We start from the raw sequence: 44,154 nt of genomic DNA on the forward strand, positions 1-44,154 counted from the left end.
CCCGCCACAGCTCGGCGGGCGGACCCAGCAGCACGGCGGCGGTACGGACCGTCGTGTAGTACCGGTGCGGCGCCCGGCTGGTGACCAGGCCGATCGCGCCGTGGACCTGGAGGGCGGCCGTGGCGGCGGTGAGCGCCGCGTCCACGGCGAGCCCCAGCGCGTGGACGGCGGCCAGCGGATCGGCCTGCCCGGTGTCCGCCAGCCAGGCGGCCCGTTCCACCATCAGCAGGGCCGCCTGGTTGGTGATCGCGATCTGGGCGAGAGGGAAGCTCACCCCCTGGTTGTCCAGGATGGGGCGGCCGAACTGCCGCCTGCCGCCGGCGTGCCGTACGGCGAGCGCGTGCGCGCCCGCGGCGAGGCCGGCCAGGTACGCCGCCTGCCGTACCCGGAGCCGGAGCAGGAGTCCGTCCGGGTCGGAGAGCGGGGAGCCCTCCCCCAGGCTCGCGATCATCGCGCTGCCCGGGACGGTGAGCCCGTCCAGGGTGAGGCCGTACCCGCCGCCCGGCGCCGCGGCAGTACGGTCGGCGACCAGGCCGGGGGCGAGGAGGGCGAGCAGGGTCTCCGTGCCGGAACGGACGGGAACGCACGCGTACGCGCCCGCGACGGGCCCGGGCAGCGGCGCCCGTCCGCTCAGCAACCACCCCGCCGGTACGGCACGCGCCGCCGCGTACGGCTGGAGCGCGCCCACCACCACGGGGTCCCGTCCGGCCGCCACGTGCCCGGCGGGTCCGTCCGGATCGGCCTGGACGCCGAGCGCGTCGGCGACCAGCCCCAGGCCCAGGTACCGGTCCGGCAGCGCCCGCCGGCCGAGCTCGGCCTCGAACACCACCCCGGCGGTCAGGCCGAGGTCGAAGCCGCCCGCGGCCACCGGCAGCTCCATCAGTGCGGCGGAGAGGGCGTGCAACAGCGCCGACACGGCCTCGTCCGTGTCGATGCCGGGAGTGGCGAGCGCGTCGCGTACGCTCCGCCGCAACCGCTCGCGCAGGGGGTCAGGTGTCAGGTCCACGCCAGGTCCTCCCCGCTGTGGCCGAGCGCGGCGGTCGCACCCGACACGATCTGGAGCATGATCTCGGAGGTTCCCGCGGAAAGCCGCAGGCCGGGAGCCTCCCGATAGGCCGATTCGAGCAGCGCCGCCTCCGGGTCGCCGAGATCGCGGCCGCCGTACCCCGGTCCGTGCACCTGGCTCGACCACACGGCGACGGCCTGGGCCGTCTCGCTGGTGTGGTGTTTGGCCATGGCGGCCGCGGCCTCGTCCACCACGCCCGCGTCCAGCCGGCTGAGCATGTGGTAGGTGAGCAGGGTTCCGGCGGCGACCCGGGCGCCGTGACGCCCGATCTCGGCCAGCAGGGCGTCGTCCGCGGAGGACGCGGTCAGGCCGGCCAGCGTGGCCGCGTACCAGCGTTGCGCCTTGAGCGAGTAGTCCAGTCCGGTGCGCTCGATCGCGAGGCAGCGGTTGAGCAGTTCCCATCCCTGCCCCTCGCTGCCGACGAGGGCGTCGGATCCCACCTTCACCCCGTCGAACTCGACCCGGTCGAACTGCTCGTCTCCCAGGGTGGGCAGGGTGGCACGGCTGACGCCGGGGGCGTCCAGGTCGACGAGGAACAGGCTGATCCCCTCGTACTTGCTGGCTCCCCGCCCGGTCCGCATCGCGCACAGCGCCAGATCGCTCTGGCCGCTCTTGAGCCCGAAGACCTTGACCCCGGTGAGCCGGTAGCCGTCGCCGTCGGGGTCGGCGGAGCCCACGAGGGAGGCCAGATCCGAACCGGCCTCCGGCTCGGTGTAGAGCACCGTCGCGAACCGCTCCCCCGCGGCCAGCGCCGGCAGGTGCCGCAGCCGCTGCTCCTCGGTGCCGGCGGTGAGGAGGAACTGGCCGACGATCTGGACGCTCAGCACGTGCAGCGTGTCCGGCATCCCGGCGCGTACCAGCACGGAGATCACGGTGGCGCTCTCGGTGTGGCCGGCGTCGCGCCCGCCGTACACGGCCGGCCAGCCGGGGGCCAGCAGGCGGTGCCGCCCCAGCTCCCGGTAGAGCGCTCGGGCGTCCGGCTCCCCGCGTCCCTGGCGGAGGGCCTCGTACGCCGCCTGGACCGCGGGGTCCCTCAGCGCCGCGTGGGTCGCTTCGAGGAGCTCGGCTTCCCGGCCGGTAGAACCGAAGTCCATCAGGTCGTTCCCTCCTGTAAGCCGCGCGAGAGGATCCGCTCGGCCTCCTCCTCGGACATCCCCTCAAGCAGATCCAGGAGATCCTCGTCATCCAGCCGCGCGGCGAGCTGGGTGTCCACGAGCGCGGCCAGCCCGGCGACCGTGGGGTCGCGGAAGAAGTCGGCCACCCCCGCCTCCACGCCGAACCGCCTGCGGATGGCGGAGATCAGCTGGGCCGCCTGGAGGCTGCTGCCGCCGATGGCGAAGAAGTTGGCGTCCACACCGATGTCGGCGATCCCGAGCACCGGCTTGAGCAACTCCTCCGCGAGCACGTGCTCGGTCTTCGACAGCGCCCGCGTCCGCGTCCCGGTGGATCGAATCTCGGGGTACGGCAGCGCCGCCCGATCCACCTTCCCCGCCGAGGTGAGCGGCAGCTCGTCGAGCAGGACGACGAAGTCCGGCACCAGCGCCGCGGGCAACCGGGCCGCCAGGAACTCCCGCAGGTCGCCGTCCGTCGCGTCGTGCGCGGCGCGACGCCCGACGTACGCCACGAGATGCCGTTGGCCCACGGGGTCGGTCCAGACGTCCACCACCGCCTGCGCCACCGCCGGATGCCCCTCCAGCGCCACCTCGATCTCGGCCGGCTCGATGCGGACACCGCGGATCTTGAGCTGCCGGTCGATCCGGCCCATGAACACCAGCGTTCCGTCCCGGCGACGCCGTACCAGGTCGCCCGTGCGGTAGAGGCGGCCGGTCGGGGCGCTGCCGAAGGGGTCGGGGACGAACCGTTCCGCCGTGAGCCCCGGCCGGTTCAGGTAGCCGTCCGCGAGCCCCAGACCGCCGATCACGAGCTCCCCCGGCACCTCGTACGGCACCGGGCGAAGCCTCTCGTCGAGGACGTGCGCGACGTGGTTGGCGATCGGCAGGCCGATCGGGGGCGACGCCTCGGCCGCCAGGTCGCATTCGTGGACGACCATGGTCACGGTGCACTCGGTCGGACCGTACCCGTTGAAGAACCGCCGCCCGGTGCGCCAGCGGTTGACGAGCTCTCCCGTGAACGCCTCGCCGCCGACGAAGGCGATGCGCAGGCCGGGCAGGCGTTCCGGCTCCAGCAGGGCCATCACCGGGGGCGGGAGATCGGTGACGGTGATCCCCGACCGCTCCAGCAGCGCCTGCAGGCGGTCGATGTCGAGGCGTTCGTTGTCCAGGACGACGCACAGGCGGCCGCCGGTGAGGAGCGCGCCGAAGGTCTCGAAGATCGAGACGTCGAAGGTGACGGAGGCGTAGCCGAGGATCCTGTCCGCGGGTGAGAGGTCGAACAGCTCGGCGACGGCCAGGGTGAAGTTGACGACCGCGGTGTGGCTGACCAGCACTCCCTTGGGGGTGCCGGTGCTGCCGGAGGTGTACATGACGTACGCGAGGTCCCCGCCGGTGACCGCCGGCGCGTGCGCGGGCATTTCGTCGGCCTGCCGTATCAGGTCCTCCAGCGCGAGCCGACCCGGGGCCGCGGCCAGGTCGTCCAGCGCCTCCCGCCCGGCCACGAGCAGCGTCGGCCGGGCGTCCTCGACGAGGTGGGAGAGGCGGTGGGGCGGATGCGACGGATCCATCGGCAGGAACGCGGCGCCGGCCTTCAGCGCCGCGAGCACCGCGGTGACCTGGTCGAGCCCGCGAGCGACGCAGACCGCCACCAGATCCCCGCCGGTGACACCGTGGTCACGCAGCACGTGGGCGAAGCGGTTGGCCCGCGCGTCCAGCTCCGCGTACGTGAGCCGCCCGTCTCCGGCCGTGACCGCGACCGCGTCCGGGGTGCGGGCCGCCTGGGCGGCGAACCAGCCGTGCAGGGTGGTGGGCGGCACCGGCCGGTACCGCCCCTGCCACCGCGCCGCCAGGTCGGCGGCCTCCTCGCCCGGGAGCAGCGCGACCCGCTCGGCAGGGCCGTCACTCGCGAGCAGGCCGGCCAGCAGGTGGGCGTAGTGGCGGAGCAGGTCGTCCATCGAACCGGGGTCGAACGACGCGGCCCGGTAGCCGGCGGACAGCTCGCCGTCGCCGGGAATCCTCAGCACCAGGTCGTGGGCCGGTGGCGAGTCGCCGCCGGGCAGCCACTCGGCCGTGAGACCGGGCAGCTCGCCGAGACGCGGCGCCGGCGAGGTGTCGCACACCACGCGGATCGGCTCGCCGAGCATCGCGGCTAGTTCCGGCGAGGGCAGCGCGGCATCGTCGAGCGCGTCGCGCACGGCGGTGTCCACATGCCCCACGAGCTGCCGGAACGTGAGACCGCCGCCGCCCCTGAGCGGTACCGGGTGCACGTCGTCGAAGCAACCGGCGATCGCCCGCAGGTCCGGGGTCCTGCGGCCGGTGGACGGGACGCCGATCACGAGCTCGGACTGGCCGCAGTAGCGGCGCAACAGCTCGTAACAGGCTGCCAGGTACACGCTGGACGGGCGGGTGCCCCATTCCTCCGCGGCTCGCTCGACCGCATCCACGGTCTCCGGGGAGAGTTCGGCGTACTGGCTGGCGTGGGCCGGGTCGCCCGTCTGCTGAGTGGCCTGCGGGGCCGTCGGCGTCAAGCCGGAGAGCCGCTCCCGCCATCGGCTCCGCAGCCCGTCGCGGTCCCGGTCGAAGCGCGCCGCCGACCAGTTGGCCACATCGCCGAAGGTCAGGCTCGGCTCAGGCAGGTCGGCTGCCCGGTACAGGTCGAAGAGTTCGCCCAGCAGGAGTTCGAGCGAACCGCGGTCGATGACGACCGAGCTGGCCGCGAAGGCCAGCACATGCTGATCGGGCGCGACGCGGAGCAGCCGGCACGACCACGGCTGGGCGTCGGCCGGATCGAACCGCGTCCCGGCGAGCCCGGCGAGCAGCGCGGGCAGTTCGTCGCCGGGCACCTCCTCGACCGGCAGCGTGGCCGTCGGCGGCGGGCTCACCCACAGGACTGGCCCGCCCCGCACGGACATGCGCAGCGCCTGCTGCCGGGCGATCAGCCCCCGCCAGGCCGCCGCCAGGGCCGCCGTGTCCAGAGGGCCGGTGAGGCGCACCGCGAATCCGGTGGTCGCGGGCGGTTCGCGCAGCAAGGCCGCCTGGAGCGGTGTCACCCGTGCCCGGCCGGTCCCGCCCAGATGAATCGGCCGGTCCCGCCAGTCGGTCCGGAGCAGGTCGAAGAATCTGCCACGCTGTTCCTGGGGCAGCCGGTCGAGCCGGAGTCCTAGCAGGCTCAAGGGTGCACCTTCCTCCTGTGGGAAGTTGAGAGACCGCCGTCCGCCCGAGGTGCCGCGGCGGCGCTGCCGCCACGCCGGGACGGCGCCGTCACAGCTCCGCCACGGCGTCGTCGATGGCGATCAGGGCCGCCCGGTAGCCCGCCTCAAGCCGCTCGGTGTGGTGGCGCAGATCCCGCGCGCAGTCACGAGGCGCGCCCCGGCCGTGGGCGGCGGTGACGCGGACCGGTGTCCAGAGGTGGGCCGTGCGCTCCACCCTCCGGCCGGCTTCGGCGAGTGACGGCACGCGCCAGGCGTTCCCGCAGCGACGGAGCAGCTCGCCGTGCAGCGCGGCCTGGGCCTGCATCCCCCATCCGAAGGTGTACGCTTCCTCGACCAGCCGGGCGTTCCCGGCTTCCGCGGCCTCCACCAGGGCGCCGGCGAAGCGCTTCAGCCCCGCCAGACCGGAATGGCACGCCGCGGAGTCGTCGAATCCGGCGGCATCGGCCCGGAGCGCCTCGGCCAGCCGCTCCGGCCCGAGCGCCGGGTACGGCCCGCCCAGGCTCACGTCCAGCCATCGGCCCTGGATCTCGGCGCCGGAGAAGAACGCTTCCTGTTCCCGGGGATTCGCCGAGGTCCAGGCCCGCAACAGGTCCGCGACGGGCAGCTCCCCGTCGTACGCCGGAGGCATCGCGTCGCTGACCAGGACCGTGCCCCCGTCCTGGTCGATGTCGTAGACCACGATCAGATGGGCCGAATGCACGTCGTTGAGAGCGGGCCGGAACGGCAGATGGTAGTTGTCGACCGCCACCACGGGCAGCCGTCCCTCCGCCAGCGCCTCCCGCAGCTCCGCCAGCGGATCGGCGACCGCGGTGGTCCGCCACCGGGACCGGGCCGGGTGGTACGGCAGCAGGCTGGCGACGGGGTCGCCCGGCACCCGGCAGGGCCAGTAGAACTCCTCGGGCCGTACGTCTCCCGGCAGGTACCGGAACTCCCAGGCGAGCCCGAGCACCTCGAGGGGGTCCTGGCCATCGGCGAGCAGGAGGGCGGCGACGGTCGACTGCAGGCAGCTGACCGGGTCCCGATACCACTGGTCGATCGATCGTCGGGTGCGCATCCGTCCTATCCCTCTGCGCTTTCCAGGTCGGCCACCCCGGCCATGTCCAGGCCCGCTTCCCGCAGGGTCGCGGCGAACACGTGGACCGCCGGGTTGCGGGGCAGCCGGGCGGCGCGCAGGACCGCGCGGCGGGTCACCGGCACTCGCTGGCACCACAGCATCGCCGGCACGTCGGCCTGCACATGGAGCGGGTAGTGCATCACCTCCGTCACCACCGCCGCGGACTCTCCGAACACCGCGGGCGCCGCCCAGAAGTCGGACAGCCGGAGCGGCTCGAAGTCCACCGAGCCGTCCGTGAAGTGGAAGGCGATCTCGTCCTCGACCCGGCGCTCGGCCGCCGCCAGCACGTACAGCCAGTCATAGCGCGCGGGGGCCACCTCGATGAACTGGCCGTCGGCGCGGACGTTGTCGGGCGCGGCGGCGCCGCACACGGGAAGGTCGAACGGCACTCCGTCCACCAGAACGGGCCGCCCGGAGGGCAGTTCGCCGGCGGGGAACGAGTTGCCCCAGATGTTGAAGGCCCCGGCGCCGAGGTGGTCCGGCGCGGTGGCGCCCACGTTGTTCCGGTGTCCGGCGAGATCCAGCAGGTGGTGCCCCTCGGCGGTCCGGTGCGGCCAGGCGGGGGCTGGGCGCACGAGGGAGCGACTCTCGCTTCTGACCACGGGCAACACCTCTCGTCGGCCGAGTTCCGCGGGCGATTACTTTAGTCATCGCCGACTTTACTTTAGTGTAATCATTGGCCGAGCGAAAGGACCTTCAGGCCCCCCGGGACCGAACACTCTTCGGGGTGACCCCCGTCACCCTTTCGGCTATCGTCCGGCCCATGAGCGAGCGAATCTGGACGATCGACGATCATCTGACCGACAAGCCGGAAGAATTCGTTGCCCTGTATCACCAGTTCATCGACCTCGCGAAGGCCTGCGGGCCCTTCACGTACGCCATCTCCAAGGGCATGATCACTCTCAAGGGCATCCGTCGCGGTTTCGCCGGAGCCAGGCCCGACGCCCGTGGGCTGCGCGGATACATGGATCTCCAGCGCGTCGTCGAGGACCCGCGGATCACGAACGCCTCGCCGTACACCAAGCGGCTCTTCGTGCACGCCTTCCGCATCACCCGCCCCGACCAGCTCGACGACGAGTTCGCCGGATGGATGCGGGAGGCGTACGACGTCGGGCAGGGCTACCACCTCAGGCAGCCGCCGCCACCCGCGCCCGGCGAGATCCGCTAGCGCGCCGGGCTGTGCCACCGCGGCCGCCGTCCCTCGGCGAACGCGGCCGGCCCCTCGACGGCGTCCGGGCTGGTACGGCGGCGCTCCTCCCACCCGTAACCCAGGGTGAACGCCTCCTCCAGCGCCAGGTGCGCGGAACGGTGGACGATCTCCTTGGCGGCCCGGACGGCGACCGGGGAGCAGCGCAGCAGATCGCGAACCCAGCCGTCCACACAGTCGTCCAGCTCATCGCGGGACACCACCTCGTTGACGAGCCCGAGCTGGTACGCGCGCGACGCGGACATCGGGCGTCCCGTGAGCAGATGGCCCATCGCGGTCTTCAACGGCACCTGGCGCGGGAGCCGTAACACGCCGCCCGCACCCGCGATCAGGCCCAGCCGGGCCTCCGGCAGCGCGAAGGTGGCCGTGTCGACGGCGATCGCGACATCGCACGCGAGCACCAGCTCGAACCCGCCGCCCACCGCGTGGCCGTTCACGCGCGCGACCAAGGGCTTGGACAGCCGGAACCGCTCGGTCAGCCGGGGCGATCCCGAGATCCCTCCGCTGCCGAGGCTGGAGGGCGCGACCCCCCGCCGGTTCCGGGCGGCGAGCTCCTTGAGGTCCTGACCGGCGCAGAAGACGCGCTCGCCGGCGCCGGTCAGCACGCCCACCCAGAGATCGTCGTCCGCCTCGAACTCATCCCAGATCCCGCACAGCTCGCGGTGCGCCTCAAGATCGAGGGCGTTGCTGACCTCCGGCCGCTGGATTGTGACGTACGCCACATGCCCTCGCCGCTCCATGGTAACTTTTGTTGTCATGTCTTATAACTATAGTTGTACTTCGGGTTCCGAGGGAGGGACATGGCCACGCGCGGAACGCGTATCGTCGGCGTCGGCACGGCGACTCAGCCCAACTCCTACACCCAGACCGAGCTACTCGACCATTTCGGCATCACCGCTCCCCGGGTCCGCGGTGTCTTCCTCAACGGCGGGATCGAACGCCGGTACCTCCACCTGCCCGACGCCGGACCTGACGGCGCGCCGGTGGTCGAGTCGCAGGGCGAGTTGCTCGACAAGCATCGTGCCGACGGTGTCGCGATGGGCGCGCAGGCCGTACGTACCTGTCTCAAGCGCGCCGGCCGGGACCTGTCCGACGTCCGCTTCCTGTGCAGTGTGTCGTCGACCGGCTGGGTGACCCCGGGGTTGAGCGCGCTGCTCTGCCGGGAGCTGGAACTGTCCTGGGACTGCGGCCGGCTGGACGTGGTCGGCATGGGGTGCAACGCGGGTCTCAGCGCCCTGCCGGCGGTGACGGGCTGGGCCGAGCAGCATCCGGGCGAACTCGCGCTCCTGCTCTGCGTGGAGGTCTGCTCCGCGGCGTACGTCTTCGACTCGACGATGCGCTCGGCCGTGGTGAACAGCCTCTTCGGCGACGGCGCGGCGGCCCTGGCGGTGATCCGGGACGAACCGGAGCAGGCGCGGCGGGCCGCGGGGCCGGAGATCCTGGGGTACGCCAGCTACCTGATCCCCGACTCCCTGTCCGCGATGCGTTACGACTGGGACTCCGGCCACGGCAAGTTCAGCTTCTATCTCGACCGCGACATCCCCTACGTGGTGGGAGCCCACGCCGAGCGGGTGGTCGACAAACTGCTGGCGCGCGCGGGCCTGGGCCGCAGGGACGTGGCGCACTGGGTGGTGCACTCGGGCGGCCGGAAGGTGATCGACGCGGTCAAGATCAATCTTGGCCTGACCCGGCATGACCTGCGCCACACGAGTGGAGTGCTGCGCGACTTCGGCAACCTGTCCAGCGGATCCTTCCTCTTCTCCTACGAGCGGCTCCTCGAAGAGGACGTGGCGCAGCCGGGCGACTACGGCGTCCTGATGGCGATGGGGCCCGGCTCGACCATCGAGACCGGGCTCATCCGATGGTGAGGGGAGAAACGAGGGTGGTGCGGATCGGAAGCTCCGAGGGCCTGAGCGGGAAGCTGCTCGACGACCTCGACCAGGCCGCCCGTCTGGCCGACGAAGGCCACGGGGTGATCCTCGACCTGCATCCGGCCGGCGAGGGCACATGGCCGGGGCGGACCGACGTGTACGAGGTCAGCCGGTGGGAACGCACCCTCCGCCGGCTGGAGCGCGCTTCGATGCCGTTGATCGCCGTGGCCGCGGAAACCTGCTCCGGGCCCGCGGCAGAGGTGCTGCTCGTGACGGACTACCGGATCGGCACCCCGGATTTCCGTTTCCAGGCCGTGACCGGCCGCGCCTCGTGGCCGGGGGTGGCGCTCCATCGCCTGGCCTGCCAGCTCGGGGTCGCCCGCGCCCGTCGCCTGGTCCTGTGGCCCACCTCGCTCCCCGCCGGGCAGGCGGTCGACTGGGGGCTGCTGGACGAGGTGGCCCCCGACCGGGATGCGGCTCTCCGGCGCGCGAACGAGCTGCTCGCCGGCATGACGGCGGCGGACGGGGACGACCTCGCGCTTCGCCGGCGGCTGCTCCTGGACGCGCCGGCGCTCAGCGTGGACGACGCGCTGGGAGCGCATCTGGCGGCCTGCGACCGTGTCCTTCGCCGCGCGGGAGTGCCGGTCGGCGTCGGAGATCTGTCGTGACCGCCGTCGGTGTCGAGGGCTTGGCCGTACAGCTCGCGGGCGAGATCGGCGCGGGCGAGGAGGCCCTGGCCGCGCTGCCGCCGCCGGAAGAGCGGGACCCCGACGCCCGTGCCCGGGCCGCGGAGGCACACCGGGTGAACCGGCGGGCCCGTACGCGGTTCCTCCGCCGGCACGCCGAGCGCGTCTACCGGGAACTCACCGACGACCTGCGGATTCACCGGACGCTCGACGACCTGCTGGGCGTGACGGCCGAGCGATACCCCGGCCTGGTGCCCACACCGGCACAGATCACCGAGGAGCGGAGCCGTACCCAGTCCCGCAAGGAAGGACGGGAGATAGACCAGGGGATCTTCCTCGGCGAGATCCTGCGACTGCCCCGGGCGGGTGCGCATCTGCTCGCGGCCCAGCAGGCCCCCACGGAGCACGCGCTGCGGCTGCTCGACGACTTCCGGCGCACCGGGGAGGCGGGCCTGGAGACGGTCCACCTGCTCCGCCGGGACGGCGTCGGGTACCTGACCGTGCACAACACGCGGTATCTCAACGCGGAGGACGACCAGCTCGGTCAGGACATGGAGACCGCGGTCGACCTCGTGCTCCTGGACGACGCCGTGCACGTCGGCGTCGTACGCGGGGGCGCCATGACCCATCCCCGCTACCGGGACCGCCGCGTCTTCAACTCCGGAATGAACCTGACCCACCTGTACAACGGGCAGATCTCGTACGTCGGTTTCGTGCTGGGACGCGAGGTCGGCTACATCAACAAGATCTTCCGTGGCGGGACGATCGCCGGCCGGCCGGTGGAGAAGCCGTGGGTGGCGGCGGTCGACAGCTTCGCGATCGGCGGCGGGATGCAGTTGCTGCTCGTCTTCGATCATGTGGTGGCCTGTGATGACAGCTACTTCAGCCTGCCTGCCGTACAGGAGGGGATCGTCCCGGGAGCGGCCAACCTGCGGCTGCCCAGACTGGTGGGAGGCCGGTTGGCGCGCCAGCTGCTGCTGGGCGGGGACAGGATCCCGGCGGACGATCCCCGTGCGCGCCTGTGGTGCGACTCGGTGATGCCGGCCGACGCGATGGAGGCCGCGGTGGCCGAAGCGGCCGGCCGCCTGGACAGTGCCGCGGTCGTGAGCAACCGCCGGATGCTCCGCCTGGCCGAGGAGCCGGACACGCTGTTCCAGCGGTACCTCGCGGCGTTCGCGGTGGAGCAGGTCCAGCGGATGTACAGCCAGGACGTCCTCGAACGCTTGGAGATGGCATGGGTGAGACGGCACCGGTGAGCCGCTACGCGATCCCCGCCGAGCGCCTGCACGGCTCGGTCTTCGACGACCGGCTGCTCTCCATGGTCTTCCTCAACGAGATCATGGCCAGATTCCCCGAGGCGATCTCGTTCGCGCCAGGCGCCCCCCACGAGAGCCTGTTCGAGGGCGTCGACGTGGGCCGATGCGTGGACAGGTACGCCGCGTACCTGCGCGAGAACGGACTGAGCCCGGACGGCGTCCGCAGCCGCCTCTACCAGTACGGCCCCAGCCGCGGACTGGTGAACGATCTCGTGGCCGAGGCGGTGCGCCGGGACGAGCGGATCGACGTGGGGCCTGACGCCGTGCTGCTCACCGTCGGCGCGCAGGAGGCCATCTTCCTGCTGTTGCGCGTGCTGCACGAGGCGGCGACGGACGCGGTGGCCGTCGTCGAGCCGACCTATCCGGGGCTCCTCGGCGCCGCCCGGCTGCTCGGCCTGCCGGTCGTCGGCCTCGGGGACGACGGAGCCGGACCGGATCCGGCGGACCTGCGCGAGCTGTACCAGCGCACGCTCAAGGCCGGACGGCGGATTCGCACCCTCTACCTCTGCCCGGACTTCGCGAACCCGTCAGGAACCCAGCTCTCCCTCGAACGCCGCAAGGCCCTGCTGGCGGAGGCCGACCGGCTGGATCTACTGATCATCGAGGACACGGCCTACCGGTTCACCGCCGCGCCCGGCTCCGCCCCGCCGTCGATGAAGGCGCTGGACGACGTGGGCCGCGTGGTGCAGGTGGGCAGCTTCGCCAAGATCGCCGTCCCCGGCGCGCGGACCGGTTACCTGATCGCCGACCAGCGTACGGACACGGGCACGACCCTGGCGGAACACCTCGCCACCGCCAAGGCCGCCCTCACGATCAACACCGCTCCGATCGCCCAGGCCGTGGCCGGCGGCCTGCTCCTGGAGCACGGCGGGTCGATCGCCGAGCTGGGACGCGCCAAGGGCGAGCTCTACCGCGGAAACCTCCGGCACCTCCTGGCCGCCCTGCGCCTGCACATCGGTCCTCCGGAGGGCAACGCGGCCGGAGTGCGCTGGAATGAACCGGCGGGCGGCTTCTTCGTCCAGATGACCCTGCCGATTCCCGCGGACGACGCCCTGCTGTACCGCTCGGCTCGCGAATTCGGGGTGCTGTGGACCCCGATGCGCGCGTTCTACCTCGGCGACGACGGCGAATTCCGGCTGCGGCTGTCCTGCAGTTCCCTCAATCCGCCCCAGATCGACGAGGGAGTCGTCCGGCTGGCCAAAGCGCTGAGCCTGTGACGCTAAACGCCGGGGCGTTGGCGAAAGGTCTGCTCCGGGATCATGCTCAACCGGAACTGATAACCGAGCAGTACGGCCTCGCTGCGACTACGCAGGCCGAGCTTGGACAGGATGTTGTACGCGTGCGATCGGACCGTCGCCTCCGATATCACCAGGTGCTCGGCGATCTCCGCGTTCGTGTGGCACATCCCCAGCAGCGCGAGCACCTCCTGCTCCCGCTTCGTGAGCACCTTCGTCGCCTCCAGAATGCGTGCGGGATCGGTGGTGATCTGGGTGGCCACCCAGTCCAGTAACGGGCCGGCGAGACTGGGCGACAGGAAGGACTCACCGGCGGCGACATTCTGCACCGCCTGGCCGAGCTCCTGATCGACGGACCGGTCGCTGACGAAGGCCCGGATTCCACTGCGAATCGCCATCAGGACGAACTGCACCCCCATGGTGTCCCCGATGGCGACGATCGGGGCGAGCGGCTGGTCTCCAGCGCCGGATTTGGCCATCATGTCCGAGCCCGCGAAGATGACCGCGACGTCGACACCGGCGGTGACGGCCGGAAGCACGTCGGAGACTTTGGTGTGGATATCTGCGACGTCTATGTCGGGGTATTTGCGAAGTGCATTCTTAATGCCTTCGACCATGAGAGGATGTTCGACGTGAAGCGACACTCTGATTTTATTGCCGGCGGCATCGCCAGGTGGCGTTGACTTTCGTGCGTCGATGGATGAGTCGGACATCCCGGCCTCCGATTCAGACTTAGTCCAAATAGTGGTTGCAGCGCTGACTTCACGCGGGAATCACCAAGAGAATGGCATCGGATCAGGGGTCTATTTCAAAGGTGGTTCCTGCGCGGGGAAGCCTTGAATCTGGGCCCATTCACGCTTCTACCGGCCGGGTCCCGGCTCCAGGTGAAGGTGCACCGTGGTCTCGTCATCGACGTGGCGCAGGACCGTGATTCATGCGCGAGTGCGGCCGACCGGTTATCTACCGTGGCACCGCGACGGCCACAGCCGATAGTAGTGGGAGAGCCCGACGCGATTCCATGCGCGATTTACCTCCTCGGTCGCGGAGCTATGCGGTCCTCCTGTATTTCAAATTAACAAACACCGGTATATCGATGGTATATCGAGCCTTTCCGTGTAATGGATCGCGCCGTGGCAATAGGCCGGCGTGCGTACGCCCCGACGCACTCGTAGACTCGGACGCTTGACTGAGATGACCCCGATTGCCCGTCCGCCCAGGCTGCGGCCGGGAGACCGCGTGGCCGTGGTCGCGCCCAGCGGACCGGTCTCGCCGGAACGGCTGGCGTACGGGTGTGCCCGCCTTTGCGCCGCCGGCCTGGACGTGGTCACCGGCGAGCACGTTCTCGCGCGGCACGGCCTCTTCGCCGGCACCGACCAGGAGCGGGCCGCCGACCTCACCGCCGCCTGGTGCGACGAGCGGGTCCGCGCGGTGCTCTGCGCTCGCGGCGGGTACGGCGCGTTGCGCGTGCTGGACCACCTCGATCCGGAGCAGTTCGCCGCCGCCGCGCCGAAGCCGCTGGTCGGCTCGAGCGACGCGACGGTCCTGCACCGCTGGCTCGCCGAGCACACGGGGGCCGTCGGCCTCTACGGACCGATGGTGGCCGGTACGGCACTGGGCACCGACCGCCTCGGCGACCGATGGGCCCAGCAGCTGATCCGTACGCTGATGTCCCCGGAGGAGACGCGGCACCTGCACTGCCCGGACGCCACCGAACTGGTGCCAGGACAGGCCGCCGGCCCGGTCGTCGGCGGCAACCTCAACCTGCTGGCAGCCCTGCTGGGCAGTCCCGAGGCCGGGTCGGCGGCAGGCTGCGTCGTCGTGCTGGAGGACGTCAACAAGGAAGCTCACCGGCTCGACCGGCTGTTCACCCAGATGCTGCGCTCCGGGTGGTTCGACGGCGCCGTCGCGGTGGTGGCGGGGCGGTGGCGGAACTGCGGCCCGGATCCGGACACGATCCTGCGCGAGCGTCTCGGCCCGCTGGGCATTCCGATCCTGGCCGGATTCGACGTCGGGCACGGCCCCCGCCAGCTCACCGTCCCCCTAGGCGTCCCGGCCGTGCTGGACACGGGCCGCCGATCACTGCGCTACAGCGTGCCGGCCCTGAGGTGAAGGGCGAACAGGTCGTCGAGCCCGACCCCGGCCAGTGACGGCAGAATCAGGTCGGCGACGGCCAGATCATGTCCGATGGTGAGCGGCCCGGGGACCGCCACGCAGCGCAGGCCGGCCGCCTGGGCGGCGGTTACGCCGGTGGCGGTGTCCTCGATCGCGACGGCCGCGGGCGCCGGCGACCGCAGGCTCGCCAGCGCGGCCAGGTAGAGGTCCGGCGCCGGTTTACCGGCCGCGACATCGTCGCGGCAGAACACCGCGGCGAACGCGGACAGCAGCCCGACCCGCTCCAGATGCCCGGTCACCCATTCCCGGTTGGCGCTTGAGGCCACCGCGGTGCGCACTCCGGCAGCCCGCGCCTGCTCAAGCAGCTCTCGTACTCCCGGCAGGACCGGCAGGTCCAGGGCCAGGGCCCGCACCCGGGAACGGATCCGGTCGATCGCCGCCAGCGGATCGCCACCGGCCGCCCCGAGTACCGCCGCCACCCGCTCGGGCCGCAGACTCGGCGTTCCGAGGGTGGCCACGAACGCTTCCTCGTCGAAAGGAACGCCGAGATCGACACACTCGGCCCGCCACCCGGCCACCACAGCCGACTCGGTGTCGACGATCACCCCGTCGAAATCGAAGATGAGAGCGCGGCTATCGGTTCCGCCGGCCGGGTGCGCCGAGACGCTCGACATTGTGCCTCCGATTTCCGGATTTGTGAATATCCCATATTAGTGGGGCGTTTGATAACGTGCGGAACGCGACATTTCACCGGGACGGGAGTACACGTCGGGGAGGGTGCAATGGACATCGGACTGGTGGGGCTCGGTCGGATGGGGGCCGGGATCGCGCGGCACTGGTTGCGGGACGGTCATCGGGTGGTGGGCCACGACCTGGACGAAACGGCGATGGCCGGTCTGGCGGCTGACGGTCTGGAACCGGCCGAGGACCTCGCGGCACTGATCACCGCCCTGCCGGCGCCGAGAGCGGTGTGGACGATGCTGCCGGCCGGCGCCCCGACGCGGGCGGTCACCGACTACCTCGAGGAGGCTCTCGAACCGGGAGATCTCCTGATGGACGGCGGAAACACCAACTTCCACGAGTCGGTCGCGCGGGCCGCCCGGTTTCGGGAGAAGGGCCTGCGGTTCCTCGACGTCGGCACGTCGTCGGGGCTGCTCGGCCGGGCGGAGGGATACTGCCTGATGGTCGGCGGCGAGCCCGAACTGGCGGCGGAGATGATGCCGGTCCTGCGGAGCATCGCCGCCGAGGGCGGATGCGAGTACGTCGGCCCCTCCGGTGCCGGCCACTACGTGAAAATGATCCACAACGGCATCGAATACGGGCTGCTCGAAGCGTACGCCGAAGGCTTCGAAGTGCTGAGGGCCAGCCAGTACGACCTGGACCTGCCCGCCATCGCCGAGCTGTGGCGGCACAACAGCCTCGTCCAGTCCCGGCTGCTCGACCTGCTCGCCAACAAGCTCGACGCCGACCCGGAACTGTCCAAGTACTCCGACTACGTCGAGGATCTGGGGACGGGCCGCTGGGCGGTGCTGGAGGCGATCGACCGGAACGTCCCGGCCCCGGCGATGACCGCCGCCCTGCTGACCCGTTTACGCTCCCGCCAGGAGACGTCCTTCGGCGGACAGGTCCTGTCGGCGCTGCGGGAGGAATTCGGCGGCCACGTCGTCAACCGGCCGCACGGACCGGTGGCCTGACGGAGGCACGGCATGATTCGGGTGGGCATCGTCGGTCTGGGATACATCGCCCGGATCGCGTACCTGCCGTTGCTGAGCGCCGATCCCCGGGTCGAGATCGTGGGCATCTCGGACCTGAGGCCGGAAGCAGTGGAGCACTACGGCCGGCAGTACCGGATCCAGGGACTCTATCCCAGGCTTGACGATCTGCTGGCGTTACGTCCCGATGTGATGTTCGTCCACACCTCCACCGAATCCCACACCGAGGTCGTGACACGCTGCCTCGACGCCGGCATCGACGTCTACGTGGACAAGCCGCTGGCGGACAACTGGGCCGAGGCGAAGGCACTGGCGGATCATGCCGCGGCGAGGGGTCTGCTGCTCGCGGTCGGGGTGAACCGGCGCTTCGCCCAGCATGTTCGCGCCGCGCGGGCCGCCGTTCCGGATCCGGTGATCGTCACGACCACCCGGCACCGCACCGAGTACAACCACCTGCCGCTGCGGTTGATGGTCTTCAACGACCTGCTGCACTCCCTGGACCTGCTGTGCTGGCTGCTCGGTGACCCGGTCGAGATCGTCAGCTCGACCGTGGTCACGGACGGCCACGGGCGGCTGTCGCACGCGCTGGGAACCCTGGCCGGCCCGACGGCCCACGCCCAGTTCGTGATGGCCCGTCACGTCGGCGTCGACCGTGAGTCCCTGGTGCTGCACGGGTCCGAACGCCTGGCCGAGGTGACGGACCTCGACCAGACGTCGCTTTTCGTCGAGGGCCGGCACAGCACCGTGGCCTTCGGGATGTGGGACTCGCTGCTCGAACGCCGGGGTTTCGTCGGCATGATCGATCACGTGCTGGCATGCCTGGGCCGCCCGGCGGAGTGCGAGATCGCCGCGGAGCGTGTCCTGACGAGTCATCGAATCGCCGAGGAGCTTCTGGCCCGCCACAGCGCATGAACCTCTGCCAAGGAGGATCCACGTGTCCACTGCCGTACCCGAGCCAGCGGGCAGCACGCCGCTCATCATCGACACGGACATCGGCGACGACCCGGACGACACCGTCGCGCTGGTGATCGCCGCGCGCACGGAGCCGGCGCTGGCCCTGGTCGTGACCTCGGACGAGCGCGACGGCCTGCGGGCCCGGTTCGCCCGGCAACTCCTCGATCGGCTCGGGCGTTCCGACGTCGTGGTGGCCGCGGGTGCGCAGATCGCTCCGACCGGGCCGGGTCTGTGCGTACAAGACCTGATCGACCCGGACGTGGCACGGCAGACGATCGAGGTGGCCGAGGCGGTGGCCGCCGTGACCGAGCGGAGCGCCGGGCCCGTGCGGTGGGTCGGTCTCGGGTTCCTGTCGAACCTGGCCGCCCTCTGTGAGCACCGACCCGACCTGGTCGAACGGCTCGTCGTGACGCAGATGGGCGGGGCCCTGGGACGTGATCCGTCCCGGCCCGAGTTCAACTTCGGCGGTGATCCCCGGGCGACTCGTACCGTACTGGCCGAAGTGACCCGCCCGACCCTGGTCGTCGCGGATCTGACCTACCAGGCGCCCATGCGGGTCGAGCCCGGCTCGCCGCTGTGCACCGGGCTCGCCGGCGCGGGCCCCGGCAGCTGGTCGCATCTGGTCAGTGAGCAGTTCCGGGCCTGGTTCGCGATCCCGAAGCCGTCGTTCCAGCATGACCCTCTCGCGCTCAGCGTCGCCCTGGGGCGGGGCTTCGTCACGTTCGAGACGGCGCGGATCGCCGTCGACGAGGTGGGCAGGATGAGTCTGGCCGCGGACGGCGCCGAGGTCCTGCTCTCCCGAGCGGTCCACTACGAACGCTTCATGGCGTGGCTGCACGAGGGACTGGGCCTGCCGGCGGCCGACGACCGGACGACCGAGCCGCTGCCGAGCCGATGAGCTGGGCGGGGCTCACTCGGTTCCGGATCGGCACCGGGCTGTCGGAGCTGCCCGACCTGGAGCCTGCCGCGTTCGACCCCAGCGCGGGGGCCGCCGGCACCCGGGCCCGGCTGCTCAGTGTCGAGACGGACGGTCGTTGGCGGCACCGCTACGTGGCGGCGGAATCGGCCGGACGCGGGTTCACGGGCCTGGCCGCGCTGCTGCCGGTCTACTGGCCGAGCGGTCGTTCGTGGCCGGATCCCGCGTACGCCCCGGCCGGCTGGCCGATCCCCGACCTGTCCCCCGCCGAGGTCGCACCCGACCGGTGTCTGCTCGTGGGAGGCGTGTACGACCGCCGGACGGCCCTGCACCTTCCCGACGATGCCGCCCTGGCCCGGGACTGCCTGCGCGAGGTGGCCAGGATCGCCGTGGAATCGGACCGCTGCCTGATCTTCCCGTACGTCTACGCCCGCGCCCGCCGAATCCTCGACGCCGCCACCGGCGGCCGCATCCGGTGGGGTGTGCTCGAGCACGAGGCCCGTTTCCACGACGTGCTCCGGACCGAGGGCACACCGGCCCGGGTCCGCGGCGTGCTGCGCCGGGACCGGCGGATCATCGAGCAGGCGGTGACCACCGCGTCCGTCGTGCCGTGGCAGGCCGCCGCCCCGCGGGCGGCCGGGCTGATCGCCGAGCACAATCTCCGGCTGGGTCAGCTCGACGACCCCGAGTTCGTGCGCATGCGGTACGCGCAGTGGGCGGACTGTGCGGGGGTGCGGGTGATCGTGTTCGACGCGCGGGCCGGATCCCAGCACGGCGTGCTCACGGCACTGGTGTGGCGGGACAGCCTCGAACTGCACGAGATCGGCCTGCCCCCGTCCGACGACCCGGCGCGGCTGGCGCTCTACCTCGACCTGATCTTCCACCGGCCGTACGCGTACGCCCGGGAGAACGGCCTGAACACCATTCGCGCGGGGACGGCCGCACGAACGCCCAAGGCGTCGAGGGGGGCCACGTTCGAGCCGCTGCTCGGGGGCGTGCTCGACGCCGGGAACACCGAGTGGCTCGCGCGCGGGCCCGATCCGAGGAGGAGCGAATGACCGAGTCCGAGGTGGCCACCCTGATGGCCGAGATCCTGGAGACCGACGAGATCGCGGCCGACGAGAGCTTCTTCGAGGTCGGCGGCAGCTCGTTCCTGCTGCTGACGCTGATCGCCCGGATCCAGGAGCGCACGGGGGTGACGCTGCGCATGATCGACATCATCCGCCGTCCCACCCCGGTCGGGGTGCACGAACTGGTGGACGGCGTCTCGTGAACCTCCCCGGCGTCTGGACGGCATTCGAGACCCACGCCGTACGGCACCCGGACCGCCAGGCGATCCGCTCCGACGACGGAATCGTCACCTACGGCGAGCTCCGGGCCCGCGCGGCCGATCTCGCGGCCCGGCTGGAGGACGCCCTCTCCCCCGGCAGTCTGGTCGCCCTCGACGCGGAGGATCCGGCCCTGGGCGCCCTGGCCTTCCTGGCCGCAGCCCGCTCGCGGTGTGCGCTGCTGCCGCTCAACCAGGACAGTCCGCCCCGGCACCGGGCGGCCATGCTGGCGGACGCCCGGCCTGCGGCGACACTGCGCCCGGCCGCTCCCGGGCAGCTCGACGTCGTGCTCGAACCGGACGCGGCCAGGTACGACGAGGTCGCCTACGTGCTCTACACCTCCGGCTCGACCGGGAGCCCGAAAGGCGTGATGGTCTCGCATCAGGCGCTGGCCGACCGGCTCACCGGCCTGGCCGCCGTGCCGGGCCTGCGGGCGGGCCAGAGCATGCTGGCGATGACCGCGCTGTCGTTCGACATCTCGATCGCGGAGATGCTGCTGCCGTTGACCGTCGGCGGCACCGTCGTCGCGGCCCCGGACGGGACGCGCCTCGACCCCGAGATCTTCGCGGCGGTGGTGCGCCGCCACGCGCCCGACGTCCTGCAGGCGACCCCGAGCTTCTGGCGGCTGGCGGTCGCCGCCGGCTGGCCCGGCGCGCCGGGCAGCGACCTCTGGTGCGGCGGCGAGGAGATGACCGCCGCCCTGGCCGCGCAGCTGCGCCCACGCGGCCGTCGGCTCTGGAACGTGTACGGCCCTACCGAAGCGACCATCTGGGCCTCGGCCCACCTGGTGTCCTCCCCTGACGACGTGACCCTCGGCACCGCTCTGCCGGGCAGCGGAATGTGCCTGTCCGGTCTAGGCCCGGAGGGCGAGATCCTCCTGTACGGCGACGGCCTGGCCCTGGGCTACCTGAACCAGCCCGAACTGACGGCGGAACGTTTCCGGCCCCGGCGGACCGACACCGGCACCCGGCTCTGCTACCACACCGGGGATCGCGGACGGTACCGCGCGGACGGCCGCATCGAGTTCCTGGGGCGCGACGACGGCCAGGTCAAGCTGCGTGGGCACCGCATCGAGCTGGGCGAGATCGAACGGACGCTGGAAACGCACGAGAGCGTGTCCGAGGCGGTGGTCGTGGTCAGCGCCCTGGACAACCCGGGACGGACACACCTCACCGCGTACGTCGTCGTCCGTCCTCGCCCGGATGCCGGGCTGGACGTCCGCAGCCTGCGGCTCTGGCTGGCCGAACGGCTGCCCGCGGTCATGCGTCCCGCGCGCATCGAACTGGTGGCCGCGTTGCCGAGGACGACCGCCGGCAAGATCGACCGCCGGGCCCTGGTCCGGCCATGACGATGAAACGCCCGCTGGCCGTCCTGATCGCGGAGCGGGGATCCCTGACGCCGGTGGAGATCGTCACAGCCGCCCGGGACACACTGCCGGTCCTTTTCGTCCTCGACGAAGGCGCGGAAGGCCCCGACGCCGATCGGCTCCGGCTGGTCGCCGAGGCCCTGGCGCCCACCCTGTACGCCGATTTCGCCGACGTCGATGGCAGCGCGGCCGCGATCGCGGATGCCGGGGCCACGGCGGTGACCACGTTCACCGATCGGCTCTGCCCCCTGGCCGCGCGGATCCGACGCCGTCTGCGGCCCACCGGCGGCCACGAACTGTGGCACCACAAGGACGAGCAGCGCCGGCGCCTGGTCGCGGCGGGAGTTTCCCGGGTCCGGTCGACCGTGCTCGAAGACCCGGAACAGGCACGGACGCTGCTGGCCCACTGGAGCTCGGGCGTGGTGGTCAAACCGGTCAACGGGGTCGCCAGCGCCCACACCTGGTTGCTGCGCTCGCCGGAGGACGTCGACGAGTTCACGTCCGCGCTCGGTCACCGCGACGGCACGCTGCGGCTGTTCGCCGAGGAGTTCATCGCGGGATTCCCCCGGGAGACGCCCCGGTTGGCCGACTACGTGTCCGTCGAAGTGATCAGGCCCGCCACCGGTACGGCACCACGGCTGGCGTTCGTCACCGACCGCGCGCCGCCGGCCGTACCCTGCCGGGAGACCGGACTGATGTGGCCGACGTCGCTGCCGGAGGCCACGGTGGCCCGGTTGGTGGCCACGGCGAACGACGCGCTCGACGTGCTGCCGGCCGGCCCTGGCAGCTACCACGTCGAGATCAAGCCCGGCCCTGACCGAGACGAGATCATCGAGGTCAACGGGCGTCTGGGCGGTTTCGTCGCCCGCGCGGCCGCGTACGGGGCCGATCTCGACGTGGCCCGGCTCGCCCTCGACGTCGCGGCCGGCTCGCCCGAAGCAGAGCGGCTGACGATCGCGTGGCGGCGGTGTGTGGCCGTCCTGCTGTTCCCGGCGCCCCAGGCCGCGCGGCGGATCAGCCGCGCTCCGGACCGCCGGATCCTGAGCCGCCGCCCCGGCGTATTGGCTGTCGATCAGGTACGCGGCGAAGGCGAACCGTGCTCCTGGCAACGCGGCACCGACGACGCGGTGGCGACGCTCTGGCTGACCGGCGACGACCATCGCGAACTCTGGGACCGCTTCCTGGACCTCGCCGACTACCTCCACACGACCTTCGCCTTCGTCGACGACCAGGGGAAACCCGTGGCCGACGAGGGCTGGCTGAAGGCGCTGCGAGGCCCGGATGCCTGACCTCACGCAGCCACGCATGGGCCGCTACGTGCGCCGGTACGTGCTCGGCTCGTCGGTGTCGGCGTTCGGCAATCAGATGGCAGCGGTCGCCCTGCCGGTGGCGCTGCTCTGGCACGGCGCGGGCGCCGCCTCCCTCGGGGTGGTGCTCGGCGCGGCGATCCTGCCCAAGACGGTGTTCCTCCTGGCCGGAGGGGTGATCAGTGACCGCCTCGACCGCCGGGGCGTACTGATCCTCGGTGATCTGCTGATGGCGGCCACCCAGGTCGCGACCGCCCTGCTGCTGTGGCACGGCGGAACCCGGCAGCTGCCCCTGCTGGTGATCCTCCAGATCCTGTACGGCTGCGCCAACGCCCTCGCCGTACCCGCCCTCATCGGCGTACTCCCGCAGTTGGTGCCGCCGGACGGCCTGCAACGGGCGAACGCCGTCCTGCGTACGGCCATGAACACGGCGTCGGTGCTGGGCCCGCCGGCCGCCGCCGGTTTCGCGGCCGCGCTGCGACCGGAGTGGGCGCTGCTCGCGAACGCGGTGACGTTCCTGGTGTCCGCGGCGGCGGTGTCCGGGCTGCCGAAACTGTCCGCGCCGTCCGCACGCGCGTCATTCCTGCGGGAACTGGCCGCCGGGTGGTCGGTGTTCCGTCGCACGACCTGGGTCTGGCTGATGGTCGGGTCGTTCGCCATCTACCAGGCCACCGTGCTGCCGGTGGTCTTCGTCATCGGCCCTCTGGTCACGCAGGACGACGTCGGCGCGAGCGGATGGGCCGCGGTGCTGACGGCACGCAGCGCCGGCGCCATCCTCGGCGGCGTCCTGCTCCTGCGCTGGCGGCCGCGCCGGCCGGTCGCCCTGGCCTGCGCCCTGCTCCTGCTCGACCTGCCGTTCCTGCTGGGACTGAGCGCCGGGCTCGGCGTGGTGGCGTTGGTGCTCGCGTCGGTCGTGGCGACCGTGGGGCTGCTCGCGGCGGACACGCTCTGGGAGTCGGCTCTGCAGGAGAACGTCGATCCCGCGTTCCTCTCGCGGATCAGCTCCTACGACTGGATGGGTTCGGTGTTCTTCGCCCCGCTCGGCTACCTGGCGGTCGGGGCCGTCGCCGCCGCGGCCGGGACCTCGGCGACCGTCGTCGCGATCACCATCCTGCACGGCGTCATTCATCTGCTGCTCCCGTTGGCCCGCCCGATCCGGGCCGTCCGGCGGGAACCCAGCCCGGCATCGGTGTGACGAGAGGACGATCGACCATGGACGAGTACCTGCGTGCTCGATGGCGACAGATCTCGCCCGGGGCGAGCGACGATTTCCTGGCCGGCCGTGGCGGCGTGGACGCGTTGGTCACTCTGGTGGTCCAGCTGCAGCAGTCCGGCTTCCCGGTCAGCGTGCGCGACCTGCTCCGGTCCCCGACCGTACCGTTGCTGGCGGAGGCTCTGCGGGAACAGGTCATCGGCGCGGCCGGGGAATATCCCGCCTTCGCCGACCTGTGGGCCGAGAGCACGTCGGTATGGTCGTCCGAGGTCCACACCCTGGTCCCGCTGGCCGCCGGCACCGGCCTCCCCCTGTTCTTCGTCCACACCGGTCTCGGGCAGGTGCGCTTCATCGAACGGGCCGTGGACCGTTTCCGGCGCGGACGGCCGGTGTACGGGATCGAGGCGATCGGGCTACGCGACCGGACGCGGCCCCCGTTGTCGATGGTCGAGATCGCCGACCAGTACGTCGCGCAGATGCGCCGGGTGCAGCGGCACGGCCCGTACTCGATCGGCGGGTTCTGCATGGGCAGTCATGTGGCGTTCGAGATGGCGCACCGGCTCACCCAGGCGGGTGAGGAGGTGGCCGTACTCGCCCTGATGCCCTCCGCGTTCTCGCTGGACGCCGGGTTGAACTCGATCCGGCCGGGCATCCGGCAGCGCCCAGCCGGAATCGGCCTGTCGGACCTCTACCTCGAACGGCTCGCCTACGTGCAGCTCATGTTCGGCGACCTGGACCTGGACGCGAACCGTTCGGACGTGCTCGACGCCTTCGAGCAGACCTTCTGGCTCGACGGGGTGAAGCCCGAGGACTTCTTCTGGCACGCGGCGGTGACCGCGGCGACCGCCTTCGCCCAGGAGAACTACGACCCGCGGCCGTATCCGGGGCCCGCTCTGGTCTTCCAGACGGCGCGGACCGCGACCGGAGAGGCCGCGGACTGGTCACCGGTGGCCCCGAACGCCCGCACCTACGTCTTCGACGAGCCGGACAGCCTGGCCATCATGCGGACCCCGGAATTCAGCGACGCCGTGGCTACACCCCGGCCATCACGGTGAAGGTGAATCCGGTGCTCGTCGTACGGCGCAGCGGAATGTCGCACTTGATCCGGCGCAGGACCTCGTTCCTGCTGAGGCCGAGCCCTTCCGCGATGAGCCGTTCCGGGCGTACCGGAACCGGATCCTCGAAGAGGACCTCCACCTGGACCGGATACGCCTCGTCGAGCCATGCCGGCGGGGTGTCCAGCCGCCAGGCCCCCGTCCAGTCCAGGGTGAAGCGGTTGCGCCGGGCGAGCAGCGGATCCAGCAGCCGGGACGCCACCAGTTCCGGATCGTTGACGCGGTAGCCGTGGAGTTCGGCCGGATCCAAGGACCTGACCGGCGCTCGCTCGTGCACGGTGAGCTTGCTCGTCCGATCGCAGGACACGCAGCGGACCAGCAGCCACACGTCCAGCAGTTTGCCGTTGGCGTTGACGCGGAACCTGCCCTCGCCGGTGGTGGCCGACTCCGACCGGCAGTCCACGCACCGCAACGACAGCAGCGGCAGCCTGGTCCGGCGAACGACCCAGGGCAGCAGGATATGAGGTTGTGAAGACATGAGCTCTCTAGACCTGACACGAGGCCGATTGCGCGCGGCCTCAAACGCTTCATGACCGGGCGCGCATGGGCAGCCCGGCGGAGCCGACGGGAAGGCCGGCCTGAAGGTGAGCGGAAGAAGGTGTCAGGTCTAAAGAGCAGGCGGGGTCACGCGGTCTGTCCTCTGTCCTCACGACGACGGGGCCGCAGGCAACCTACGGGAACGCGGAAAGAACGCTCAAGTGGTTTTTCGAGCGCTCTCGCGAACTCCGCGTCAGAGCGGGGTGAGGACGCAGAACTCGTTGCCCTCCGGGTCGGCGAGGACCGTCCACGGCACGTCGCCCTGGCCGATGTTGACGTCGGTGGCGCCGAGCGCCCGCAGCCGCGCCGTCTCCGCCGCGTGGTCGTCACCGGGGTACGGCCGCAGGTCCAGATGCACGCGGTTCCGCACGGTCTTCACGCCGGGCGTACGGAGGAACTCCAGATACGGCCCGACGCCCTTGGCCGAGCGCAGCACCGCCTGGTCGTCGGTCACCTCGTGCAGGATCCAGTCCATCGCCTCGCCCCAGAACCGGGCCATGACCCGAGGATCGGCGCAGTCGACCACCACCGCGGCCATCGGGCCGGTGTCCCGGTAGATCGTTCGAGGCTCCAGCACGCAGAACTCGTTGCCTTCCGGGTCGGCGAGGACCGTCCACGGGACGTCGCCCTGGCCCAGGTCGGCGGGCGTCGCGCCGAGAGCCTGGAGGCGTGCGACGAGGTCGGCCTGGTGGGCCGCGGAGGTGGTGGCGAGGTCGACGTGCACGCGGTTCTTCACCGTTTTGGGATTCGGGTCGCGGACGACGTCGATGCAGATCGCGGTGGGGTCGGGATAGACGAAGCCTTCCGGTTCGAGGTTGGTCACGCCGGGCCCCTCGCTGGAGATACCCCAGCCGAGCGCCTCCGCCCAGAACCGGCCGACCGCGGAGTCGTCCCCGGCTTTCATGTGAATCTGCACAAGCCTCGTCGCCATGCCGCCGATCCTATGCCCGGCCAGGGCGACGGCATGGCAGGGGTTCGGCGGGGCCGATGATCAGGCTGCGGGAAAGTCCGTGGCGGGCGCGGTGAGCGCGGTGGCCTCGAGATTGGCCCGCAGGGCCTCGATTTTGGCGGTGGCATAGGAGTGGGCGTCGGAGCCGAGCAGCTGCCGCAGGGGGCCGTCGCCGGCCACGACCTGGCTGATGATCGCGGCGGCGCCCTTGACCGGGTCGCCGAGCTGACCGCCGGAGAGCTTGAGGTGGCTGGCGGTCATCTCGCGGATGGCCGGGTAGTGCGTGGTGGCGCCGGTGGGCAGGGCCAGGGCGTCGGGGGTGAGGAAGGCGGTGCGGAAGTAGCCGGGTTCGACGATGGTGACCTTGACGCCGAAGTCCGCCATCTCGGCCGCCAGCGCCTCGCTCAGTCCTTCCAGCGCGAACTTGCCCGCGCAGTACAGACCCCAGCCCGGTACGGCCGTCAGCCCCAGGACCGACGAGATGTTGACGACGTGGCCGCTCCGCTGCTCGCGCAGGATGGGCAAGGCGGCACGCAGGACGTTCCACACACCGGCGACCTGGACGTCGAGCATGTCGCGGACCTCGCGGTCGCTGGTCTCCTCCACCGCCGCCAGGAATCCGTACCCCGCGTTGTTGACGACGCGGTCCAGCCCGCCGAAACGCTCGGTGGTCTCCAGTACGGCCTGCCTGACCTCCGCTTCCTCACGCAGGTCGACGGTGAGCGGCAGCAGGCGTGCGGTGTCGGCCCGCCCGCCGAGTCCCGCGAGCAGCCGCTCGCGGGAGCGTGTGGTCGCCGCGACGCTGTCACCGCGCTCCAGCAGCTGCCTGACCAGTTCGAGTCCCAGGCCGCGGGAGGTGCCCGTCACCAGCCAGATCGCCGGTCGCTCTGTCGGAAAAGTCATGAAATCCGTCCTTCGCTCGTGTAAGCCGGGCTGCCCCGGTACACATCCAGCGTGGGTCACCGCACCCCCGCGGCAGGCGCGCACAGATCGCCCTGCACGACCGCGGACCAGGCGGGCTAGGACTGGCAGGGCCAGTTAGGAACGCGGGACATGGGCGAGACTGATAGATGTGGCTGAGATCAATCGTGAGCTGGCGGATTTCCTGAAACGGGCCCGCAGCCAGGGCGACCCGTCGCGGGCCGGTCTTCCCGCGGACGGCCGGGTCCGCCGGGTGCCGGGCCTGCGCCGCGAGGAAGTCGCCCGTCTGGCCGGCGTGTCGACCGACTACTACACGCGGCTGGAACAGGGGCGCGCCATCAACCCCTCACCCGCCGTCGTCGAAGCCCTCGCCCGCGCCCTCGAACTCGACGCCGCGGGACGCGCCCACCTCAAGGACCTGTTCGGCATGACCGCGGAGCCGGCCCGGCGACGCCCGCGCAGCGTCCAGCGGGTCCGCCCCGGCCTCTACCAGCTCCTGGACGCCCTGGACGGCGAACCCGCCCTGATCCTCGGACGCCGCACCGACATCCTGGCCGCCAACCGGATGGCCAAAGCGCTGTTCGCCGACTTCGAGCAGCTGCCCCACCGGGACCGCAACTACGCACGCTGGATGTTCCTCAACGAGGGAGCCCGCGCCCTGTTCGCCGACTGGGCCGAGCAGGCGCGGGCCGCGGTCGAGAACCTGCGGCTGGAGGTCGGCCGCGACCCCGACGACCAGGCCACCCGCGCCCTTGTCGACGACCTGCGGGCGCACAGCCCCGAATTCGACCAGTGGTGGGAGCGGCACCGCGTACACCAGCGCACCCACGGCTCCAAACGCCTCCGCCACCCCCTGGTCGGCGAACTGACCGTGCAGTACGAGACCCTTTCGCTTCCAGGGGACCCCGACGTGACCTTGTTCGTCTACACCGCGGAGCCGGGGTCACCCTCGAAACGGGCTCTGGACCTGCTCGCGAGCTGGACCCTCACCGACTCCAGTCCCGAACGCCGACGATGAGTCGGGCCCACGGTCAGCGGGTTTTCTCGGCGATCTCGGCTGTCGGGTCGCGCATTTCGGTGCTGACATGCTCGAACAGCGCGGCGATGAGGAGACCGCCGAGGATCATCAGCACGGCCCCGATCCGGAAGGACAGCACGTAACCCGAGGTCATCGCCTCCTCGATGCCCGCGCCGTGCCGGATCTCCTCGGCGGAGTGCCGGAAGGCCACGGGGACCAGGACGGCGAGGCCCAGCGCGCCGCCGATCTGCTGCATGGTGGTCTGCACGCCGGAGGCCAGGCCTGAGTCCTGGGCGGTGACCCCGTGCAGCGCGGCGTTGGTGGCGGCCGGCATGGTCGCCCCCGCGAACACCCCGAACACGATCATGCCGGGCAGGATCCCGCCGAAGTAGGAGGCGCCGACCCCGACCGTACTCGTCAGCAGGAGCCCTAATCCGGCCCCTACGAAGCCCGCCGCGGCGATCGCCTTCACGCCCAGGCGCGGCGTCAGGGCGGTGCCCAGCCCGATGCCCGCCCCGATCGCGAACCCGAGCGGCAGGTAGCCGAGGCCGCTCTCCAGCGAGGAGTAGTCCAGGACGTGCTGCTCGAACAAGGTCAGCATGAACGTGTAGGAGATGAACGCCGCCATGAAGAACAGCGAGGTCAGATTGATGACCGACCGAGTACGGTTGGCGAAGAACTCCAGCGGAATGAGCGGATTCCTGGCCCGCCGCTCGATCACCACCGTCGCCAGCAGCAACCCCACCCCGCCGAGCACCGGAACCAGCACCCGCGCCGACCCCCAGGAGAACTCGGCGGTCTGCAGCAGCCCGTAGACCAGGGCGACCAGGCCCGCCGTCGAGGCCGCCGCCCCGGCCACGTCCAGCCGGCGGCCCTGCTCCCTCACCATCCGGCTCTCGCTGACCAGCCGCGGCACCAGCAGCAGCACGGCCAGCGCCACCGGCACGTTGATGAAGAAGATCCACCGCCACGAGGTGAGATCGGTCAGCACGCCGGAGATGACGTAGCCCAGGGTCCCGCCGAGCGCCACCAGGCCGCCCCACACGCCCAGCGCCTTGGTGCGCTCCTTCGGGTCGGTGAACAACAGCGCGATCAGGCCGAGCGAGGCGGGCGCGGCGATCGCCTCGGCGGCGCCCTGCCCGAACCGGCCTATGATCATCATCGGCTGGTTCACGGCCGCCCCGCACACCGCCGACGACACCGCGAAAACGATCACGCCGATCAGCAGCAGGCGCCGCCGCCCGAACACGTCCGCCAGCCGGCCGCCCAGCAGCAACAGGCCGCCCGCCGCCAGCACGTAGCCGTTGACCACCCAGGTCAGGCCCGACTCCGAGAAGCCCAGGCCGTCCTGGATCAGGGGTAACGCCACGTTCACGACGGTCATGTCCAGCAGGATCATGAACGCCAGCCCGGACAGCAGGGCGAGCACCCACCACCGCCGGGGGTCCTTCTCCAGAGCGTCTGCGGGCATGCTCGCGCCTGCCGTGGTCACAACGGCCTCCCTTTCAGATCTTCGGCGGCTGTCAGCCGTACAGGCTGGAGCCGGTTTCCAGGAGTGACTTCAGGTCGCTGAGCACTTCCGCCCAGCCTCCCCCGGCGTTCTCGACCTGCCCGGCCGTCTGCGCGCCGGTCTGCGGCGCGCCGTGCACGTCGTGGGTGATGGTCAGCGAGCAGACCCCCTGCTCGCCCTCCCTGATCTCGTACGTGAGCAGGGTGAAGCCCTCGTCGTTCCAGGTCGGCCGCCAAGTCTGCACCAGCTTGTACGGCGGCTCGACCTCGATCACCTCGCCCTCCACCACGCACTCGTCGCCGGCGTGGGTGGCGAAGGAGCCGCCGGGACGCAGGTCGTAGTCGACCTCGGCGCGGTAGCCGTACCGGCGGGTCCATTCCGGGTCGACGATGGCGGTCCAGATCGCCTGCGCGGTGGCTCTGATATAGACGCGGTGGACCTGCACGGTCGTGCCGGTTCCGGGGGTGGTCATGATCTGCTCCAGCTCGTTCTTCAGGTGGACGAGCGCCGACACCTGAGGCTCGGTGTACTTGTCGATCCAGCGGTCGTGGATGAGCCGGATGGGCACCGCGTTCAGGAAGTGCAGCTTCTCCCGGCCGGATTTGCGCGTGGTGACGAGACCGGCGTCCTCCAGCAGCCGGAGGTGCTTCATCACGCCGAACCGGGTCATCTCCACCTCGGACTCCAGGTCGGAGAGCGTGCGGCCGTCCCGCGTGAACAGCCGATCGAGCAGCCGCCTGCGGGTCGGGTCGGCCAGCGCCTTGAAGACGCGGTCGTCGTCGGTCACGGCCCGAACATAGGTGACCAAAAGGTAACGTGTCAACGCGCTTGACATGTGACCATTTGGTCACATAATTTTGCCGGGCTCCCGTCAAACGGGCGGGTTCGCGATGAAGGGACCCCCCATGTCCGACGAAACACCCATCTCTGGATCGACCACGCCCGGCTGGTTTGACATCTCCTCCCCCGACGCCGCCCGGGCGCGGCAGTTCTACCAGGAGATGTTCGGCTGGCCGATCCACGCCATCGACGACACGTACGCACTGGTCGGCGGCCCGCCGGCGGGCGGAATCGGACAGGCAGGCCCGGACAGTCCGTACACCGGGATCGTGGTCTACTTCCCGGTCGACGACGTGGAAACCGCCCTGCTGCGGGCCGAGAAGCTCGGCGGCAGCCGGACGATGGACCCGCAGAGCGTGCCCGGTATGGGACGGATAGCGGTGTTCACCGACCCGGACGGAAACGCCGTCGGCCTGAAGAGCCCGTGAAGCCGTGACGCCTGTGGGCCGAGGGCCTGCCCATCCTCATGGGCGGGCCCTCGGCTGTTGGAGCAGGCGGAAACGGCCTCACCACGCCCCCGAAGTTCGCGTGCGGTAAGTGAACGGCGCGTTTCCTAATTGTTATGCCATACAACAAAAGACCTCATTGCCAGGTCTTGCCTTCGCACTTATGTTGTGGGGAACAACTTTCAAACGACTTCATGTGCTGGTTTCATCACGGTCTGTACTTCCCGGGACCGGGATGGGTGGACGCTCCCGCAGACACCCCCGTCGTCCGTCGCGCGCCGCGGCTGGCCACGAGGCTCTGCCCACACCGGCGCGCGCCGATGCTGTCGGACGATCAACTGTGCAGGCGATCACTGACAGGAGCACGACATGTACCATCCGAAACGCTCACGGCTTCGGATCATCGGGAGTCTCATCGTCGTCATCTCGGCGTCGATCTTCCCCGTCACCTCGGCATCCGCCGACGTGCTGCCCAACAACCCGATCATCAACGACTACTCGTCAGACCCGGACGCCCGCTGGTGCTACACCGGCAACTCGTGGGGCATCTGCCTCACCACCTCACGCGACGACCGCCCGCAGGGCTGGAACTACAACGGCGGCAACCCGTATCCCATGTCGGTGACGCGGATGTACTTCCTGCCGCAGGGATCCAACCCCGGGGTCCAGTCCAACTGGCAGGCCAAGGGCAGCACCGTGAGCGTGGACGGCACCAACGTCGGCGGCGTCGTCCTGCGGGAGAACCCCGGCTACAGCAGCTGGGTCGACAACAACACCAGGCACCTGTGGGCGCCCACCAACTGGTACAACTCGCCCTGGGGCCGGTACAACCTGCTGGTTCCCGACCTCGACGTGACGAACCAGCCGCACTCCTCGTCCAGGATCGGCGTCTCCCGCTCGGCCAGCATCGACCCGGGCAGCACCTACACCTACCTGCACACGATGAACCTCGCCACGAACGGCAACGGGACCGCCGCCCCCAACAGCGGATACTCCAGCGACCCGTCCTTCAGCAACGACTGGTGGCCGTTCATCACGTACGCCAACGGCGACTTCGACACCCGCCCCTGCGGCAAGATCTCCTTCGCGATGCTCGACTTCGAACTGAACGTCCAGTCCGGCTGGCCGAAGCCGCTCGTCATCAACTCGGCCAGCCCGCCGGCCGGCACCGTCAACATGACCGGCGTGCCCACCAGCCTGCGCGGCTGCGACAACAACAACGACTACTACTTCGAGGGCCCGGAGCTCTTCTACCGCTGGGTCAACGGCAACCAGAAGTGGTACCTGATGTTCGCCTCCAAGCCGGCGAGCGGGAACTCGGTCATCGCGTACGCCATGGCGGACAACATCGACGGTCCGTACGCCTACCAGGGCATCATCATGTCCGGCAGCAGCAGCGAGTGGACCAACCAGGCGACGATCGTCGAAGGGTGGGGCCCGAACGGCATGAGCCTGTTCTTCTACCACGACGGCGCGTCGGGCACCCCGCACTCCCGCAAGGTCCACGCCGAGTGCTTCCGCTTCAACGCCAATGGCACGATCCCGACCATCAACCGAACCACGAGCACGTCGGCCACCAGCTGGGTCGGTAACTGCTGGGACGACTGATCAGGACCCGCCGCTCTCAATGACGAGGCGGCCGGCGGGGGCCGGGCTACGGCGCAGTCCGGCCCCCAATTCTCAGCGAAGAGACGAACGCGCGGTGGGGGCCAATCGCAGCTGCCGCGGGGCCGCCGACAGTTCGGGCAGCACGTCGTCTCGCCAGCGCGGCGACCCGTCCAGGCGACGCAGGTGATCGCCGAGCTGAGCCTCATCGGCGAACCGCGTGAACCAGACGAAGACGTTCTCGCCGGTGCGCACCGGCAGCGCGGGGAACGTGTTGGCCGCGTACTCGGTCGTCAGGCAGGCCAGTGGTACGGCTCCCGCGTCTGCCAGGAGGGGGCGTACCCGCTGATCGAAGAAGTCGTCGAACGGCTTCTCGCGGTGACAGATGGTCGCGAGGACGAGGGACGACGGCTCCGGATCACCGATCGGGGGCCTCGGGACGGTCGGCGCGGGAAAGCCGGAGTCCTCCAGTACCGGTCGCAGGAGCAGCACGTCGTCAGAGTCGATCATCGTCGCGTTGGCCCGGGCGCGGTGCTCCCGCCAGACCGGCCCACCGTAGAAGCGGCCCAGCGCCTCGGCCCGGCTCTCCATGTCGTCGAATCCCCTGAGCCAGACAAAACGGTCAGGGTCGTCCACGTCCCGGAACTGCCCCAGGATCGTCATGCCGGTGGCCTCCTGGGTTTCGACGAACTCCCGGTCGAAGAGGTCGATCAGCACGTCCCGCTGACCGGGGTGCAGCGTGTACTGCCTCAGTTCGACGATCGGACAACGTACGGCGTCGGTCGGCACAGTCTCTCCATCTGTCAGAACAATCTCTGTTACAACCAAGGTCGGCCGATCCACATGCGCAGGCCGGCTCAACGCACCCGCAGGGTCTCGCGCAGCACGTCGCTTATCGAGGTCTCCGCCAGTTCCTGGCGCATGGCCTGCTCAACCCGGCCGTAAATGTCCCCCAGCGCGGGCCGGATGCCGAGCCCGACCGGGCACTCCAGGTTGGGCTGGGCGTGGTGCATGCCGAAGGGCGGATCCTGTTCGACGGCGTCGTAGACCTCCAGCAGCGTGATGTCCTCCGGCGCGCGAGCCAGGCTCCATCCCGCGCCCGCACCCCGACGTACGTGCACCAACCCCGCGCGGCGCAGATCGCCCAGGCTCCGCCGGATGATCACCGGGTTGGTGTTCACACTGGCCGCGACCTGCTCCGACGTCAGGATCTCCTGACCCCGCCGCTGCGCCAACGCGAGCCACGCCAGCACGTGCGCCGCAATCGTCAACCGGCTGTTCGCCGCCATCGCACCTCCCGTTGCAATAGGTTCTGTTACAACGGGTCCGGTGTCAACTGATTGGTCAGCGGGAGGTGAGAGGGGTTTCGGACTCGACGCGGGTGAGTTTTTCGGGGTTGCGGACGTAGTAGAGGCCGGTGACGCGGGCGTTCTCCACGCGCAGGGCCAGCACGCCGTCGATCACGCCGTCCAGGCGCAGGATGAGTCCGGGGTTGCCGTTGACCGTCGTGGGCTCACCGGTCAGGATGCCGCCGGCCTTGGTGACGCTGCCGGCCATGTACCCGAGCACCTTGTCGGCGCCGACGACCGGCCGCAGCGCCGCCAGCCTGAAGCCGCCGCCGTCGCTGACGAAGACGACGTCAGGGGCGAGCACGTCGAGCAGCCCTTGCAGGTCCCCGGTCACGAGCGCGCGCTGGAACGAGTTCAGCGCCGCCCGGGCCTCTTCCGGGGAACCCGGTGTGCGCGGCCGGCGGGCGTCGACGTGCCGGCGGGCGCGGAGGGCGATCTGGCGTACGGCGGCGGGACTCTTGCCGATCGCGGCCGCGATGTCGTCGTAGCCGAAGTCGAAGACCTCGCGCAGCACGAAGACGGCGCGTTCGGTCGGCGCGAGGGTTTCGAGGATGTACATGAGCGCCAGCGACAGGTTCTCGGCCAGTTCGACGTCCTCGGCCACGTCCGGCGCGGTGAGCAGGGGCTCGGGCAGCCAGGGCCCGACGTACGCCTCCTTGCGCCGTTTGAGGGTGCGCAGCCGGTTGAGCGCCTGCCGGGTCGTGATCCGTACCAGGTAGGCGCGCTGGTCCCGGACCTGCGCCAGGTCGATCTTGACCCACCGCAGCCAGGTCTCCTGGAGCACGTCCTCGGCGTCGGCCGCCGATCCGAGCATCTCGTAGGCGACGGTGAACAGCAGGTCGCGGTGGGCGACGAAGGCTTCCGTCGCGGAGTCGTTCATGTCGTACGCTTCACTCTCGTTCCGCACAAGAAGGGACTCGGCGGTTAGGCCGCGCGCCGGGTGTTGGGCGGTGTCGTCCGGTGGCCCGGCTGCGGCGTCTCCGGGCGATCGGTGCTCTTTCGGGAGCTGGCCTTGCGTGCCCCGGACGCCAACTGGTTGAGGGGGAACCGGCAGGCGTACTCCTTGATGTGGGCGACGAGCCGCCCGCTGATGTGGAGCGCGTTCACCTTGTCGTCCAGGTTGGAGAACTGGGTGAGGCCTCCGTTCCGGCCGAGGCTGAGGCACTGCCCGGCGAACATCAACCGGACGGGAGCGGGCGTCTTCCCCGCGATCCGCCGCAGGATCGTGGCGGCCGCCCCCGCGCCCAGCTGCACGGCGGCCTGGCAGCTCATCCTGAACGGCCGGTCCGTCATCGCCGCCGCGTCCCCGGCGGCGACGATGCGCTCGTCGTCCACACTGGTCAGCGTCGCGTCGGTGAGCAGACGGCCCGCGGTGTCGGTACGCAGCCCGCTGCGGACGGCCAGCTCCGGCACCCGGAATCCCGCAGTCCAGATCGTCACCACGCTGGGCAGCACCCGACCGTCCTCCAGCTGTACGGCCTCGCGTGTCACCTCCGTCACCCGCGCGCCGCGACCTTCGATGACGGTCACACCCAGCTCGGCGAGCCGGCGAGCGACCGGGCCACGGCTCCGGGGATGCAGGTAGGGGCCGAGCACGTCGCCGCAGACCAGAGTGACCTTGCGGCCTGCCTCCGCCAGCTCGGCGGCGGTCTCGATACCGGTCGGACCGGCCCCGACCACGGTCACCGGAGCCGTCGCGGGCGCCGCGCCCAGCGCCGACCGCAGTCGTTCCGCCCTTTCGAGGTCCGACACCACATGGGCGAACTCCGCCGCCCCGGGCACGCCCGGATCGGCGGCGCCGCTGCCCACCGCGTAGACGAGGTAGTCGTAGGAGACCGTGCCACCGCCCGCCAGCGCCACCCGGCGCTCGCCGGCGTCGATCCGGGTCGCGGCGTCGACCACCAGCCGGACGTTCCCGCCCAGAACCGTATCGAAGCCCTCGACCGCGTCATCGGAACCGGCCACGAGCTGGTGCAGGCGGATCCGCTCGACGAATTCGGGACGCGGATTGACCAGGGTCACCGACACGCCCTCGCGGCGGGCCAGGCGATTGGCCGCCATCACGCCCCCGTACCCGCCACCGACCACGACCACCTCGACGTTCCCGTTCATGATGTCTCCCTCGTGCTTTTGGACTCACTACTGAGACACCAGCCGCGCATCCGGTGTGACGGCTCGCGGATGAGACGTAGCGCACATCGGGCTACCGGCTCAGGGCGGGGAGACGCGCGAACGAGCGCGGTTAATGATCGCTCAGCCAGTCGGCGACCGTGGCGGCCAGCCAGCCGCTGTGGGACAGATGGATGTCGTGCCCGCCTTCCGCCTCCGCATACGTCCCGCGCGGAATGGCGTCGGCCATCTGCTGGACCAGGGCCGGTGGGCAGAACGGATCGTGGGTTCCGGCGACCAGCAGCGCGGGACAGGTGATGCGGGCCGCGCGTGATCGGCTGACGTCGCCGCCCGCGTCGATGACGGCGGTCATCGCCTCGGCCCAGCTGCCGGCCATGATCCGGGCTTCGTCCACACCATAGGTCTCGGCCAGGTACGCCGCCAGCGGCTTGAGCTCGTCGATGGGATCGTCGAGCAGGCGCGCGAGCCCGCGGAGCAGCCGCGGCGACGCCTCGATCTGACCGGCGGCGCCCCAGGTGAGCACCGACAGCGCCCGGGCCGGTCGCAGCGCCGCCATGAGCAGCGCCTCCTCGCCGCCGTCGCTGAAGCCCACCAGATGGGCGGCCTCGACGCGGAGTTCGTCGAGCAGACCGAGCAGCAGCCGGGCGTCGTCCAGGTAGTAGGTCGAGGGATAGCGCCGCGGCTGGGGCTGCGACCGGCCTGATCCCGGCAGGTCGACGGCGATGACACGGAACCCGTACGCGAGCTCGGCGCGCAGCCGATCAAGGTCGATGACGCTGCCGCCCCAACCGGGCATCAGCACGACGGCGTCGCCCTGACCGGCGTCCTCGTAGTAGATCTGCTGCCCGTTGGGCCCGTACCAGCTCATCGGGTCCTTTCAGGTGGTGGCGCCCCAGGTGAGGGAGAGGCCGGTGGCGGCGCGGTCGGTGCGGATCTCCATCATGCTGCCGAGGATGGTGGCGTGGTCGGACACCACGGGCGTGGCGTCGAGCGTGTAGGTGATCCGGGTGCTGACGAGCACCGGGCTGCCCTGCGGTTCGTGGAGGTGGCGGGCGGCGGCGGGGTCGAGCAGGCCGGGCCGTACCACCTCGGAGGCGCGGGCGACCGTCACTCCCGCGTCGGCGAGGGCCGTGTAGAGGGAGACGGCGGTGAAGTCGCGGTCGCGGATCTGGTCGGCCACGGGCCGGCGTACCCAGGACACCTGGTGCACGGCGGGGCGTCCCGCGAACTCGCGGACCCGCTCCAGCCGCAGGGCGGTGTCGCCGGGACGCAGCCGCAGCTCCGCGGCGATCCGGGCGGGGGCCCGGCGCACCGCCCGCCCGGCCACCGCGGTACGCACGTCATGGCCCTGTTTACGCAGGTCGTCGACGAGGCTGCGGAGCGAGTCGAGCTGGTACGACAGGTGGGGCGGGGCGACGAACGTGCCTCTGCCCGGCTGCTGCACGATCAGCCTGTCGTCGCTGAGCTGCCGCAACGCCTGGCGCAGCGTCATGAGGGTCACCCCGTAGGAGGCGCTCAGCTCCCGTTGCGGCGGCAGGGCCGCACCGGGGGCGTACTGTCCCGACCGGATCTTCGCGGCGAGGTCGGCGGCGATGGCGCGGTATCTCGCCTCGTGCCCGGCGTCAGAGGTCATCGTGGGTCATCGTGGGGTCATTGTGGTCGGTCGTACTCCTGGTCGAGGGCGTGCCGCAGGGTCGCGAGGAAGGTCCGCAGATCGTCCGGCCCGGCCCCGTCGAGCACCCGCCGCATGACCGCGGCGCCGACCACCACGCCGTCGGCGTGCCGGCGGGCTTCGCGTGCCTGGTCCGGGGTGGAAATGCCAAATCCTAGCAAGACCGGCCGGTCACTGACGCGCCTGATCCGCTCGGTGAGCTCCGCCGCCGAGGCGGCGAGGTCGGCCCGCTCACCGGTCGTGCCCATCAGCGACACCGCGTAGACGAATCCGCGGCTGCGGTCCGCGATCTCCGCCAGCCGCGGCTGCGGCGTCGCCGGCGACGCCAGCAGGGCCAGATCGATCCCGGCGCCGGCGGCCACGTCCGTCAGTTCGTCCGCCTCGTGCACCGGCAGGTCGGGCACGATCAGGCCGCCGGCACCGGCCCGGCGCAGCGCGGCGCAGAACGCCTCGGGGCCGTCGTGCAGCACCAGGTTGTAGTAGGTGCTGACGACCAGCGGCACACCCAGGTCCGGCATGCCGGACAGGTCGGCGAGGATCCGGCGGGTGCTCGCCCCGCGGGCCAGTGCCGTGTCGCTGGCCTGCTGGATGGTGACGCCGTCCAGCGTGGGGTCGGAGAAGGGCAGGCCGACCTCGATCGCGTCCGCCCCGGCGGCGGCGAACGCCCGCAGGTAGTCCGTCCAGCCGGGCGTGATCCCCCCGGTGACGTACGGCATGAGCAGGCCACGGCCGGCGTCCCGGCGGGCACGCAGATGGCGTTCGACCGCGCCCGCGGCCAGGGTGTTCGTCACAGCAGCTCCTTCAGGGTCGAGACGTCCTTGTCGCCCCGGCCGGACAGCGTCATCAGCACCGTCGATCCCGCGGGCAGGTCGCCGCCGTCCGCAGCGCGGATCACCCAGGCGAGGGCGTGCGCCGATTCGAGCGCGGGGACGATGCCTTCGGTGCGCGCCAGCCGTACGGCCGCGCTGATCGCCTCGTCGTCGGTGACCGTGACGTAGCGGGCCCGGCCCAGGTCGCGCAGGTGGGCGTGCTCCGGGCCGACCCCCGGGTAGTCGAGCCCGGGGGCGATGGAGTGCGCCTGGGTGATCTGCCCGTCGTCGTCCTGCAGGAACAGCGAGCGGCAGCCGTGCAGGACGCCGAGCCGGCCGCGGGCCGCCCCGGCGCCGCCCTCCGCCTCGACCCCGACCAGGCGCGCCGGGGTGTCGGCGAATCCGGCGAACGTGCCGGCCGCGTTGGAGCCGCCGCCGACGCACGCGACCACGTGGTCCGGGACGCCGGTGCGCAGCTCGGCGGCGCACTGCCCGCGGGCCTCGTCGCCGATGACCCGCTGGAACTCCCTGACCATCCAGGGGTACGGATCCGGCCCGACGACCGAGCCGATGCAGTAGTGGGAGTCGCCGGTCGCGCCCACCCAGTGCCGCATGGCCTCGCTGGTCGCGTCCTTGAGGGTACGGCTGCCCGTGGTCACCGGGACCACCTCCGCGCCCAGCATGCGCATCCGGAAGACGTTCAGCGACTGCCGCTCGATGTCGCGCTCCCCCATGAACACCGTGGCCTCCAGCCCGAGCAGCGCGGCGGCGGTCGCGGTGGCCACTCCGTGCTGGCCCGCTCCGGTCTCGGCGATCAGCCTGCGCCGTCCCATCCGGGTGGCCAGCAGGGCCTGGCCCAGCACGTTGTTGATCTTGTGGGATCCGGTGTGGGTGAGGTCCTCGCGCTTGAGGTACAGCTCCACGCCCAGCGCCTCCGACAGCCGGCGGGCCGGGGTGAGCGGGGTCGGCCGCCCGGCGTGTACGGCGAGCAGCCGCGCCAGGGCGCCGCGGAACCCCGGATCCGCCCAGGCCTCCCGGAACGCCGCGTCCACCTCGCGGCACGCCTCCACCAGGGACTCCGGCGCGTACCGTCCGCCGTACTCGCCGAATCGGCCCCGCGCCCGGGGCTCCCCCATCGTCCCGTCCGGCGGGACCGGCTCACGCCACGGCAACAGGTTTCGCATGCCATACTCCGATCGTTCTATAACTCTTCAATGAGTTCTATAACAGTGAGTGTGGCACGGACGGCGTGGGGGCGCCACCGCCACGGTCCTGGCGGCGGTCGCGGGCGCGCGGCGGGGCGCGGCCGTCCTGGCGGTGTGGCCCGCCAGGACTGCGGCGCGTCCGCGGGTGGCGAACGTCCTGCGCGCGGAGTGATCAGACTCTCGTCGCGCCCGGCTTGCGGTCCTCGATCACGAAAGAGGCGAAGGTCGTCGCGGGTACGTCGGCCCGGCTGACTGTCGGCACCATCCGCAGGTCCGTCCGCCACTCGTCCGCGTTCAGCCGGCAGGTGACATAGCCGCGCCGGTCGCCGTCGAAGAACTTGATGTGCGGGTTCCACTTGATCATCGGCCCGTAGTACGGCCCGTACACCTCGCCGTCGCCGTTGGTGGTGATGGAGGTGCCGACGAACTCCGTCGCCACGACCGGCGAGTCCGGATTGTCGAAGTCGCTCTTGATGTCGTTGACGAAGGTGGAGTGCCAGTCGCCGGCGACGAGCACGGGGTTGCGCACCTTGGCCGCGGTGAAGGTGTCGGTGATGGCCCTGCGGGAGGCCGGGAAGCCGTCCCACGCGTCGTGCCAGATGACGTCCCCGGTCGGGCCGTCGTGGTCCAGGCGCGCCATCATCACGCTCGTCGCGATGACGTTCCAGCGCGCCCTGCTCTCGCGCAGCCCGTCGAGCAGCCACCTCTCCTGCGTGGCGCCGAGCATGGTCCCCTTCGCCGGGTCGTTCCCGGCCTCGCACGCCGGCGCCTCGCCCCAGCCGCACGGCGGCGCGGTCCGGTACTGCCGCGTGTCGAGCACGTCCAGCTGGGCCAGGCGGCCCCAGTTGCGCCTGCGGTAGAGCTGAAGCGAACCGTCCCGGCGCGGCAGCGACCGGCGGCCCACCGGCTGGTGCTCGTACCAGGCCTTGTACGCCGCCACGCGGGACGGGCTGATCGTGCCGTCGTAGTTGCCCGAGTAGTCGTTCTCGACCTCGTGGTCGTCCCAGGTCACCAGCCACGGGAAGCGGGCGTGCGCGCGCTGCAGGTCCGGGTCCGACTTGTAGAGCGCGTACTGCATCCGCCAGCGGTCGAGGTCGAGAGGCCCCTGGTGCAGCACGTCCGGGATCGGCGTCCTGCGCGCGCCGCCGTCGGCGGGGATGCCGTACTCGTACACGTAGTCGCCGAGGTGGATCACCAGGTCGAGATCCTCCTCGGCCATGTTGCGGTACGCCGAGTAGAAGCCGTGCGTCCAGTCCTGGCAGGAGGCGAACGCGAAGCTCAGCGCCCCCAGCCGGCCGTGCTCGTGCGGCGCGGTCCGGGTACGGCCCACCTCGGAGACGTCATGCCGGTACCGGAAGCGGTAGAAGTACTCGCGATCCGGCTGCAACCCCTCGACCTCGACGTGCACCGAGTGCGCCAGCTCGGGCAGGGCCGACACCGTGCCCCGCTCGACGACCTTCCGCATGCCCGGGTCGAGCGCGACCTCCCAGTCGACCGGCACCCGCCGGCTCGGCATGCCCCCGTCCGGGCTGAAAAGCTCGGGCACGAGCCGGGTCCACAGCACCACCCCGTCCGGCGTCGGGTCACCCGAGGCGATCCCGAGCTTGAACGGGTACTCGCCGCCACGGACGCGCGGGGCGGCGAGCGCACTGCCCTCCAGCGGCACCTGGCTGAACGCCGCCAGGCCGGCGACGGCGCCGATCCCCCCGAGGAAACGCCGGCGATTCGGCTCGGACTGCACAGAACGGGTCACGATCATGGCCGTATCACAGCGCCCCCCGCCGACCGCCCAGCGTCTCCGGCCTGGCACGGCACCAACACCTCGCCGAATGCTCGGTGAACGCGCCGGCTTCCTAGACTCCCTCTCATGATTGGGCTGGAGGACATCCGTCAATACGCCATGGCGTTTCCCGAAGTCGAGGAGATGCCCCACTTCAGGCTCCCGTCGTTCAAGGTCAACGGAAAGCCGTTCGCCCTACTGGAGAAGGGCGACGCCACCGCCATCATCTCCGTCGGCCAGGCGGACGCGCAGGCGGCAGCCGCCCAGGACCCGGAGGTTTTCGAGGAGGTGTGGCGCGCGGGCGGGCCCAACGGCCGGATCTTCGTCGGTGTCCGCGTCGTCCTGGCCAAGGTGACGGCGGAGCGCCTGCGCGAACTGACCGAACTCGCCTGGCGCCACAAAGCACCCAAACGCCTGGTGACCTCCTTCGACAAAGGCCACTGAACCGTCCCCTTCCCGACATCCCAACAAGCTAGGACAAATCACTACTTAGCGTGTTCGCTTGAGTACAGAACTACTAGTAAAGCGTCCGTCATCGCTGCATCGTTGCGAATATGCTGACCAGTCCCCTACGGGCAGCGCTCGCGTCACTCCTGGTCATCGCGGGCCTGACCATCCTTCCCGCACCAGCGAGAGCGGCCGACACGCAGCCGCTCACCGTGCGCATCCTCCTGGTCAACTGCGTCGACGCCTGCGACGAACACGGGCTCGAGGCAGCCGGAGAAGGCACACCCGACTTCTACGGCGAGATCATCTTCGCCGGATTCCCCGCGCACATCACCCCGAGGGCACCTGACGACCAGGTGCAGATCGCCCCGTTCTGGACGCTCACCCGGGACATCCCGCCCACGGTGATCGAACAGGACATCGCCATCGGAATCTGGGACCACGACACGACCAACGGAAACGACTTGGCCGACACCACACCACGGGCGGGTGACGCGTACACGCACGTGCAGGTGAACATGATCGACGGCGCGGTCAAGGGTGACCTGACCTCCTCCAACGGCTGCGTGGCCGGCCACGGGGAGCCGGGCGGAGGCATCTTCGGAGCCGACCCGAAACCCGCCGTACAGGTCTGCATCGACATCACGCCGACGCCCATATCCGACGGCGATGGCGACGGCTTCACCGACTGGGAGGAGTACCGCGGCCGCGACTTCAACAACGACAACCTCGTCGACGTGACCCTGCCGAACGCCGACCCCAAACGCCAGGACATCTACGTCGAGATCGACTACATGGAGGGCCGGAGGCCGCAGGACGGAGTGCTGCAGGCGGTCGTGGACGCCTTCGACAGGGCCCTGGTCACCAACGCGCATACGGCGGCGACCGGTCTCGCCCTGCACCTGACGTTGGACGAGGGGATCCCGTTCGCCGAAACGACCTCCTTCCTCACCGTGCCGCCCAACGCCCCCGCCGACGATTTCGACAACATCAAGCTGGGCAACCCGGAGAAACCGTGCGGCACCACCGGCACCGGCCGGTTCGGCAACGTCGTCGATCGGGCGAGCCCGCTGTGCGAGGACATCCTCGACTTCAAGCGCAAGCATTTCCGGTACGGCCTGTTCGTCAACGGCCTGGCCGGTGCGGGCGACGGTTCGGGCCGGGCCGAGACGCACGAGCGGGGCGGCAACGACTTCCTGGTCTCGCTCGGCTTGTGGTCCGAGGACATGCTTGAGGCGGCGGGCGGGCTGAAGGCCGCCGAGGAAGGGACCCTGATGCACGAACTGGGACACACCCTCGGCCTCGACCACGGCGGCCGCCGCGACGACGGCACCCCGGACGCCGTCAACTGCAAACCGAACTACCAGAGCGTGATGAACTACGCGTGGCAGGTCCCCAACCTCCAGAAGGATCGCCCGCTGGACTTCCAGCGCTTCGGCAAGGGGACCCTGGTGGAGAACGACCTCGACGAGATCGTCGATCCGGGTCTGGCCGGGGTGGCCCTTCCGGTCATCTACGGGGTGAAGGGCGCCACCACATATGGTCCGCCGGACGATCCGATCGACTGGACCGGGGACGGCCCACCGTTCTCGGACAGCGCGCGGGCCAACATCAACAAGCTGGACGGCATCGGCGACGGCTGCGACGACGACTCCGAAACCGAGACCCTGATCAGTGAGCCGGACTGGGACCGCCTGCAGTACAGCTTCGCCAACAGCCCGTACGCGGCGGACGGCAACCGCGGCGACATGCCGGTCGAACTGACCGGCGAGTCGGTGCTCAGAGCCGTCTCGGCCGACCTTACCGTGGAGATGAGCCTGGACAAGGCGGACGCGGCGGGCGGCGACACGGTGACCGCGACCGTGACCATCGGCAACAAGGGCGGCAGCACCTCGACCGCCGGCTCGGTGACCTTCACCCCACCGGCGGGCGATCCGGTCACCCGTCCGGTGCCCGACCTCAGGACCGGCGGATCCAGGACCGAGACGTTCACGTACACGGTGCCGTGCACGGTCGCCGACGGCGCGACGCTGACCGCGACCGCGGCGGTGGCCGGCAAGAACGCCGAGGGTGTCGCGGAGCCGCCGGATCTGC

General features: G+C 70.9%; 43 protein-coding genes. 21 read left to right on the forward strand and 22 right to left on the reverse strand.

The genetic code is table 11. From position 1 onward, the window contains the following. From Aph01nite_RS30460 to Aph01nite_RS30480, 5 genes are all read right to left on the reverse strand, one after another. Positions 1-1,006: acyl-CoA dehydrogenase family protein (locus Aph01nite_RS30460; protein WP_204044480.1), on the reverse strand; the 1,006-nt coding region annotated here is incomplete at its 3' end. Further along, complete coding sequence (locus tag Aph01nite_RS30465) at positions 997-2,160, reverse strand: acyl-CoA dehydrogenase family protein (RefSeq protein WP_204044481.1); 1,164 nt, start codon at positions 2,158-2,160, stop codon at positions 997-999. The genes Aph01nite_RS30460 and Aph01nite_RS30465, both read right to left, overlap by 10 nt. Continuing rightward, the gene (locus tag Aph01nite_RS30470; RefSeq protein WP_204044482.1) at positions 2,160-5,351 is read right to left on the reverse strand and encodes a non-ribosomal peptide synthetase; all 3,192 of its coding nucleotides are present in this window, start codon (positions 5,349-5,351) and stop codon (positions 2,160-2,162) included. Before Aph01nite_RS30470 ends, Aph01nite_RS30465 begins: the two co-directional genes overlap by 1 nt. Before the next feature lie 88 nt (positions 5,352-5,439). Next, on the reverse strand, positions 5,440-6,444 hold the full coding sequence (locus Aph01nite_RS30475; protein ID WP_204044483.1) for a BtrH N-terminal domain-containing protein: 1,005 nt from the start codon (positions 6,442-6,444) through the stop codon (positions 5,440-5,442). Between the two features lie 5 nt (positions 6,445-6,449). Beyond that, positions 6,450-7,106 carry a beta-sandwich domain-containing protein gene (locus tag Aph01nite_RS30480; RefSeq protein WP_204044484.1) on the reverse strand — a complete coding sequence of 219 codons (657 nt, stop codon included), beginning with the start codon at positions 7,104-7,106 and terminating at the stop codon, positions 6,450-6,452. A gap of 161 nt (positions 7,107-7,267) precedes the next feature. Between Aph01nite_RS30480 and Aph01nite_RS30485 the strand changes: the two genes are divergently transcribed. Continuing rightward, positions 7,268-7,672, forward strand: coding sequence for a DUF5655 domain-containing protein (locus Aph01nite_RS30485; protein WP_204044485.1), 405 nt, complete (start codon positions 7,268-7,270; stop codon positions 7,670-7,672). Here the strand turns inward: Aph01nite_RS30485 and dpgD are convergent. After that, complete coding sequence (dpgD, locus tag Aph01nite_RS30490) at positions 7,669-8,469, reverse strand: enoyl-CoA-hydratase DpgD (RefSeq protein WP_204044486.1); 801 nt, start codon at positions 8,467-8,469, stop codon at positions 7,669-7,671. The genes Aph01nite_RS30485 and dpgD overlap by 4 nt on opposite strands. Positions 8,470-8,511: 42 nt before the next feature. Here dpgD and dpgA point away from each other — a divergent pair, with 42 nt between their 5' ends. The 4 genes from dpgA to Aph01nite_RS30505 are packed head-to-tail and all read left to right on the forward strand — an operon-like array spanning position 8,512 to position 12,801. Continuing rightward, complete coding sequence (gene dpgA / locus Aph01nite_RS30495) at positions 8,512-9,579, forward strand: 3,5-dihydroxyphenylacetyl-CoA synthase DpgA (RefSeq protein WP_204044487.1); 1,068 nt, start codon at positions 8,512-8,514, stop codon at positions 9,577-9,579. A gap of 17 nt (positions 9,580-9,596) precedes the next feature. Further along, positions 9,597-10,250, forward strand: a complete 654-nt coding sequence (gene dpgB, locus Aph01nite_RS41735; protein ID WP_239162101.1) for an enoyl-CoA-hydratase DpgB — start codon at positions 9,597-9,599, stop codon at positions 10,248-10,250. After that, entirely contained in the window at positions 10,247-11,524 is a 1,278-nt protein-coding gene (locus Aph01nite_RS30500) for an enoyl-CoA hydratase/isomerase family protein (RefSeq protein ID WP_239162102.1), read from the forward strand. Before dpgB ends, Aph01nite_RS30500 begins: the two co-directional genes overlap by 4 nt. Continuing rightward, complete coding sequence (locus tag Aph01nite_RS30505) at positions 11,503-12,801, forward strand: aminotransferase-like domain-containing protein (protein WP_204044489.1); 1,299 nt, start codon at positions 11,503-11,505, stop codon at positions 12,799-12,801. The genes Aph01nite_RS30500 and Aph01nite_RS30505 overlap by 22 nt, the downstream gene beginning before the upstream one ends. A gap of 2 nt (positions 12,802-12,803) precedes the next feature. Here Aph01nite_RS30505 and Aph01nite_RS30510 read toward each other — a convergent pair whose 3' ends face one another. Beyond that, complete coding sequence (locus tag Aph01nite_RS30510) at positions 12,804-13,436, reverse strand: helix-turn-helix transcriptional regulator (RefSeq protein ID WP_204044490.1); 633 nt, start codon at positions 13,434-13,436, stop codon at positions 12,804-12,806. Between the two features lie 574 nt (positions 13,437-14,010). On the opposite strand from Aph01nite_RS30510, the gene Aph01nite_RS30515 reads away from it, so the two are divergent. Then, positions 14,011-14,928, forward strand: a complete 918-nt coding sequence (locus tag Aph01nite_RS30515) for a S66 peptidase family protein (RefSeq protein WP_204044519.1) — start codon at positions 14,011-14,013, stop codon at positions 14,926-14,928. Here the strand turns inward: Aph01nite_RS30515 and Aph01nite_RS30520 are convergent. Further along, positions 14,904-15,605 carry an HAD family hydrolase gene (locus tag Aph01nite_RS30520; protein WP_204044491.1) on the reverse strand — a complete coding sequence of 234 codons (702 nt, stop codon included), beginning with the start codon at positions 15,603-15,605 and terminating at the stop codon, positions 14,904-14,906. The two genes, Aph01nite_RS30515 and Aph01nite_RS30520, sit on opposite strands and share 25 nt — an antisense overlap. A 108-nt stretch (positions 15,606-15,713) precedes the next feature. On the opposite strand from Aph01nite_RS30520, the gene gnd reads away from it, so the two are divergent. Genes gnd through Aph01nite_RS30565 form a run of 9 tightly spaced genes read left to right on the forward strand, consistent with a single transcriptional unit; the run spans position 15,714 to position 24,782 of the window. Further along, positions 15,714-16,625: a phosphogluconate dehydrogenase (NAD(+)-dependent, decarboxylating) gene (gnd, locus tag Aph01nite_RS30525; RefSeq protein ID WP_204044492.1), complete on the forward strand. Its 912-nt coding sequence runs from the start codon at positions 15,714-15,716 to the stop codon at positions 16,623-16,625. A gap of 12 nt (positions 16,626-16,637) precedes the next feature. Beyond that, entirely contained in the window at positions 16,638-17,555 is a 918-nt protein-coding gene (locus Aph01nite_RS30530) for a Gfo/Idh/MocA family protein (protein WP_204044493.1), read from the forward strand. A 22-nt stretch (positions 17,556-17,577) separates the two neighbouring features. Next, positions 17,578-18,495 carry a nucleoside hydrolase gene (locus Aph01nite_RS30535; protein ID WP_204044494.1) on the forward strand — a complete coding sequence of 306 codons (918 nt, stop codon included), beginning with the start codon at positions 17,578-17,580 and terminating at the stop codon, positions 18,493-18,495. Further along, positions 18,492-19,571, forward strand: a complete 1,080-nt coding sequence (locus Aph01nite_RS30540; RefSeq protein WP_204044495.1) for a hypothetical protein — start codon at positions 18,492-18,494, stop codon at positions 19,569-19,571. The genes Aph01nite_RS30535 and Aph01nite_RS30540 overlap by 4 nt, the downstream gene beginning before the upstream one ends. Further along, complete coding sequence (locus Aph01nite_RS30545) at positions 19,568-19,786, forward strand: phosphopantetheine-binding protein (protein WP_204044496.1); 219 nt, start codon at positions 19,568-19,570, stop codon at positions 19,784-19,786. Before Aph01nite_RS30540 ends, Aph01nite_RS30545 begins: the two co-directional genes overlap by 4 nt. Further along, a complete protein-coding gene (locus tag Aph01nite_RS30550) occupies positions 19,783-21,189 on the forward strand; it encodes an amino acid adenylation domain-containing protein (protein WP_204044497.1) in 1,407 nt (468 codons plus the stop codon). Before Aph01nite_RS30545 ends, Aph01nite_RS30550 begins: the two co-directional genes overlap by 4 nt. Continuing rightward, complete coding sequence (locus Aph01nite_RS30555) at positions 21,186-22,496, forward strand: ATP-grasp domain-containing protein (protein ID WP_204044498.1); 1,311 nt, start codon at positions 21,186-21,188, stop codon at positions 22,494-22,496. Before Aph01nite_RS30550 ends, Aph01nite_RS30555 begins: the two co-directional genes overlap by 4 nt. Continuing rightward, the gene (locus tag Aph01nite_RS30560; RefSeq protein WP_204044499.1) at positions 22,489-23,709 is read left to right on the forward strand and encodes an MFS transporter; all 1,221 of its coding nucleotides are present in this window, start codon (positions 22,489-22,491) and stop codon (positions 23,707-23,709) included. The genes Aph01nite_RS30555 and Aph01nite_RS30560 overlap by 8 nt, the downstream gene beginning before the upstream one ends. Before the next feature lie 17 nt (positions 23,710-23,726). Next, the gene (locus Aph01nite_RS30565) at positions 23,727-24,782 is read left to right on the forward strand and encodes a thioesterase domain-containing protein (RefSeq protein ID WP_204044500.1); all 1,056 of its coding nucleotides are present in this window, start codon (positions 23,727-23,729) and stop codon (positions 24,780-24,782) included. Here the strand turns inward: Aph01nite_RS30565 and Aph01nite_RS30570 are convergent. The 3 genes from Aph01nite_RS30570 to Aph01nite_RS30580 all read right to left on the reverse strand — a co-directional run bounded on the left by Aph01nite_RS30570 (position 24,760) and on the right by Aph01nite_RS30580 (position 27,231). After that, positions 24,760-25,320: a DUF1062 domain-containing protein gene (locus tag Aph01nite_RS30570; RefSeq protein ID WP_204044501.1), complete on the reverse strand. Its 561-nt coding sequence runs from the start codon at positions 25,318-25,320 to the stop codon at positions 24,760-24,762. The genes Aph01nite_RS30565 and Aph01nite_RS30570 overlap by 23 nt on opposite strands. Before the next feature lie 252 nt (positions 25,321-25,572). Then, on the reverse strand, positions 25,573-26,310 hold the full coding sequence (locus Aph01nite_RS30575; RefSeq protein ID WP_204044502.1) for a VOC family protein: 738 nt from the start codon (positions 26,308-26,310) through the stop codon (positions 25,573-25,575). 60 nt (positions 26,311-26,370) lie between these two features. Next, positions 26,371-27,231, reverse strand: a complete 861-nt coding sequence (locus Aph01nite_RS30580; RefSeq protein WP_204044503.1) for an SDR family NAD(P)-dependent oxidoreductase — start codon at positions 27,229-27,231, stop codon at positions 26,371-26,373. 169 nt (positions 27,232-27,400) lie between these two features. On the opposite strand from Aph01nite_RS30580, the gene Aph01nite_RS30585 reads away from it, so the two are divergent. Beyond that, on the forward strand, positions 27,401-28,267 hold the full coding sequence (locus tag Aph01nite_RS30585) for a helix-turn-helix transcriptional regulator (protein ID WP_204044504.1): 867 nt from the start codon (positions 27,401-27,403) through the stop codon (positions 28,265-28,267). A 13-nt stretch (positions 28,268-28,280) separates the two neighbouring features. Here Aph01nite_RS30585 and Aph01nite_RS30590 read toward each other — a convergent pair whose 3' ends face one another. Together Aph01nite_RS30590 and Aph01nite_RS30595 are read right to left on the reverse strand one after the other, a co-directional pair. After that, on the reverse strand, positions 28,281-29,738 hold the full coding sequence (locus Aph01nite_RS30590; RefSeq protein ID WP_239162103.1) for an MFS transporter: 1,458 nt from the start codon (positions 29,736-29,738) through the stop codon (positions 28,281-28,283). 52 nt (positions 29,739-29,790) lie between these two features. Continuing rightward, positions 29,791-30,564 carry an ArsR/SmtB family transcription factor gene (locus tag Aph01nite_RS30595; protein ID WP_204044505.1) on the reverse strand — a complete coding sequence of 258 codons (774 nt, stop codon included), beginning with the start codon at positions 30,562-30,564 and terminating at the stop codon, positions 29,791-29,793. 118 nt (positions 30,565-30,682) lie between these two features. Here Aph01nite_RS30595 and Aph01nite_RS30600 point away from each other — a divergent pair, with 118 nt between their 5' ends. Together Aph01nite_RS30600 and Aph01nite_RS30605 are read left to right on the forward strand one after the other, a co-directional pair. Beyond that, complete coding sequence (locus tag Aph01nite_RS30600) at positions 30,683-31,045, forward strand: VOC family protein (RefSeq protein ID WP_239162104.1); 363 nt, start codon at positions 30,683-30,685, stop codon at positions 31,043-31,045. Positions 31,046-31,432: 387 nt separating this feature from the next. Next, entirely contained in the window at positions 31,433-32,671 is a 1,239-nt protein-coding gene (locus Aph01nite_RS30605; protein ID WP_204044507.1) for a glycoside hydrolase family protein, read from the forward strand. A gap of 72 nt (positions 32,672-32,743) precedes the next feature. Here Aph01nite_RS30605 and Aph01nite_RS30610 read toward each other — a convergent pair whose 3' ends face one another. From Aph01nite_RS30610 to trpB, 8 genes are all read right to left on the reverse strand, one after another. Continuing rightward, positions 32,744-33,457, reverse strand: a complete 714-nt coding sequence (locus Aph01nite_RS30610; RefSeq protein ID WP_239162105.1) for an NIPSNAP family protein — start codon at positions 33,455-33,457, stop codon at positions 32,744-32,746. A gap of 68 nt (positions 33,458-33,525) precedes the next feature. Continuing rightward, the gene (locus Aph01nite_RS30615) at positions 33,526-33,957 is read right to left on the reverse strand and encodes an Rrf2 family transcriptional regulator (RefSeq protein WP_204044508.1); all 432 of its coding nucleotides are present in this window, start codon (positions 33,955-33,957) and stop codon (positions 33,526-33,528) included. Between the two features lie 55 nt (positions 33,958-34,012). Then, the gene (locus Aph01nite_RS30620; RefSeq protein WP_204044509.1) at positions 34,013-34,897 is read right to left on the reverse strand and encodes an RNA polymerase sigma-70 factor; all 885 of its coding nucleotides are present in this window, start codon (positions 34,895-34,897) and stop codon (positions 34,013-34,015) included. Between the two features lie 44 nt (positions 34,898-34,941). After that, positions 34,942-36,129, reverse strand: a complete 1,188-nt coding sequence (locus Aph01nite_RS30625; protein ID WP_204044510.1) for an NAD(P)/FAD-dependent oxidoreductase — start codon at positions 36,127-36,129, stop codon at positions 34,942-34,944. Positions 36,130-36,259: 130 nt separating this feature from the next. Continuing rightward, the gene (locus Aph01nite_RS30630; RefSeq protein WP_204044511.1) at positions 36,260-37,015 is read right to left on the reverse strand and encodes an alpha/beta fold hydrolase; all 756 of its coding nucleotides are present in this window, start codon (positions 37,013-37,015) and stop codon (positions 36,260-36,262) included. Between the two features lie 9 nt (positions 37,016-37,024). Continuing rightward, positions 37,025-37,780 carry a GntR family transcriptional regulator gene (locus Aph01nite_RS30635; protein WP_204044512.1) on the reverse strand — a complete coding sequence of 252 codons (756 nt, stop codon included), beginning with the start codon at positions 37,778-37,780 and terminating at the stop codon, positions 37,025-37,027. Between the two features lie 17 nt (positions 37,781-37,797). Continuing rightward, positions 37,798-38,610: a tryptophan synthase subunit alpha gene (gene trpA / locus Aph01nite_RS30640; RefSeq protein ID WP_204044513.1), complete on the reverse strand. Its 813-nt coding sequence runs from the start codon at positions 38,608-38,610 to the stop codon at positions 37,798-37,800. Then, the gene (trpB, locus tag Aph01nite_RS30645) at positions 38,607-39,812 is read right to left on the reverse strand and encodes a tryptophan synthase subunit beta (protein WP_204044514.1); all 1,206 of its coding nucleotides are present in this window, start codon (positions 39,810-39,812) and stop codon (positions 38,607-38,609) included. Before trpB ends, trpA begins: the two co-directional genes overlap by 4 nt. 49 nt (positions 39,813-39,861) lie before the next feature. Here trpB and Aph01nite_RS30650 point away from each other — a divergent pair, with 49 nt between their 5' ends. Then, a complete protein-coding gene (locus Aph01nite_RS30650) occupies positions 39,862-40,005 on the forward strand; it encodes a hypothetical protein (protein ID WP_204044515.1) in 144 nt (47 codons plus the stop codon). On the opposite strand, the gene Aph01nite_RS30655 is transcribed toward Aph01nite_RS30650, so the two are convergent. After that, entirely contained in the window at positions 40,006-41,586 is a 1,581-nt protein-coding gene (locus Aph01nite_RS30655) for an alkaline phosphatase D family protein (protein WP_204044516.1), read from the reverse strand. It lies immediately after the preceding gene. A 114-nt stretch (positions 41,587-41,700) separates the two neighbouring features. Between Aph01nite_RS30655 and Aph01nite_RS30660 the strand changes: the two genes are divergently transcribed. Then, positions 41,701-42,057, forward strand: coding sequence for an MmcQ/YjbR family DNA-binding protein (locus Aph01nite_RS30660; protein ID WP_204044517.1), 357 nt, complete (start codon positions 41,701-41,703; stop codon positions 42,055-42,057). Positions 42,058-42,167: 110 nt separating this feature from the next. Continuing rightward, positions 42,168-44,154: CARDB domain-containing protein (locus Aph01nite_RS30665; RefSeq protein WP_204044518.1), on the forward strand; the 1,987-nt coding region annotated here is incomplete at its 3' end.

The organism is Acrocarpospora phusangensis (assembly GCF_016862995.1).
Taxonomy (GTDB): Bacteria; Actinomycetota; Actinomycetes; order Streptosporangiales; family Streptosporangiaceae; genus Acrocarpospora; species Acrocarpospora phusangensis.

Bases quoted from the DNA above. Each gene is read 5' to 3' on its own strand.
- Aph01nite_RS30465 (WP_204044481.1), bottom strand. From the start codon at position 2,160: ATGGACTTCGGTTCTACCGGCCGGGAAGCCGAGCTCCTCGAAGCGACC.
- Aph01nite_RS30475 (WP_204044483.1), bottom strand. From the start codon at position 6,444: ATGCGCACCCGACGATCGATCGACCAGTGGTATCGGGACCCGGTCAGC.
- Aph01nite_RS30485 (WP_204044485.1), top strand. From the start codon at position 7,268: ATGAGCGAGCGAATCTGGACGATCGACGATCATCTGACCGACAAGCCG.
- dpgD (WP_204044486.1), bottom strand. From the start codon at position 8,469: ATGACAACAAAAGTTACCATGGAGCGGCGAGGGCATGTGGCGTACGTC.
- dpgA (WP_204044487.1), top strand. From the start codon at position 8,512: ATGGCCACGCGCGGAACGCGTATCGTCGGCGTCGGCACGGCGACTCAG.
- Aph01nite_RS30505 (WP_204044489.1), top strand. From the start codon at position 11,503: ATGGGTGAGACGGCACCGGTGAGCCGCTACGCGATCCCCGCCGAGCGC.
- Aph01nite_RS30510 (WP_204044490.1), bottom strand. From the start codon at position 13,436: ATGGTCGAAGGCATTAAGAATGCACTTCGCAAATACCCCGACATAGAC.
- Aph01nite_RS30515 (WP_204044519.1), top strand. From the start codon at position 14,011: ATGACCCCGATTGCCCGTCCGCCCAGGCTGCGGCCGGGAGACCGCGTG.
- Aph01nite_RS30520 (WP_204044491.1), bottom strand. From the start codon at position 15,605: ATGTCGAGCGTCTCGGCGCACCCGGCCGGCGGAACCGATAGCCGCGCT.
- gnd (WP_204044492.1), top strand. From the start codon at position 15,714: ATGGACATCGGACTGGTGGGGCTCGGTCGGATGGGGGCCGGGATCGCG.
- Aph01nite_RS30530 (WP_204044493.1), top strand. From the start codon at position 16,638: ATGATTCGGGTGGGCATCGTCGGTCTGGGATACATCGCCCGGATCGCG.
- Aph01nite_RS30540 (WP_204044495.1), top strand. From the start codon at position 18,492: ATGAGCTGGGCGGGGCTCACTCGGTTCCGGATCGGCACCGGGCTGTCG.
- Aph01nite_RS30545 (WP_204044496.1), top strand. From the start codon at position 19,568: ATGACCGAGTCCGAGGTGGCCACCCTGATGGCCGAGATCCTGGAGACC.
- Aph01nite_RS30555 (WP_204044498.1), top strand. From the start codon at position 21,186: ATGACGATGAAACGCCCGCTGGCCGTCCTGATCGCGGAGCGGGGATCC.
- Aph01nite_RS30560 (WP_204044499.1), top strand. From the start codon at position 22,489: ATGCCTGACCTCACGCAGCCACGCATGGGCCGCTACGTGCGCCGGTAC.
- Aph01nite_RS30565 (WP_204044500.1), top strand. From the start codon at position 23,727: ATGGACGAGTACCTGCGTGCTCGATGGCGACAGATCTCGCCCGGGGCG.
- Aph01nite_RS30570 (WP_204044501.1), bottom strand. From the start codon at position 25,320: ATGTCTTCACAACCTCATATCCTGCTGCCCTGGGTCGTTCGCCGGACC.
- Aph01nite_RS30575 (WP_204044502.1), bottom strand. From the start codon at position 26,310: ATGGCGACGAGGCTTGTGCAGATTCACATGAAAGCCGGGGACGACTCC.
- Aph01nite_RS30580 (WP_204044503.1), bottom strand. From the start codon at position 27,231: ATGACTTTTCCGACAGAGCGACCGGCGATCTGGCTGGTGACGGGCACC.
- Aph01nite_RS30590 (WP_239162103.1), bottom strand. From the start codon at position 29,738: ATGCCCGCAGACGCTCTGGAGAAGGACCCCCGGCGGTGGTGGGTGCTC.
- Aph01nite_RS30600 (WP_239162104.1), top strand. From the start codon at position 30,683: ATGTCCGACGAAACACCCATCTCTGGATCGACCACGCCCGGCTGGTTT.
- Aph01nite_RS30605 (WP_204044507.1), top strand. From the start codon at position 31,433: ATGTACCATCCGAAACGCTCACGGCTTCGGATCATCGGGAGTCTCATC.
- Aph01nite_RS30615 (WP_204044508.1), bottom strand. From the start codon at position 33,957: ATGGCGGCGAACAGCCGGTTGACGATTGCGGCGCACGTGCTGGCGTGG.
- Aph01nite_RS30620 (WP_204044509.1), bottom strand. From the start codon at position 34,897: ATGAACGACTCCGCGACGGAAGCCTTCGTCGCCCACCGCGACCTGCTG.
- Aph01nite_RS30625 (WP_204044510.1), bottom strand. From the start codon at position 36,129: ATGAACGGGAACGTCGAGGTGGTCGTGGTCGGTGGCGGGTACGGGGGC.
- Aph01nite_RS30630 (WP_204044511.1), bottom strand. From the start codon at position 37,015: ATGAGCTGGTACGGGCCCAACGGGCAGCAGATCTACTACGAGGACGCC.
- Aph01nite_RS30635 (WP_204044512.1), bottom strand. From the start codon at position 37,780: ATGACCTCTGACGCCGGGCACGAGGCGAGATACCGCGCCATCGCCGCC.
- trpB (WP_204044514.1), bottom strand. From the start codon at position 39,812: ATGCGAAACCTGTTGCCGTGGCGTGAGCCGGTCCCGCCGGACGGGACG.
- Aph01nite_RS30660 (WP_204044517.1), top strand. From the start codon at position 41,701: ATGATTGGGCTGGAGGACATCCGTCAATACGCCATGGCGTTTCCCGAA.